This is a genomic window from Shewanella psychrophila (genome assembly GCF_002005305.1).
Taxonomy (GTDB): domain Bacteria; phylum Pseudomonadota; class Gammaproteobacteria; order Enterobacterales; family Shewanellaceae; genus Shewanella; species Shewanella psychrophila.
The window spans coordinates 5,594,137-5,651,807 of sequence record NZ_CP014782.1; the positions used below are offsets into that span (position 1 = coordinate 5,594,137).

The window sequence follows — 57,671 nt, forward strand, 5'->3', positions numbered from 1 at the left end:
TCTGTAAGTTTGCGCATCACACTGCGCAGCTTAGTTAAATTCTCAGAGGCTTCAACTTGAACGGCATCAGAGGATTTACGCTTAGCATCGAGCTCGCTACGTTGCGCCTTAACCTCATTTGATTTAGATTTAAGCTGCTGCTCTAATGCTAACGTGGCTTGCTTAACCGTACTCAGCTCTGTTTGCAGCTTAGGCTTGCGCTTTAGCCAAGTATGTTGATACCAATCATCATAGCGCAACACTTCGCTACGACGCTGCTCAGCTTTACTGATATTAGCTTCAAGCGTGCGAATTTCGGTTTTAAGTGCAACGATTGTAGCTTCATCAATCCCGCGAGATTTGAGTTCGTTTTTATACCATAGCTCACACGCTTTTTGTTCACTCTTAGCATGGTCTCGCCGATTTTGAATATTGGCTTTAACCTGGCCTAATTGGTTATCAAGGGCGCCAACAACCTCTTGCCAGTAAGCATTTTTCTCCATGCGCGCTTCTAACGCTTGCTCTTTTTGTGTTTCCAGCCACTCTTGTTGTTGTTGCTTTAACTGTTTTAACTCATTATCGAGCCGTGCTAACTGCTTTTGTGAAGCCGATTTTCGCTCGTTCAAGGCAAGCTGGATCTTCTCCTGCTCTGCACGTTTATCATCAAATAAACGACGCAGATCATCGCGGCTATTTTTATAGGCTGTACGAGAGAAAGTAAGCTCGCGCGTCATCACATCGAGTTCAGCATTGACCGCAACCAGGTGCCCTTCGGCTTCAGTTTGTAGCTCTTTAGCACTGACGAGCAACTCTTCGGCGTTGGCATGCTTGATCCGTAGCTCTTGCTCAGACGCTGCATACTCTGGTGAATCGATTGCTTTGAGATCTAACGCTATACCGTAAAGTGCTTCGAGATTTTCCCCTGAAATAACGGGGTGCAGATCGCTGCGATGCAGCAATTCTGAATTGATCACCTTGCCGAGGGTATTTTCCCAACCGTTAGCTTCTTTGCGTAAAAACTCCAGCAAGGTGTGTGACTGAGGGAACAGTATATGATGCAGCTCTTCGAGTTCACTTTGACGTTCATTGACACGAATACCCGTTACTCGCAGGCTTTCATTGGCTTGATCACGTTTGGCGCGAAGCTTGCGTTCTTCAGTAGTAAAACGATCCACCTTAGCATTACACGCTTCTTGCTCTTCATCTGCACGGGTAATTCGCTCATCGAAAATAGCTAGCGCCAGCTTTTCCTCTTCCGAGTAAGTGACGCTATCCACCCGCACTTTTAGCTCTGCAGCTGACAGCTTAAGCTGATACCCTTGCTCACTGAATGTAGACAGCCCTTTGTCAGTAGCCTCACGCCATTGACCCTCTAAGGAAGCTAACTCAGTTCGGCCTTGTTCACGCTGTTTATCACGAGACTCCCTTAAACTGTCTTGCTCTTGATGCAAGTTTTCCAGCTCTCGGTTAAGCCCTTCACCAATTTTGCTACGGCGAGCGTTATAAGCCGCCTCGATATCTTGGTGCTTTTCGGTTTGTAATTTATGTCGTTCAGATAAGTTTTCTAGCGTGCCTCGCCAGCTTGGCAGCTGCTCAAGATCCAACTTAGCTCGTTCGATTTCGGCATCTTGAAAAGAGGCATGTTGATCTTCTATCGAGTCCAGTTCATATTCGCACTTAGCAACATCACCCTTTGCAGCCGACAAGTCTAGGTTGAGCTCATCACGCTGCTCTTTCCAATGGTCATCTAGCTCGCTTAACTTGGCGTTTAGCGCTTTAGACAGGTCTTGGTGATGCTCTTGCCTTTCAATTTCATCGGTTTCATCTTTACTGTAACCACGACGTAAACTGGCAAGCCGTTGCTCAGTACTGAGCAGTTGGTCGAACTCTTGCTCTAATTTCTCAAATTCGGGTCGAATCAGCTCAAAGCCCTGAATAAGTTGGCTCTCTTTGATCCAAGATTCGACTTGCTGTGGATTAATCCGCGAACTCGGCGGATTAACGCCATCTTCTTCCAAAATAGCGGCGATCATCGATTTGATCGTCTCCATCTTGCCTTCTTTCGAATGTACTGCTTTGGCGAGTTTTTCAATATGACGTAATGAATACTCAGACTCACACAGGGAGAACTGACGCGCATAATTACGTAGCTCAGTGCGATTACTCCCGGTGCTCAATAAAGCTCTATCGTTTTGGATAATTGCCCTGAACTCACGCGTGTTGAGCAAGTTAGTCACAGCTACGCCAGCACGTTTCATCTCACGGCCAAGTTCAGCCATGGTAAAGCATTGAATATTATCGCCATGCTTCGTCTTAATATAATCATCAAGCTCAAAACCTTTACCGATAAATCGATAATTAACCCCTTTACCATCGCCAGCCGATGCCAATACAGCTTGGTTAAGCTGACCATCGGCACGCTTATATTCATAGATGATAAAGCTAGAGTCATGGGGCAGATACCAACGCTCAAAACTGTCTCGTGTAGACGGCACGACGCGACTCGGATACTCACCATAAAAGACGGGCACTAAACGCTGTAATGTGGTCTTGCCAGAGGCGTTCGTACCACAAATATTGGTGTGACCATCGAGGGCGAGTTCAACTACGCCAGGTAGGTGCGTATTTATCAGCACAATTCGATTCAAGCTTGACATCTTTTTCCTTATCCAAACATTGCCGATACTCACGGCAACAGATCACTACAAACCCGGTTTATACTGGATATAAACTGGCTAATCTAATCTATTAAGTTTCAGTTTTGAGAGTCTAAAATAAAGCAAACCGCCATACTTGGCAATCGGGGAGTCCCCCGTAATCAGCTGCAGTTTTTAGAAGCGGGATCATACGCTAATTTGTGGCAAAAAAATGCTTAAGTAAAGAGCGATTAATCTTGAATAACGGATAGGGCTACGCCCAGATAAATCTATGATGTTGGCTACGCCAGAAGTACCAAGACGATATTAAAGATAAGACGGTGACTGCGTCTGAAAATCCAAGACGACGGCCTTCGTCCTATCGCTCCGCGGACGGCTGCGCCTATTCGACAGGCTCCGCCCTGAATTTACTGTAGGAGGTGCTTTAGCCCCGAGGTTCAATCCATCGGCTATCTCCCGACTAAAGCCGGTCCTACAAAGAAGCGTCATCTCAGCCCCATCAGCGAATCGTCATCTCAGCCCCAAAATGAACTATACAGGTATCGCCCTTGTTTCTCGCCTAGAGAAATAACTCATGGTCTCGCCATACACGATATGCCGAAGCCCGATAATGGCAATTAAGTTAGGTATCGCCATCAACCCATTAACGGTATCAGCAATAAGCCAGATAAGATCCAACTTGATAAATGCCCCTAGGGCAATCAAGCCTAAGAAAACTCCCTGATAGACTCTATGACCTTTTTCCCCAACAAGATAATACCAACAACGCTCACCATAATAGTGCCAGCCCAGAATAGTCGTAAATGCAAAACACACTAGCGTAATAGTCACCACATACTGACCTAAAATCGCCGAACCGCCACTGGAAAATGCAGCGCTTGTCATAACAGCACCGGCACTATCACCATTCCAAACACCGGTAATAATTAATACTAGCCCCGTCATAGTACAGATGATAATGGTGTCAAAAAAGGTTCCGGTCATGCTGACTAGTCCCTGCTCTACGGGCTCACTTGTCTTAGCCGCGGCAGCTGCGATCGGCGCACTGCCTAAACCCGCCTCATTTGAAAACACACCACGAGCAATACCTATCTGCAAGGCTTGTGCAACAGTAGCCCCGAGGAATCCACCAGCAGCAGAAATAGGCGCAAAAGCTGAATCAATAATGAGCTGAAAAGCGGGCAATACCTGATCGCTAAAGGTAACTAGAATCCAAATACAAGCAAGTACATAGCCTAACGCCATGCTAGGTACTAATTTTTGTGCGACACTCCCAATACGCTTAACACCGCCTAACGTAACAGCAGCAACCAAGCATGTTAGCACGACTGCTGTTAGCCAGCTTGGCACCTGAAAGGCTATCATCATCGCATCGCTAATGGCATTAACTTGAGCAAAGGTCCCTATGCCTAAAAAAGCGACTCCAACACCAAATATTGCAAAAAGTTTAGCCATCCAACCTAAGCCTAATCCCCGCTCAATGTAGTACATAGGTCCACCAGCAATCTGACCTCTTGCATCTGTAATTCGGTATTTTACGGCTAACATACATTCGGCATACTTGGTCGCCATGCCGAAAAATGCCGCTAACCACATCCAAAAAAGGGCTCCTGGACCACCTATCTTAATCGCGGTAGCAACACCGACAATATTACCGGTACCGATAGTGGCAGATAGTGCGGTACAGAGCGCAGCGAAGGAAGAGAGGTCTCCTTTATCACTGGCAGGCTTAAAAAGCAGTTTCAAGGCAAAAGGCAGATAAAGCACTTGGATAAGTTTCAGTCTGATGGTGAGGTATAAACCTGTACCAACCAGTAAACAGAGGGTAATTGGCCCCCAAACTAGGGCATTAATTTCAACTAGAAGTGATTCAAAATTCATTGCAGTTCTCGATTATCATTAACAACACGGATAAACGGAATTGAACAAGAAATGGCTGTAACGCGCCTCAGTCGGACGCAATATAGACAGTTAATTAGCACGTGCTAATTAAACTTCATAGAGACAAACGATAGGGCTATGCAGTCATCCTCTCCTCTGTCCTTTTGCCTGAGCGTTTCGCGTCTAAGATAATAAATAACTTAGCACTTTCGTCTTCGGCGCCGCATATATAGCTCAATAAAATAAAAGCTATTTTCGATCTCTCCAGAGGCTCGTCCAGTAACAGTCCACGCCAATTATTATTGGCACCTGAAAGAGTGATTCAGCCATTTTTCAATGAGCTAAACTTGCCTCGTCGGTGTGGGGGCTATTCCCCACTCTCCTGCTACCTTCATCCGAACGGATTACTAAAATAGCGATTAATATCATCTGCTATTTTAGCGGTGGCACAGCATGCATTAATGTAATAAAACAGGCAAGCAGCTAGATCAAACTTTTATCATCCACAACTTGAATTTAGTTTTATTGATCACTTTGGAAAGAGAAGGAGGGGTTCTTGAATAGATGATTTATTGAATAAAAGGTGCGAACAATAAATACTCGCACTCTGTAATTATGACTAACAAGATTACACTTAGATATTAAAAATTAAGCTTGCTCAAAATCAGTACGGTAGCTCTCATAATTTCCGACCATGCCTTTGACTAGCTCTGCATCATAGGGGCGAAGGCCACTCATTACTAAGGTTTTAAGCCCTGTACCTACAAGCTGATCACCTGAATGCAACTCAAAGTTAAGGGTAACATCACCTCGCTTACCGTCAATCTTAAGCTCTTGTCCAACCAAGGACAGAGCCACTTGTTCGAAATCTAGGGTAGTCAAATCAAAAGACATGCTCTCATAGATCACTAAAGGACGCGCCGGATTAATCATCATTTGATGCTGTTCCATCATAGGCACTAAGACATGAGTGAAGTTGTGACCAGAGAAGGCAACATAGCTGCGGATAAAGTACTCGATTTGAGTCTGACAATATCTCACATCTCCCAGACGTTCGACTTTCAGATACAACTTGTCCTTGTTATCACGGATCTCAAGCTGCTGCTCTGCAGTTTCGGGAAATTGCAGCTCAACACCAGCTCCTACCATACCGGCAAAGTTAAACGTCATCTTCTGACTCAAACCGTACTCACCTAACACCAATGAAAAAAGAAGATCCCCCGGCACACAGAAACGCTTAGCCCCTACGCTGTGGATAGGGTTAAAGTCCTGAGCCACGCCTTTAGCAAAATCACTGGCCTGCTCGGCAAGTACAGTAATGGTTTGATTTTCTTTTTTAAAATAAGGTGTTAAGAACATATTCACTCTATAAATCTGTTGATATACAAAATAGCGACACATTTTATATCAGATCTGCAAAAATACTCACCCGATGACTTAAAATAATTCAAATCTTGTTTTCTAAGTTCAATCTCAGTGATGCTCTTGCTCCCTTGTTTAATCCATGTTAACAAAAGTAAACGAATTCAACTTTAAGTTAATTTTAATGTGTAGGCATTAATATGCGCGCAGAAATGAGAATTACTCCCACTAAGATTACTAATACCAGTTAATCGGTGGTTTTTTTTCTGTATCGCGCAATGGAGTACTTATGCCGCAGCCTAAAACCTTGTCTTTGAGCCTACTTTCGACAGCTTTACTTACCGCCCTATCCGCTCCGGCTTTTGCACAAAAAGCCAATGATATTGAAACAATCGCCCCTATCGAGCAGATCAGTATCTTCGGTAAGAAGAACCCACTCAATACTGTGCCGGGTAGCGCTCATCTCATCGACGAGGCCGATTTAGATGCCTTCAAGTATTCAGACATCATGCGTACATTGGCCAGCGTTCCTGGGGTGTATATACAAGAGGAAGACGGCTACGGCCTAAGACCAAATATCGGTATGCGCGGCACGGGTCAAAACCGCACCGAGAAAATCACCATAATGGAAGATGGTGTTCTTGCAGCTCCGGCCCCATACGCATCACCCGCCGCTTATTACTTTCCAACTTCTGGCAGAATGGAATCTGTCGAAATTCTTAAAGGCAGCTCAACAGTTAAGTATGGACCACGCACCACTGGCGGGGTGATCAACTTGATTTCACGTCAAATCCCCGAAGAAGATTTAGCAGGCAAACTGGATATTGCAGCGGGTCAAGACGGCTTCGGTAAACTTCATGCCTATGCAGGCGGTCAAGGTGAGCGTGTCGGGGGTGTTGTAGACATCTATCGCTACCAGGCCGACGGCTTCAGAGATATCAATGGTGTTGGTGGCGATACCGGGTTTAAGAAAAACGACGCCATGGCTAAGATCAGCATTCGCTCGGCTAAAGATGCAAAGTTTGATCAGGTATTGGAAGTAAAACTTAAGTATTCAGATGAAACCTCCAACGAAACCTATATGGGGCTCACAGATGCAGATTTTGCGGCTAACCCATATAGCCGCTACTCGGCATCACAAAAAGATGTAATGGATACTGAGCACACACAGATTCAGATTAATCACATTATAGACTTTAGCAATAGTTTGACTTTAGGTACTACGGTCTACCATAACGACTTTAAGCGTAACTGGTATAAGACCAGTAAGGTCAATGGTGAAAGTATCAGTGGTGACGGCACTCAAAAAGCCGCCGATTTCGATAAAGATCCAACATCCGGCGATCTTGAAGTCGATGTTAAAGCCAATAACCGCACCTACATCTCTCAGGGAATTCAAACAGAACTTAACTGGTATCTGGATAACCATGACTTGTCTTTCGGTGCCCGTTACCATGAAGATGAAATGGATAGATACCAATGGGTTGATACTTATTCCATGAGTTCAGATCAGGTAATGATTATGACTGAAGCCGGCGTACCGGGTACAGATTCCAACCGCGTCGATAGCGCCGAGGCCTTAGCCCTATATGTTCAAGACAAAATACAGCTAGGTGATTTTAATGTCACAGCCGGTGTTCGCTATGAAGATGTCACAACCAGCCGCATCGACTGGGGCAAGACTAATCCTGGCCGTGATGGCGAGCCAAACAAAGATATCAGCAACAGCTTCTCAGCCTGGTTACCATCTCTGTCTGCGACCTACCAGATCAATAACCAGTGGTTAGTATTGGCCGGCGTGCAAAAAGGCTTCGCCCCAGCTGCACCAGGTAACGCCGATCGCCAGGAAGAGGAAAGCTGGAACTATGAGGCAGGCGCTCGCTATAACGCTGGTGCACTAACCTCTGAAGCCATCTTCTTCTACAGTGATTACAGTAATATGCACGGAGATTGCTCAGCTTCGAAAGGCTGTGATGATGACAGCATTGGCAATCAGTACAACGGCGGTGAGGTCGATGTTAAAGGACTCGAATTTAGCTTGGCCTATAACTTTAATAACGAAGGCGATATCCACTTCCCGGTGAAACTCGCTTATACCTATACCAGTGCCGAATTTGCTAATAGTTTCGAGTCAGATTTCGATCCATGGGGCAGAGTCGAGGAAGGTTACAAGCTACCCTACCTGCCTGAAAACATGTTATTTGCATCAGCAGGTGTCAAAGCCGACAGCTGGGAGCTGACATTGGCGGCACGTTATACCGACGAAGTAAGAACCGTTGCGGGTCAAGGCGAGATAGCTCAAGAAAATCTTATCGAAGCCAAAACCATAGTCGACCTATCAGGACGTTACTTCATCTCTGAGGCACAAGAGATGTACCTAACGGCAGAAAATCTGTTCGACAAAGAATACGTGACCACTAAAATCCACGGTTCAAACTTTGCGGGTAAGCCGATGACTGTCACAGTGGGTTACTCTTACAAGTTTTAGATCTATCTCAATAAGGTTATATCCAGCTGATTTATATCGGTATATCTTAGACATGATTCTTATATGTAAATGTTAAGTGACAACTGCACTGATTTATCGCTAAAGACGAATAAAATTTACACTTTAAAAAAGGTGAGCCAATGGCTCGCCTTTTTTGTTTTCAAATGAAGGTTATCTCTTTAATTTACATAGTAAATCCCCCGTTAGCATGTTTTGAAATCTCACCTATACCATTTACGAATCATTTACATTTGTTGATCTCTATCAAAAAGCAAATGATAATAGTTTGCATTATTGAAACCAGTTACATAGAATCGCCCCAAATTTAATAACCCTTTAACAACAACAGGGAAGAGAATGATGATGAAGAAAACCATAATTGCTAGCGCTTTGTTTGGCATCTTGGCCTCTCAGACTGCATTTGCATCTGATGAGACTGCAGAGCTACGCAAAATCATTGAGCAACAACAGAAAGTGCTTAAAGATCTAGAAAAACGCCTCGATGAAACAGAGAAACGTGTCGAAAAGACAGCTGATGTAGTTGAAGAAACGGCTAGCGCTTCTAAGAGTGCAACGACTATCGGTGGTTATGGTGAACTTCACTACAACAACATCACAGATAACAAGTCTGGCAAAGATAAGAAAGCTATCGATTTTCACCGCTTCGTACTTTTCGTCGGTCATGAGTTCACAGAAAACACACGTTTTTTCTCTGAACTAGAAGTTGAACATTCAATCTCTGGTGACGGTCAAAATGGTGAAGTTGAGCTGGAGCAGGCTTATATCGAGCATGATTTCAACCAGATGTTAACTGGTAAAGCCGGTCTGTTCCTTATGCCTGTAGGCATCATTAACGAGACTCACGAGCCACCAGCATTCTACGGTGTTGAACGTAACCCAGTTGAGAAAAATATTCTTCCTGCAACTTGGTGGGAAGCCGGTGCAGCCCTTAATGTTAAAGCCGCTCCAGGCCTAGCATTCGACGGTGCTATCACTTCTGGTCTGTATGTTGATGAAACATATAGCATTCGTGGCGGACGTCAAAAAGTATCTAAGGCAAAAGCTGAAGACCTCGCTTACACGGCACGTGTAAAATACACGGCCGTTCCAGGTCTAGAGCTTGCCGCAACTGCACAGTATCAGTCAGATCTAACTCAGAGCGCAGGCGGTGTTGATACAGCTTCAGCAACTCTATTATCGGCTCACGTTATCTACAGCATTCAAGGTTTCACTGTTAAAGCCCTTTATGCTCAATGGGATATTGACGGTAAAGAAGCTGAAGCTCTGGGTCGTGATGAGCAAAATGGTTGGTACATTGAGCCTGCCTACCGCTTCAACGAAACCTTTGGCCTGTTTGCACGTTACAACGAGTATGACAACAATGCCGGTAATAGCGACGACACTAAGATCACTCAGACTAATGTCGGTGTGAACTACTGGTTACACGAAAACGTCGTGTTCAAGGCTGACTACGAGAAAGTAGGCGGCGCTAAAGATGCTGACGGATTCAACCTAGGTGTAGGTTACCAGTTCTAAATAGAACTAAGCTAAGCGCTCATTAAGTCAATGAGCTCAATAATGAGTGCCCTTTATCGGGCACTCATCTATATTTGAACTAGCCTGAATCATTCCTTCTCTTCCCGCATCCGAGTCTATTATGAAGTTGACCTATCTTCGCCTCTTAACTTTCTCATTATGTTACAGTTTAGCCTTCAGTCAATCTACGCTGGCACGCGGAGTTTATCAGGAGCCAGATGAGTTCATCAGCCAGGCATTCAATGCCCCAGCTCCCAAGTCAAAAGTCTTCTGGATCGACGATGAAGCTCAGGATGTTATCGAAGAAATCTTATCCCACAGATTCAAGAAAATGCGCTTAAGGTATTGGCAGCAAGAGTCTGAAACAGTTTGGATTTTAGAAGAGGTAGGCAAAGAGTCTCCCATCACCGTTGGTATTCATATTAAAGATCAGGCCATTGCCCAGACTAAAGTACTGGTTTACAGGGAGAGCCGCGGCGATGAAGTCAGGCATGATTTCTTTACTGATCAATTTAAATCGGCCAAACTAAAGGACGATCTAAAGTTAGATCAGCACATAGATGGCATCACAGGTGCGACTCTGTCGGTCAGAGCGTTAACAAAACTGTCTCGCATCGCATTATGGTTAGATGCCCACGTCACAAAAAGTTAAGCTAATAGTTTGGCTGTGATGCCGGAGGCTGGGCCAACGACAAACGATTAAGACAAGAAGAATGACTCAAAAGCATCATAATTATCGAAATGATCATCGAAGCGATAGTCAGAAGCAGAAAAGCCACGCCCAAAAGCTAGGTAAAAAGTTAGCCAAACAACTTCGTCCCTGGCATAGACGACTAGGTATTTTCTGCGCTCTATTCATCATGCTGATGGCCATTTCTGGCGTTGTAATCAACCACAGTAACCATTTATCCATCGATTCAGCCCCTGTGCAACAAGCTTGGCTACTGGACTATTATGGTATCACCTCACCAAACAAGCTAGATATCTATCAGACACAACCCCTCAGTATTGCTAGCACTGACAACTTAGTCTGGGTGCAACATAATCTAGCCGTCGAAGCCGACTCGCCCATTAAAGGCATACTTACTTTAGACAAGATGATACTCGCCGTCGACTCAAACCATCTCTATATGCTTTCCAAAGAAGGCGAGCTTATGGAAAAACAAGATGCCTCCATGGGCTTACCCAGAGGCATACAAGAGATTGGCTACGACGGTCAAGTTTGGCTAAAAGCCCAAGGCGGCTATTATATGGCAGACGACCAACTTATCGAATGGACTAAAGCTATGCCATTTGTACCAATCCCTTGGTCACAGGGCTTAAATACGCAAACAGCTCAATTAGAATCAGGCAGAGTTTCATTACTGGCACGTTCAAGTAACCTCACCTGGGAACGTGTGATTTTAGATATTCATAGCGGACGATTCTTCGGCTCACTCGGCCCCTGGTTTATGGATCTAGTGGCATTGTCGTTAATCATCATGGCCATATCAGGGATTTATTTATGGGTACAAGGCCGCCCAAAAAAGAAGACTAGAGTTTCTAGGTACTAGCTCCTAGTACTTCTTAGGTCATCTCCAGATATAAAAATGCGAAAATGTTGAGAACATTTTCGGCATTTTTATTTGCTTACAATCACTTGCTAGCATGTCGATTCACAGGGTCAGTGTTTAGAGCGTGTATCTGATACCTACGGCTACACCATCATCTTCCGAGATAGACATTTTCACCTCTTGTTCCTTGTCTGCACTGGTAAAGTCACTAAAGTCTTTACGCGCTTCTACATAGATTACTGTATTCACATCCCAAATATAATGCAGGCCAGCAACAACGAACTGACGCTTAAATACATCCTTAGGATCTGCACTGTTTGGCTGAATCACGTAATCGCTGCCCGCATCTAAGATGTTATAGGAGATAAATGGACGCAGACCATTATCAAACTTATATGAGAACAAAGATTCGATACCATAAGAGTCCTTAATCAGACGGCCTAGGTTATCGGTATCGTGGTTTTCATTTTTGTTGAAGTTAGCGGCAGCGTAGAAGCCCTCATTATCGAAGCCTCCCCAGGTGGCACCGACACCATAAATAAGATCCGTTGCAGTGATCATTTCACCTGTATTAAAAGCCACTTCAAACTCACCGCGGTTAAGACCTGCGGTTAACGTGAATTTATCTGTAGCCTGATAAGTGATAGAGCCACCGTAAGTGTAATCGTAATGAACCTCTTGTGACTCTTCATTAGCCTTCCAACGTTCTTCACAATCGGTACTAAGGCCTTGTGTTGCCTCACAGGTATAAAAGACATCATGTTTTAACTGAGCTTGCAGTGCGAAACTCACATCACCGAAGCTGTTACGGTATTGAACCACCTTATCACCACGACCAGTACCATTGATCGCACCATCGGCCTTATTATAGGTATAGACACCCGCCGCGTTACCGTCCCATACAAAACCATAGTTAGTGTTATACACAACGTCGTACCAAGCGCCCCACTGTTTTCCTATGCTTAAGGTACCGTACTTATCATGGCCAATACCGACATAACCAAGGCGGTTATTTAAAAAGTCTCCGCTCTTAGACTCGAAGTTACTTTCACTGCTATAAACAATCTCACTGTTACCAAATGGGTTAACGCCCCATTCCAGCTTAGTGAATGCTTTCCAACCATCACTCATTTCACGAGTGAAGCCAAAGTTAATCCGTGACGCCCCGTTAACAACTTCCGTAGCGCCTTGAGTATCAATGACACGAGCATCAATGAATCCACCAATCTCCACTGCATTTTTGTCATCTTTATAGATTTCGATTGCCGCTACTGACGGAACAAATATGACGGCAGATAACGCCGTTGCTAGTAAAGTTTTTTTCATTTGACGCTTAACCTTTGTGGTTTATTCCTCTATGGCTACAGAGGTTAACAAAAGATCATCAATCACTCAAAGACGATTACCAGCCAAACACACAAACCCCTCATTTGCTCAGTAAAATTTAACATAAAATCTGGGCCATTTTTTGCCCACTGGGCAAGATCTTGCTCAGCTCTGGGCCATATATTGCCCAGAATAAATATTGCCTACAATTAAAATCTTAAAATTCATCAACTTAACTTATTGGCATAGTGTTTGCTCTAAGAGGCCGTGGTCACAACAAATAAATTGAAATATAATTTTTAACTTAAGGAATAACCATGCCAACTCCATGTTATATCTCCATCAAGGGTCAGACCCAAGGACACATTACTGCAGGTGCGTTCACAGCCGATTCAGTCGGTGACATTTTCGTCGAAGGCCACGAAGATGAGATGCTGGTTCAGGAATTCGACCACATAGTCACTGTACCGACAGATCCGCAATCAGGCCAACCTTCGGGTCAGCGTATTCACAAACCGTTCAAGTTCACGGTAGCTCTGAATAAAGCGGTCCCCCTGATGTATAACTCTCTGGCTTCGGGTGAAAAAATCTCTGAAGTTGAGCTAAAATGGTACCGCACCTCAGTGGAAGGTAAGCAAGAGCACTTCTTCAGCACTAAGCTTGAAGGCGCCACCATCATAGATATCAAATGCCATATGCCCCACTGCCAAGACAGTAAAAAATCTGATTTTACTCAACTGCTGACTGTTTCGATGGCCTACCGCAAGATTGATTGGGACCACGTTACGGCCGGAACATCCGGTGCAGATGATTGGCGTAAGCCTATCGAGGCATAACATTTACCTGTGAATCAGTTATGATCCACAAGTAAATACGCTTCCCTCCCAGGACTGGTCCTTTTGGGAGGGAAGCACCCACCAAATTGCATTAGGGATATTGCGATGTCACCAGTAGAAAATGGATTGCGTTATCGGTTCAGCGCCGAAGGTGTGAATGATGACAGTTTTAGTGTGTTGGCATTTGACTTTATTGAGGGCCTATCCTCACCATTCGAGGTCAAGTTAACGCTATTGAGTCGACAGGATGACCTCACCCCAGTGTCGGTTATCGATCAGAATGGTTTATTAAGCTGGTATCAAAATGGCGAGCTGCAACGTCAGGTTCACGGTATCGTCAGCCAGTTCACTAAAGCCGACACAGGCCATCATCATACCCAATATCACATTACTCTAGTGCCCGCCCTATCCAGATTAAAACTGCGACAAAACAGCCGTATATTCCAACAGAAAAGTGTGCTGCAAATCATTGCCACTGTGCTCACCGAAATGGGGATCAAGGATTACGCGTTCAGTTGTGAAGCCAGATTTGAGTCTGAAGTGCGAGAGTATTGCGTCCAATACCGAGAAAACGATTTCGACTTTATCTCACGTTTAGCTGCTGAAGTGGGCCTATTCTATTATTTTCAGCACAGTGAAAAAGCGCATACCTTAGTCTTCAGCGACAATACAGATAAACAGTCAAAATTAGATACACCATTTCCCTACAATACCACCAGTGGCGGTGCGTCAGAGCTCCCCTTTGTCGGCTCATTTAGCTATCGCCACCAAATAAGACCCGCAAGTGTTACGCTCAAAGACAACAGCTTCAAGAAACCTCAATACAGCTTTCTACAGACCAGCACAGGAAAATCACTGGAGTACCAGCGGCCCGATTATGAGCACTTCGATTATCCCGGTCGTTATAAGGACGATGAAACAGGTATCCCCATTACAAGAGTGCGCCAAGAATACCTGCGCCGTGATGCGCAGTTAGCTACAGGACGCAGTAACATAATGCAGACCATCAGTGGCTGCAAATTTGACTTAATGGGTCATAACGATACCGCACTCAATTGCGACTGGCTTATCGTCACGGTTCAACATAGGGGCGAGCAAGGTGCAGCGGCGGAAGAGGCAAACACCCAGAGCGTCACCACCTATAACAACGAATTTAGTGCCATTCCAGGCAACGCACCATGGCAAGCGACACCTAAGTCTAAACCTCTGGTCACAGGTCCCCAGAGTGCGACTGTGGTTGGCCCCAAAGATGAAGAAATCTTCTGTGATGAATTTGGTCGGGTAAAAGTGCAGTTTCCCTGGGACAGATACGGCTTTGCCGATGATAATGCCAGCTGTTGGGTACGTGTCAGCCAAGGATGGTCTGGTGGACAATATGGCATGGTAGCGATTCCCAGAATAGGTCATGAAGTCATCGTCAGCTTTTTAGAGGGCGACCCCGATCAGCCTATAATCACAGGCCGCGCCTTTCATAGTATCAATCAGGTGCCTTATCCGTTACCCGCGAATAAGACTCGAACCGTACTTAAGACCCAGACTCATAAGGGAGAGGGCAGTAACGAGTTGCGCTTTGAAGATGAAGCTGACAAGCAAGAGATATATCTCCATGCCCAGAAGGACATGAACGCCTTGGTTGAAAACGACCAAAGCCAACATATCAAACACGATAGCCACCAAGATATAGAGAACGAGCGTTTTACCCGTATCAAGAACAATGACCACCTAACCGTCTCGGCAGACAGTCTCACTGTCGTGAAACAAGATGCCAGTGTGAATGTTGGAGGCAAGCAAAATAGCAAAGTCGGTAAAAAATCGATATTGGAAGTCGGCACTGAAGTCCACCTGAAAGCCGGCACTAAAATCGTTATCGAAGCGGGTGCCGAGCTTACCCTCAAAGCGAGTGGCAGCTTCCTTAAAATCGACCCTGCCGGTGTCCACTTGGTCGGCGCAGCCATTAATCTCAATTCAGGTGGCGGCGCAAGTTCAGGGAGTGGTTATAGCGGCCAGTTGGCTTCCCTGCCTGGTAATGTCGAAGCGGCTGTACTGCCACCTCCCATGGGGAAGGTTGATTTAAGCGCATTACTTGTTGCCGATACTTTTTCTGCTCCCATGGTAAAAGTGTGTCCTCTATTGGGGGCTGACAAATAGTGTTAAAACAGTGGATTGAAAGTCAGCAACAAGCGGTTTATCTTTTGGTGGATCTGTTATCACAACCAGAATTACTGCCGCTATTTTGTCGACTGGGTGGTGAGGACGCCCAGCCTTTGTTTCAACTGGCGGAGTTTGAAGAGCATATCAACAAAGGTCCCTGGTTATTACCCTTGTCGACATTGCTCAGAGACAACCCGGATATTCTGACCGAGTATCCTTCATTAACAGGTATTTGGTTAAGCAGTGCTCACAGCCCTGAGGCAATATCCAAACATTTACAAAGTTTATTGCTGGCTATTTATGAAGGCGAGGCGGTACTTTTTCGTTATTACGATATCAATGTATTGGCGCCTTTTCTCTCCTCTTTGGCATCTGTTAAACAAGAGGAATTTTTGGGTCCAATTCATCACCTTGCCATGGAACATAACCAGCATTGGCTGAACTTTAGCAATAATCAAATCAGGGCATATGATGCATCCCGCGATGTTCCTTGGTGGTATCTCAGCCCCGAACAGTTAGCTTCCCAAAGTCACTTACCTAGGCATGTTTATACCATCGAACGTCAATTATGGCAGCAGTTGCATCCGTTAATGTGCATGCAACCTATGAGAAAAGAGATCATTGAATCTGCAATCATCTCGGCGAAACAAGAGAACATGGATGAGTTCGATATCCCAATGTGGGCTGCAGCCCACATTGGGAAAAGTGTAAATTATTCACCCGAAGGGATAGTAATGGGCATGAAATTAAATCATCAAGAGAGTCTGACTCTAGCAAGATGGATGGAAAATGTATGAGTAATCAACATTGTATCGCTTGTGAACAGCTAGACCACTGGATTGAAATTGATATTCGCGATGAGAATAATCATCCCTTTCAAGGTATCAAGGCATTTATCACAGACAGTGGCGGCAATAGCCAAGAGGTGACTCTCACTGGTCGACCGCAACTGCTGAATAATCTCGCTCCAGGTATTGTTACTGTTACATTAGACACAGAATCTTGGCTGAGTGATGCCATGGCTAGGAAGCCACGACTCGAAAGCGAAGATAATCAGGTTGTGAGCTATTCAGAGCAAAAAAATGGCTTCAGTGATACACCAAAAACCTACTTGCATATTACCAGCGGCAATCTCGTTACCAAGCCCCCAAAAACACCACTTCCCGAGCGCCATCAAGCAGATAAAGGTGACAGCGGTGCATATGAACTCTTTACCCATAAATCTTATGTATTAGAAGTCAAAGCGTTTAATTGGCTTACCGTGCGCATGGGACTGTTCTTTGATGGCACGGGTAATAATACCGATAACGCCCTCTGGGGCCGAGAACAGCAAGAACTGCATATAAATAAATGGATGAAAAAGTGTGGCGCCGATAGCCCAGAATCGTTGCAGGCCATGCGTGAGGCTTGTGAAGAGCCAGATAAGAGCGTTGAGGTCGAAGGCAGCGCAACTAACGGACTCACCAATATCCAGAAGTTAAGAGATCTTTATATAGATATTGAAATCAAAGACGAATCTTTATATCAAATGGGCCTCTATGTACAAGGCATTGGTACCTCTCTCGAGTCTCCTACCAGCCAAGGAATAGATGGAGACAGTACAATTGGGAGTGGAATGGGCCGAGGCGATACAGGGGTTGAATCACGAGTCGAGCATGGCTATACAAATATTATTGATAACTTTAAAATCAGTCATTGGCCAAATATACAAAGCGATTATGACGGCATAGGCAAATTTGAATTCGATACTTTCGGCTTTAGCCGTGGTGCCGCCGCTGCCCGTCACTGCGTCAATCAAATATTATTGAAAAAGGATAACCCAGTATCTAAGTGTATCGAAGAAACGCTATCCGATATCAGGCTACATCCACATTTTGACTGGCAAGATAACCAGTACTGCTATATTAACTTTGTCGGTATTTTCGATACCGTTGCAGCCATCATCACCGGCCTTGATGGTTTTGATGGGGCTCACGATGAGGATAACGGATCTGTTAAGCTTTACCTGGACCCTAAACGTGTCGGTAAAGTGGTGCATTTAACCGCGCATCCGCAAGATGAATTCCGCTATAACTTTTCACTCAATCGCCTCAATAATGCCTCCAATAATCCAGACCGTGATTTTGTTGAGATCACATTACCAGGCGCTCACTCCGATATTGGCGGCGGTTATCCTTCACGGCATTTCTTTTCTGGTAAATTGCAAAAGTATGCCCCTTTTTTCACCGATACTAAGCTAGTGGCAATAGAGCGCAGCAGTTACCGTAGCAGATGGGGAAGCACTACTGATGAAGCGATGAAAAAGACAAAAGCCTATGAGAGAATACAGCAAGAAAAACAGCGATTAATAAATAATAATTGGTGTCAGAAACAAGACCTATCCATTGAACATCGCATATATAGGGGTCAGCGAGGCAGAGAGCCAAACATAGTTATTAAATTGACTATGTCCCGTATAGTCGAAGGTGACTTATCTCGTTTAGCACTAAGGTTAATGGTCGGGCTAGCTGAAAATAAAGGGGTAAAATTGGATGATAAGAACGGTAAAGTGTGGAGTGAAAGGAATTACACGATTACCGATTTAAATGACAATCATCAGATACTAGATCAATCTTTTGCTAATATCTGTCAGCAAGTATTGGATCAGGCTAAGCAAGGTAAAGTGCTACCCTTGTTACTCGATGATAAGTTTCATCGCGCCTTAAGGCCTCACTTCATTCATCATAGCTCAGGATTTGAAACTCTAAAGGGGGTTATTTCACCCAATGTCCCCAATGAACACTTTGTGCGCACTTCTTACTCATGTCAGCAAGGAGCATAATAATGATATATAGAAATAAAATAACATTCAGTCTTTGGAAGGTGGGAGTGCAAAGGTTAAAACAATGCACCGTGTTTTTTTTATCGCTAGTGTTTTGTCAGGCTTGTGCTGGAGAAAAAGCTTATATTAATTTAAAAGACGGACATACTTGGAGCATTTATGCCACTGCCCCTTTCTATTATGGTGTCGAGGTTGAACATATCAGTACCGTTAATCAGGCTCAGAACTGGCTCACTTCCCACCTTCGGTTACAAAATTCATCTGATTCTAAAGAGGAGTGGATTGCCTATGCTAAATATAAAGATTGGGAGTTCGACCCCTTCGGCTTAGAGTTATATGGTAATCATGTGAATAGCGCACAAGCAATTTATCCCAAAGTCAATGCGCCTGAGAATGTGTTTATTGCTTGGCTGTCTCTGGCGGAGGGGAAATATTATCGACTGAATTATTCTTTAAATCCGGAGTTGCGGCAAACAATGCTGCATAATCTGTTATATAAAGACAAAGGTGGCCTCGGCTGCGGCAGTATTTTGTTATTTGGCTTCATTCCCGGAGGTGAGGCTAATGTCTGGTTAGGCGCTTGTGGAAAATACACTTTTATTGAACGAGTCAAAGCACAATGGGGCCCCTTGGAAAACGCTTATAAAGTTGGCAATATGGATGTATATTATCCATTATTAATAGAAGAACACAGAGAAAGAGCTGAGGCCGATGGCGTCACCCTGTTTCCTATTCCTCCTGAGCGCTTAGCGCATATGCGTAATAGCAATACAGCGCCCGGCTCCCCAGTGTTTTTAACCAAAAAGTCACCCCAAAAACTCACACATTGCTGGGCAGAAAAACCCTACAACCTCAAGGTGAAACTTGAAATAGGCTCGCCGCAACATCAGTTATCAAGGCGCATTTGGAATAATGCCTATGACTTTGCGGTAAAAGTCCGTTACCTCGATACGGGTATTCATCTAGCCTGGCAAGAAGCGGAAGATAAAGGGTTCGATGCTCAGCAAAGACAGTTATGGGTGCTTGCCAGATTGAGTGCTCAAGGCCAAGTACCAGCGACTCAGATTGCAAAAGGGCTCGCACTCAATGCGGCTGAAGTGAAACAAGTACAAACCTGGGCCGATGATTTTTGCCGCGCAGATAGTCAATTATCTAGTTCGAGTCAGAATGAAACTAACCTTGAATAACGCTAATCTCGAATCAAGCAATAACTATGTCTGTTAGAAAGATATTCATGCTGGTTATTCTGATAGTTATCTTTTTGCTGAGCGCCTGCAAGAGTGTCCCTAAGGAGCTTACACGTGATGAAGGTATGCCTTGGAGTGTCGGGATCACCGCTCCCCTGTATTATGAAGTAGATATTGAACGAATCTGGGGGATCAATGACAGTCAGGATTGGACCAGTATTCTTATTCCTCCCAATACTCATATCAGCGACTTGGACCAAGATAGAAAGTCCACACAAGCTGCTGGCTATGAATGGGACCCCTACATGCTTTCTCCAACTGTTTTTTATGCAAATGCACAGCAACCAGCACGAAAAATAACTCCCCCAGAGGAGATCTTTATTGCCTGGTTGTCACTGGCGGAGGGGAAGTTTTATCGGTTAAATTACCGCCTGAGTGATGAATTACAACAACAAATGTTGATCCTTAACACTAAGACCATACCCGAACAGACTAGTTTCTGTGGAAGTAAGTTGATATTCGGACTGATTCCTGGTGGTGAAGTCAGCGTTTGGTTATCCAGTTACTGTGAATCTGAATATCGTTTCATTGAGCGTGTTAAGACTTCGGGTCCGTTCGGTGTTCCCTTTGATCTTGCATATGAAGAGTTCTTTAAAGGGGCGGTTCAGCGTTACGACGAAAAAATGGCAGCACAAAACGTACAGCTATTTCCTATCCCAGAAGATAAGCTGGCCTTGATGCGTAACTCCAATGCTAAGCAAAAAAAATTACCTCCCAAACCTACACCAGCTCCCAAACTCACACATTGCTGGGCGGAAAAACCCTACAACCTCAAGGTCAAACTTGAAATAGGCTCACCGCAACATCAGTTATCAAGGCGCATTTGGAATAATGCCTATGACTTTGCGGTAAAAGTCCGTTACCTCGATACGGGGATTCATCTAGCCTGGCAAGAAGCTGAAGAAAAAGGGTTCGATGCTCAGCAAAGACAGTTATGGATTCTTGCCAGATTGAGTGCTCAAGGCCAAGTGCCAGCGACTCAGATTGCAAAAGGGCTCGAACTCAATGCGGCTGAAGTGAAACAAGTACAAACCTGGGCCGATGATTTTTGCCGCGCCGATAGTCAATTATCTAGTTCGAGTCACAATGAAACTAATCTTGAATAAAGCATCTTGAATAACACTAATCTCGAATGAAGCGAATACCAATCTAAGAAGATACTTAAAGGGCTTGTTATTCAACAAGCCCTTCTCGTTACTATTCACTAGCTAGGATTCACTAGCCCACAGCCCACAAGCTACTCTTCACTAACGACACTAACCACCTGTGAATTTCTGCCACCAGGATAATGGCTCACCGCAGTTTTTCGCCGGGTGATAACTGCCACTCAAGGCTGGCAATGCGATGGTGTTATTGCAATCAGCCTCCATGGCCTTACCTGTGGTTCTATCAAAGTGGGCATTCACCACGCCATTGACAGGTGTACGTCTCAGGCTAATAGGAGGACGATGTTCTAGGAAGTCTTGGTAGACAGCCATGGCCCCACTACTGCCGTAGAGCCCGGTCTTGCCGTTATCATCACGGCCAACCCAGACTGCGGCGACGTTACGTTCATCGAATCCGGCAAACCAGGAGTCACGGGAATCATTACTGGTACCCGTCTTACCCGCAAGGGTCACTCTTGGGAAGGCTTTACCCAAGCGAGTGGCAGTACCCGATTGAACCACTTGAGTCATGGCATATTGCACCAGGAAGTCTGTCGCAGGGTCCAATGCCTGATTCTGAGGGATACGTGAGACTGGCAGTGGCTTGTTGTCCTTATCCAGAACCGCAGTGATCGACGACAGGCGACGGTATCGACCGTTATCAGCAATGGTTTGATAGACCTGAGCCACCATCAAGGGGGAGCCATTAACCGCCCCCAGAAGCATAGATGGATACTCAGAGATCTTCTCTCGCCAGCCCGCCTTATCTAAGGTCGTCGCCACACTGCTGACTCCAATAGCCATGCCCAAGTTCACCGTAGGCACATTCATCGATTTCTTGAAGCCTGTAAGCAAGGGCACTTCACCGCTAAACTTCCTGGTTACGTTCTGTGGAGACCAGGTCTTACCCTGACCATTTTTTAAGGTAATGGGCTGATCCTTGAGTGGCGTCGCTAGGTTATATTTATCGGCTTGATTGAGCGCCGTGGCATAGACAAAAGGCTTTATCAGAGAACCTATAGGGCGACGTATTTCAACCGCGCGGTTATATCCCTTGTAGCCAGGAGATTTATCCCCCACCATGGCAGCAATACCTGCAGTGGCCTTATCTGTCAGCACCATGCCTACTTGGAGCTGCTTATCATTCTTACCCAGTCGAGCCATCACTTTCTTGACCGATTTTTCCGCCGCTTCCTGGGCCATTGGATCCAGTGTGGTGTAAACCTTAATGCCCGATTGCTTGAGTAAGGTATCTCCGAAACGTCTCGCTAGTTCGTGTTTCACCACGGCAAAGAAGGCGGGTAACTTTTGGTGCACAGGTTTATCTGACTTTCTCAAGCCCAGTGGAGATTCGGCGGCGGCCTTGTATTGAGCAACCGAGATCTTTTCCCCCTCCATCAAGAGCCTCAGCACCAAATCTCGTCGCTCCTGAGCACGCTCTGGATAACGCCAAGGATTATAGTAAGAAGGTCCCTTAATCACGGCGACTAAGAAAGCTTGTTGAGATAGAGTTAATTCGGCTATAGGACGACCAAAATAGAACTGAGATGCCAAGCCCATGCCGTGTACGCCGCGGGCTTTATCTTGACCCATGTACACTTCATTAAGATACGCCTCTAAGATCTCATCTTTGCCGTAACGGAAATCAATGATCAAGGCCATCAGGGCTTCACGGGCCTTACGGATCAATGAGCGCTCACTCGACAGGAAGAAGTTTTTAGCCAGCTGCTGGGTCAGTGTCGACCCCCCCTGCACAGTCCTTCCCGCGCTGATGTTGACCATCAAGGCCCTGGCGATAGCAAAAAGGTTTACACCGTGGTGTTCATAGAAGCTTCTGTCTTCAACCAGAATGAGGGCTTCGATAATCGATGAGGGCATCTTAGCGGATTTAACAAACACCCTGTCTTCGCCATCTCCTGTGATAATTCGATCCAATAATACCGGCTCGAGATGGAATACAGCCAGTTGACGATGATCTTGAGAGCGAGACACTGAGCTCACACCTTGCGAGTCGAAGGTGATCATCACTCTCTGCTCCGCCTGATCGCCTTGGGGATGCAAAAAAGGCCTACGCCAAAGATCGACTCTGGTTCTGGAAGCGGAAAATTCACCAACCTGTCTGGGATTGGCGACCTTACGATAACCAAGTAATTTTAGCTCAGAGATCAATTGACCATGACTGACTGCGGCACCAGGGTAAAGGGCCATGGAACGGCTGAATACCTGAGCGGGAAGATGCCATTTCTGCCCTTCAAATTTTCGCGCTATGATTTGATCCAGATAGATACTGTAAATAGACACTGCAGCGATGACAATAACGCCAAGCTTCCAGCCAATTGACCAGACTTTGCGGCCCCAGCCAGAGGATGTTTTTTTAGCTGAAGACTTTTTACCTGACTTAGCTTTAGATGGTGCTTTCTTAGCACCTTGTTTAGATACAACTTTCTTTGTCATCTTGATTCCGAAAAAGGTTTCAGCTTCCAGGAGCTAGGCCTGGAAGTTAGCTATCATTTCTACTTAATGTCTTTTTTTTGGTGAAACGAGTCGGCAAGGTATTGGCAGGATCATCTGGCCACAGGTGCTTGGGATACCTTCCTTTCATCTCTTTCTTCACTTCGACATATGGCCCCTGCCAGAAACTGGCTAAATCTGCTGTTAAGGCTAAGGGTCTGCGCGCCGGAGAGAGCAGCTCCATGGTTACCGTAAGCTTGCCGTTAGCTAAGATAGGACTCTGAGCCATGCCTAACGCTTCTTGTAACCTGACACTCAGTCGCGCCCTGCCCGCATCATCATAGGTTATGGCCGCTCTAGTCCCGGTCGCCATGGACCAGTGGCAAGGAAAAAGCTTGTCGAGACGCTGCAGTTTATCCCACTCAAACAGATTCTGCAGCAGAGTATAACAGTCAAGAGCCCGCAGTTGTGACAAGCTTCTTACATCATTAATGTAAGGCCCTAGCCAATCCTCCAAAGACGCTAATAGATGTTGTTCGCCAATATCCGGCCAACCTGCATCAGTGTCTAGTTCTGTCGCGAGCTTAACCCTGTTCTGGAGCTGTAACACCTTGGAGTTTAAATTAAGTAATTCCAACCCCTTACTGCGTATCAGTTCAAATATTGCTGCTTTTATTTGCTCAGGATCTGGCTTACTCGAGGCAGCCTTACTCAAGACAATTTGACCTATTCGCTGTCTATTTTCGGCAAAAAAGCGTCCTTTCCCGTCATCCCAACCACAATAATCTTGGCTCTTGACCAGAAAAGCTAATCGCTTCTTAAACAAATCTTCATCTATTTCGGCCGCCAAATAGACTCTGCCACTGGTTCGTCCCTCACTCTCCTGAAAATCTGCCACCACTAACCAATCGGCCCGGGCTAAGGGATCATGTTCCGGAAGAGTCACTCCGGTACCATTAGCCAACTGATAGCCAGATACGCCGCGGCTCTTGGCTATTCGGTCCGGAAAAGCCAGCGCTAATAGCAGGGCGATATCTCCCGAGCCTATGGATGAGACGAGTCGAGACAGGTCGATATTAACCTTGAGTTTCTTCATCCAGGTACGAACCTGTTTACCGGACTCAGCCTGAATTGCTTCTCTAAGGTAGTTACTGATATCAACGCCATGTCGACCCAGAGAGCGGGACTCTAAAATCCCGGCGAGTAGACAGGCCAATCCCACCAATTGATCATTCCCCTCATTTTGTGAGAGTGACTTCGCCTTCAGTAACATATGCGCCAGCCTCGGATGACAGCCCAACTGATAGGCTTGACTACCATGCTTGGTCAATGTTCTCTGTTCATCAACCAGATCTAACAAGGCCAATAACTGCCAGGCCACGGTCTCATTGGCTTTCGAGGCCAGAGTCAGCAAAGGCAACTCATTAAGCGACTTGACTCCCCAACAGGCAGCATCCAATGACATAGGAATAAGATCGCTATGTAATATTTCCGGCTCATCCGCCTTTAATAGCCTCCCTTGCTCCTCTTGACTCCAGAGACGTAGACAATAACCAGCTGATAGACGCCCCGCACGACCCGCACGCTGGGCCGCAGATGCCTGACTGATGCGTTTAAGTGTCAAACGCGTCACCCCGGTTTTTGGGTTAAAGCTTGCGTGGCGTTTATAACCGGAATCGACCACCATAGTGATCCCGTCAATGGTCAGACTCGACTCGGCAACATTAGTAGACAGCACGACTTTACGCTTACCATCTGTGGCTGGTGCAATCGCCCTGTCTTGAGCCTTAGCGGGCAAACTGCCATAGAGAGGACAGAGAGAAAATATATTGAGGTCTAAACGCTTAGCTAAATAGTCATGTAAGCGCATGATCTCCCCCTGACCGGGAAGAAACGCGAGCAGTGAGCCAGAAATATCGATATTGCTACCGATGCTGGCATCGATGCTAGCTAGGTGCTTATCATCGCCATTTAACAAGTCGACGATGCATTTTCCCATATGCTCTAACCAGATTTGGGTGCGATTCTGATAGGGGTTGGCCCCTTGAGTCCGCCCCTTAGATTCTGCAAGGCTTCGATAACCTAGCTCCACAGGAAAACTGCGCCCCTCACTCTGCAACGAACAAGCATCTGGCATCAGAGTCGACAAGGGTAAGCCAGAAAGCGTGGCTGACATGGCCAAGATCTTAAGATCTTCTCTAAATGATCCCTGGATCTCTAGCGCCAATGCCAAGCCAAGATCGGTAGTGAGATGGCGCTCATGGATCTCATCGAAGATAATTAGATCTATGCCAGCTAACTCGGGATCTTGTTGGATCATACGAGTCAGAATACCTTCGGTAACGATCTCGAGCCGAGTCGACTCACCACAACGAGACTCGCCTCTCACTCTAAACCCGACCTCTCCGCCAATCTGAGAGCCTCGCTGACTGGCAATATAATTCGCCACACTCCTTGCCGCTACACGCCTGGGTTCAAGCATCAAAATCTTGCCCTTAAACTCACTCCAATCTAGCATGGCTAACGGCAGGGCCGTCGATTTACCTGCACCAGTAGGGGCTTCCAGAATAACCTGATTATTGACATGGAAAGCCTCTCTTAAGGGCGAGAGCAGCTTATGTATGGGTAACTGATTCAAGGGAAGTGAGGTCTCAATGGCTAAGGGCGACCCAGTGTACATGATTGCTAGGGGGATGGCATATGCCCTAGCTTCTTTGCCACTTAGCGCTAAGGGCTATGACTCTACAAATGAGCGGTTCGGTTTGATTTTATGGCACTCTACTTTCTTGAAACAAGGGTTAATTCATCACCAATCTCACTAGCCTGCTCACCGCTTAATTCATTCATAAACCAATGCAGACTCTCACCTCTAGTCAATGTACTGAGTTTGGCAGGCTTAGCTATGGCATAACCCTGCGCGAAATCGACCCCTAGGCTTTTTAGTCTGTAGCCTATCTCGGATGACTCGACAAACTCGGCAATAATGTCAAAATCCATATCCCGACCAAGTTGACATATCGCGGTGACTATCGCCTGATCTGAATTATCATCACACAAGTGCCTGACAAACTGGCCATCAATTTTGACGAAATCGACATCGAGTAACTTAAGATAGGCAAAGCTTGAGAAACCCGATCCGAAATCATCCAGTGCTAACTTGCAACCTAAGGGTTTAACCAGATCGATAAGTGCGGTAGCCAGATCCAACTGGCTCACAGCCGCGGTTTCAGTGATCTCGAAGCAGAGTTTAGAAACCAGTTCAGGCTCTGCCATCAGCCGAATCTCCAGCCAGTTCATAAACTCACTATCATCTAATGAAGTCGCCGACAGGTTAATTGCGACCATAGATAACTCATCCCAAATATCTAGATGTGTCCCACCCCAATGCAGTAAATTATCTATAACCCAACGGTCGACTCGAGAAGCGAGATTGTAGCGCTCGGCAGCGGGTAAGAAGACCGCAGGTGATACGATAGCGCCATCTTCTGTAAACATGCGCAATAAAATCTCTAAATGTAAGCCGTTATCGTCACCCAGCAGTGGCTCAATGGGCTGATAATAGAGTTCAAACTTATCTAAGGCTAAGGCGCCAACCACATCGACCGACGCATTCATGTCCGTATAGCGGCGATCCACCTGAGGATCGCTTGATGAATACATACACCAGGAGTTACGACCTCTCTCTTTCACCACCCGGCATGCAGCGTCAGCTCTGGCGAGTACCTCAGATATTTCCTCATCAGATCCATTAAAAGCCGCTACTCCCATACTGACACTGACACTATGCTTACGTTTATCCCATACAAATTCATGTTGACTCAGTTGCTCACAAATCCGCTCGGCAATATGGGAAGCCGCCTCTTCATCAATGGCATGCATCAAGATCCCAAATTCATCCCCGCCGAGACGAGAAACAACATCCCCTTTCCGTACCAATTGCTTTAGCCTTATCGCCACCTGACACAAGAGTTTATCCCCGGCTTTATGGCCACTGATGTTATTAACGACTTGAAACTGATCCAGATTGAGAAAAGCCGCAAAGGTTGGCATTTGTGTTTCAGCATCCCTACTCAAAGAGTAATAGGACTCGAAATAGGCTCTATTGGGCAATCCTGTCAGGTTATCGAAGTTGGTTTGAAAACTTAGCTCGTCGGCAAGTTTATGGCGATCGTTAACGTTCTCTGCCACCAGTAAAACTTGCTCCGACTCATTGGGCAGCGCACTGAAACTAAGCTTGAGCCAGTTAAACTTACCATCACAACATAATACCGGTAGCTCACACCAAGCTTGCTCTAACACCCCCCCCTCACTAATCCTAAGGTATCGAGTAAGATCCCGGTGTCATCAGCACGTACCAGTGATACCAGAGGCTGCCACTCTTTAATCTTTAGCAACTCCTCCGCAGCATGGTTATACAAGGTGAGCTTATTTTTTCCACTCACTTGGGCACAGGCCAAAGGCAAACGATACAAGAGTTCATGGCTGTAGTTTTCCGCCTTCTTATATTCATGTGACAAGCGGTCTCTCTCTTCCCATATAGAGATAAAAGAAGCACTTAACTCCAGTAGCTGAATAGATTCCTGTTGCCATTCTTGCTGGCCAACTTGATTTATTGCACCAAAAAGATATCTCTGCCCCTGAAAAGTCACCATAGGGAGCAAGAGCAAGCTAGTGATATTTAACACTTCCAGTAGGGATTTTTCTTCCACAGATAACGTGGCAACATCGGTAAATACTCTGTCGCCAACACACTTTGAATTCTGCTTCATAAACAAATGATGAAATGAATTAGAATGATTCAGGGCATGCTCTAACTTAGGTACGTCTATGGAATAGCCTAAAGACAGATGACGAAGACGCACCTGCTTAGTCGCTTTAGATATACAGAATACAAAGATGCACTCGCAGCTGATAAGCTTTGCAATCTGCTTTAACGCATCATTGAGATGATGCTTCGACTGGACCTGTGACAACTTATTGAACAAGGTCACTAACAAAGAAACATTCTGATTTGTTGGGGGGTTAGACAAGGTCACTTCCTTACGACAAACAGATTCCTATATTCATCTACAAGATAAATAACTGAAAACTCATCACCTACTACAACATCTGCTAACCAGTATAGGAGTAATTCAGTCTTTTTTCTGTTTAGACTCCCTTTAAACCGAGTGATGTAAAATAATCGATAGAGGGTACTAGCCTCGAAAGTGCGGGCAGGTGAATTTCAAGGATGAACCAAAATTTAAAAAATGCATGTATAAATAAAAACTTAGCCTACGGAGGTATTTTCACGCCATAATATAAAGAACGAGTTGGAGGAAGTAATATGCAGCGACTATTTTTAGGTGTCTCGCCAACAGAGCAGCAAGTTAATCAACTCAGCGATATTCAGTCTCTACTGACTACCGTAGGCCACAAAGGTTATGGTCGCCCAGTCAATCGCAACAATTTCCATATGACGATCGCCTTTCTCGGCCAAACTGATAACGCTTCTCTGGCCCTGCTAATTAAGGCTATCGATGCAATTGCTTGCACCAGTGGCTGGAAAAAATTTAGTATCACCTTAGACAAATTAACCCTGTGGCGTAAACCTCAGGTTTTATGTTTATCCGCCCCTTCACTGACTCAGGTATCGCTCAACCCTGAGTTGTATTACACAGTGGAGCATTGTCAGAAGATTATTCATTCGATACAGTCAAAGTCGGTACCTTCTAGGTCGACTTACAACGGGGCCGAACAGCCAACTAAACCCCATCTACACTTCACTCCCCATATAACCTTACTTAGAAAGGCTAAGTTATTGCCGGAGAAAAACCTGATACAGATGGGTTTAGCAGCAATTACACTCAATCCAAGTCAGATGCACTTATATCGTTCTGTCAGTGGTGAACGCGGCGTCGAATACCATATTTTACATTCCTGGCCATTAGTCTGAACACGCTAAGCTTCAACTTCTAAAACTTCACACAAAAAACCTAACTAAATTGCATTTAAATAAGACTTAGTCGCCACTAAACGCACCGTAGCCGCTCCTATAATATCTAAGAAGCCAAGTATGCTATGAGGCTTATCGGCGCTGATCCATGCCGAACCAGTTGCTCCTATAGGCAACATGGCCATAGTCGCTTCATCAACCTCTAAGATAACCGTACGCCCTATTGGCATAGAACCAAGGGAAATATGCCTGCCTACAGACTGCTCTCTTGGCAGTATATCCCCCTGAGCCTCTCCGGTAGCCTCAACTTTACTGTGTACTCTTGCCCTAAATATCTGCCCCGGATAAGCATCGATATAAAACTCGGCGAACTGCCCCTTATTGATATAGGCAAAAGACTGATCCGGAATCCTCATCTCGACAAACTTCTTATTTGTCTGCCAAAAATGCATGGCACCAACACGTGAGCCATCGGCAATGTAGACATGGGTCACCATGCCATCAAAGGGCGCGGTCACATTGAGTTGGCTGAGTTCATAATTTAAGCTTCTGATCTTAGCCCTTTGCACATCTAGCTTTGCCTCAAGCACTTTGAGCTCAGCCTGAACAATCTCAACGCGATCTCCGGAGTTTTCTAAATCTCGTTCGCTAACATGGGCTTGGATCCTTTGATTACGCACATAATCGCGATTGGCTTGGGCAAATTCCACCTGTTTAGCTTCGACAGTACGTTGAATCTCCATCTTATTCGCCATGACTTCATCGATGGCACTGACAACACTATCGTCTCTTAAGGTATAAAGCAGTTCACCCTCGTTTACATACTGGTTATGATCGACATAGATCTGATCGATCTGCTGACCTAAAGCCGGTGACAGCACAGAGTGAGGGGCTCTAACAGTGGTCGAGTTAGTCAGATCAGAAGGTGAGTAAAATCGATGAGCCATAAACAGGCTAAAGGCTAACAGGCAGCCGATAAAGACACTGATAAAGTAATTTCTGGGTCTGGGCTGAATGACCTTAAACTTAAACAGTAACCAAACAATAAATATATAGGGAAGCATTATCTCTTTCATGAACGTGTCCCCTTAAACCATAGTTGCGCCTTATCCCAATCTGTCACGATCGCTATCACTGCTATGACCCACAAGGGCTTCCAAATGAGACCTAACATACATAACCAAAAAATCAGTTTGGCTTGATGCATTCCCTTCTCTTTCGCCATGTATTTTGGCAATGAATGCAAGTGCCATAACTTTAAGGCAACCCAAGAAAATATCGAGAGTGTCACTAAGGCGATAAACCACATAAATGCGACAGAATCGAGCAAGACCATCAAACTAGGCAGGGATTCAAATTCTAAACTTGTATCATGTATTTTCATTAATTCACTCAGCTGAACTTTGGAGCCCACACCCAATAATCTTCACTAAGAGGAATCACACTGAGGACGGATGACCCCATCTCTTCGAGATGGGTAAGCACAAAATTAATTTAACAGCCGAGAGTCTAGCTTTAACCGCCTGAATGACAGTTGAATCGAGAGGCGTAAGCCAGCCTAAATAAGAGGAGTGACTGTAAGCTAAATATACAGATTGCAGATAAAAAAAATGCCGCCTATTCAAGGAAGCAATTGAAGAATTTAGTTGCTGCGGAAATTAGGTGTTCTACTGATTAGACTATTCTGATAAGCGACTATTGAGTGAGGCCTAGTTAACTGGCCTTAGCTAGGCCTCACTCCGATCTCGAACCTATTAAATCATGCTCTACCCTGAGCTTAAATTTTATATCTACCGATAACGAATGACATAAACCACAACGGTCCACATCCTAGGGTTTCATTATTGAGTATGATTAATATCACACTCAAAACTAAAAACTGACTAATATTGTTTGAAAAGATTTGAAAACTTTTGAATTAGCTTATACGGAAGTTTAGGAGGCTCAACAAAATTAAAAAAGATAATAAATAGATACTGTTAATAATTATCAATTGCAGTTTAGCCCTTTCACAGTGGTTCTCATTTAAGACAGATTTTTATCATTCAGTATCGAAATGAGTCATGACTTGTCGAAACAGCCCCTCTGAATCAACTGCGACTCCCTGACCGCCGCTAGAAGCAATTTTTGCGATCAACTCATCCGTCGCATTTAGGGTATAAATATAAAAAGGGATCTCGACACCTTGGCTACGCATCTTCTCAAGTAATTTCAAGCCAGCGATGGCATCTTCTTCACGTCCCATGTCAGAGATGATCACATCGTATTGATATAAGGAAATCAGTAGCAAAGCCTCACGAGACGAAGTCGTACTGTATACGCCTATGTTTTTCCCTCTGAGGAACTCCCGCTCTCTCGAGTTATTCTCTGGATGATCATCTATCCATAGCACCCGCCCTATGGCATCGGCAGACTCACTGTAAACAATTGCCTTCTCATCGACTACACTGTGCCCCTCATGACTGGCTGTTAAATATCGGTCGAAGGAGTGCGTAGAAAGCAAAGCATATAAAACGATGAAACTCACAGCGATAGAAAATAAAATTGTCGACACTCTGGGCCACTCATGGGCAAGCTTGTCCAGCTTCTGCCGAATACCAGTAAAGTTAGACTTGAGGCTCGTATTATCGGCTTTTCTATCGTCTGTAAGCCGATCTGTAACATAGGTCTCGGAGGCTAGAGTCGCCGTAACTGGCGTTAATTGCTGATTTGCCAGCTGCCTGCCAAGCTCTTGGGATAGACGATAACCACGACCATGTACCGTTTGAATGATAGCGACCTCACATCCCGCTTGCTTAAATATCTTTCTGGCATCGGACACGAGTTTAGACAAGGACATATCGGACACCACAGTATCGGGCCAGATAGACTCGAGACATAGCTGTTTACTGCAGTGACTGGGATAATTTTCGATAAGGAGACGAAGTAGCAAACAGATCCGTTCATCGATCGGAATCGACTGCTGTTTAATGATCAACTCTAATTGCTGGATGTTGATACTAAACTCATCAAAACTGATATACATGAAGAGTGACATTCCCTTGAAGCTTAATGAGGCTCTCGTAATCAAGGTAAATAGTCCGGATTCCATTTTATCCAGAACTAAGATACATACAGAGTAGCGCTTAAGAACAACAATAATGCAACAAACACTCTGGCAGAGCAATAGCCATCATTTAGTGAAAAAATTGTCAGATGAGGGGATACATAGGAAAGTGTTACAGCTAGACTGTAAAAGAGAGTTAAGGCTTATGTCGGACGGGACTCTTACCAAAAAAAGCCAGAGTCATTATAACTCTGGCTTCAAGGTTTCGCAGCACTAGGCTTTAATTAGTCCTGTAGCAAGCCCGCTATGGTCAACATACCGTGGGTAGTACCACCTGCGGCCCAGAGACCATTTGGCGCGTCAGCAAAGGCTGAGGCTAGATCCATATGCAACCATTTCGCCTCAGGGGACACAAAATGCCACAGGAAGCCAGCAGCATTGGATGCACCACCCGCTCCACCACCTTTCATGGGGCGACTGTTAGCCGTATCGGCATAAGCCGATGGACACATCTCACGATGCCAAGGATCTAGCGGCAGAGGCCAAACACGTTCAGCCACTGCGGCAGCTTTTTCTTGTGCCATCGCAAGAACTTCGCTCGATGGAGAGAAAATGGCATTGTAGTTAGTTCCAACCGCCATCACAGCTGCGCCAGTTAAGGTCGCCGCATCTATGATCAATTCAGCCCCCGTAGCGGATGCAGCTTGTAGACCATCGGCCAACACCAGACGCCCTTCGGCATCAGTATTAACCACTTCCACGGTAACGCCATTCTTATAGGTCAAGATATCACCGAGTTTATAAGCGTGACCACTGATCAGGTTCTCGGCGCAACAAAGGAACATTTTAACTCGTTTGTTTAAACCTTGCTTCATAGCCAAACCAAGCGCCGCAGTGACGGTAGACGCGCCGCCCATGTCACACTTCATTCCCAGCATACCTTCCGAAGCCTTAATGCTATAACCGCCGGAATCAAATGTAATACCTTTACCCACTAAGGCAACAGATACAGGCGCATCTTCTCCCAATGGGTTGTAATCAAGCTCGAGCATGGCTGGTGGACGTTCGCTGCCGCGACCCACGGCATGAATACCAACCCATTTCTGCTCTAAAAGTTCTTGTCCTTCGATGATACGGTAGGTCACCTTATCGCCGCCGATCTCAGATAACCAGTGAGCCGCCAGAATAGCTAACTTAACAGGAGCCAGATTTTCAGGGGTTTCATTGATCAAGTGGCGGGCAAAACTCGCACTCTCTAGACGGTTTTTGAGCTCAGTTTTAACTGCATCATCACCTGTCCAGCGAATATCTGGATTAGATTTAGCCGTGGCAAAGCCTTGGGAGAATGCCCACTGTGAGTCTAGATCCCACAACTCACCTTCGAGGGCTATGGCCGATAAACCTTGGCTACGAAGTTTACGCGCCGCTTGCTGGATCTGACGCAGTTCATCTTCACCTTGTAGATGGATCGTCACCAGATCATTGCTAAAAGTAACATCAGCCTTGCCCCAATGAGCGGCTGGTGCATCTCTGGTAAGGGTAACTTTCATTAAATCTGTCATGGGTGTTCCTTCCTGAACTATTTCTTATTTCGTTTTGCACGCAGTTTACTTCATAGAGTCAAATACGGACAGTTAAAAGCTGATAACCTTGGGCCATTATTCCAATCATAGCGGATCTCAACTCATGGAATTCATCCCCTCTTTCCAGCAGGGAAAGTTAATAAAACGATACAAACGCTTCCTGACGGATATCGAACTCGAAGATGGCAGCCTAGTCACCATACACTGCCCCAATACAGGCTCCATGAAAAACTGCCTGTTTGAGAGTAAAAGAGTCTGGTTTTCCACCTCAGATAATCCTAAACGTAAATACTCACGCACCTGGGAGCTGGCCGAGTCCGACCAAGGCCACCTCATTGGTATCAATACTGGTAGAGCCAATCAGTTGGCGGAAGATGCCATTCGAACAGGTGTCATCACCGAATTGCAGGGTTACAGTTATCTTAAGCGTGAAGTAAAGTATGGCAGTGAGAATAGCCGTATCGATATTCTATTACGGGACGAATCGACAACGAGCCCTAAGCCTGACTGCTATATCGAGGTCAAAAGTTGCACCTTATTAGAAGAAGGTCAAGGCTATTTTCCTGACTCTGTTACCACCCGCGGACAGAAACACCTGCGAGAATTGATGGAAATGGTCGCCTTAGGCCACAGAGGTGTGCTGCTTTTTGTGGTGCAGCACACTGGAATCGACTCAGTACAAGCAGCCGCTCATATCGATCCTGCATATGCTCAACTTCTCACCAAGGCACATCAATTTGGTGTCGAAGTGCTAGCATATTGTGCAGAAATGTCGCCAAATGGCTCATCCCTGATTAAATCCTGTCCTGTCAAACTCTAAATAGGCGGTAAAAGTTGAATTAATGGAGAATAGGGAACATAGTCAAGGAATATCATCATCGCAACACAAAAAGTTTGCTTGCTCTATCAGTTTCTGATATAGATATCGGCCTTAAAATACAAGCGCCCTAAAACGCAAATGATTAACAGGAGATGCGTTATGCCAGAAGGCACTAAAAAACTCGGCGTGCTCGCTATCGCAGGTGTAGAACCTTATCAGGAAAAGCCTGGTGAGGAGTACATGAACGCAGATCAGTCGAGCCACTTCAGAACGATTCTGGATGCTTGGCGTAATCAATTGCGTGAAGAGGTCGACCGTACTCTAAATCACATGCAAGACGAAGCGGCAAACTTTCCGGATCCTGTCGACCGTGCAGCACAAGAAGAGGAGTTCAGCTTAGAACTTCGAGCTCGTGATAGAGAACGCAAGTTGATCAAGAAAATCGAGAAGACACTTCAGAAAATTGAAGAGGACGACTTTGGTTTCTGTGATTCTTGTGGTATCGAAATCGGTATACGCCGTTTAGAGGCTCGCCCAACAGCCGATCAGTGTATCGACTGTAAGACACTTGCCGAGATCAAAGAAAAGCAGATGGCTGGCTAGTCTAGCTCTTCTTGTTTTGATAATGAGACTAAGTAAAGTGGGTTTTCCCACTTTACTTAGTCTCTGTTTGTTTTTAATCATCAAATTAACCTAAGCTTTACTGTCACACTTCACCATTTCATACGCTAATTGTTTCAGCTGAGATTATGAGCCACCAAGCATATATAGGCAGATTCGCCCCTTCTCCCTCTGGTCCCTTACATTTTGGTTCCCTCGTTGCCGCTCTGGGCAGCTATTTACGTGCTCGCTCACAAAACGGCCAATGGTTAGTTCGTGTCGAAGACATCGATCCACCACGGGAAATCCTAGGCGCGACAGATGATATCTTGCGCACCTTAGACGCTTACTCACTTCATTGGGATGGTGACCTGCTATATCAAAGTAACCGTCTCGACACTTATCAGAGCCAAATAGACAGCTTAATTGCACAGGACAAGGCCTATTACTGTCAATGCAGCCGTAAACAAATCAAAGCCATGGGCGGTACTTATGATGGACGCTGTGGTCGGCTCACTAGCCCACATGTCAGCGGCGCCATTCGCATCCGCAATAATACAGGCATAGACAGATTTGACGATCTGCAAATGGGAGAGGTCAAGGTAGATAAAGACTTCGCCACTGAAGACTTCATCATCAAGCGCAGTGACGGCTTATATGCCTATCAATTGGCCGTGGTAATGGACGATGCCTTCCAACAAATCACCGAGGTGGCGCGGGGGAGTGATTTGCTCATCCCCACTTGCAGACAGATAAGTCTGTTTCAGATATTTTCTCAGACGCCGCCCGCATGGCTGCACTTACCTCTGGTTTGCACCACACCAGGCATGAAACTCTCGAAACAGAACCATGCAGCAGCCATAGATAAGACTCATCCTCAAGTTAGCTTCAATGCCGCCTTAGCCTTTCTAGGTCAGGCTCAGGTAACACCTGAACAGCAAATGGATAAGATGGTCACTCAAGCCATTGCACAATTCGATCTATCCTTAATCCCTAAGCAAACAGAAATCATCTTGGCTTAAGAATATACTCATTGGCTTACATTTGGGGTATCATAGCCGCCTTGTTGTAACCCATAGTACTTTGCACAGCACAGATGCAATTCCGAGGTGTCCCATTTTTCGCCGTATTAGCAAATTCTGTAAACAGTTATTTGATAACCAACAGACTACTGAAGAAACAACCGATTCAGGCTTAAGTCTGGAAGTTGTCCCGAGACAAGATCACACTATTTCTCGGAGACAGATGAGCGAAAATGCCATAAAGGTACTCTATCGCCTACATAAGTCTGGCTTTAAGGCTTATCTGGTCGGTGGCGGCGTGCGTGATATTCTCCTGGGGTTACAACCAAAAGACTTTGATGTGGTCACCAACGCCACACCAGAAGAGATCAAAGCTCTCTTCCGTAATTGTCGCCTCATCGGTAGACGCTTTCGTCTGGCCCATATCGTCTTTGGCCGTGATGTTATCGAAGTTGCCACCCTACGCGGCCATCATGTGGACTCCGGTGAGAAGATCTCCAAGACCAATGCCGAAGGCCGACTGCTGCGTGATAACGTCTACGGCACCATAGACGAAGATGCCGAACGCCGCGATTTCACCGTTAACGCCCTCTATTACGACATTAGCGACTTCTCCATTCACAGCTATGGCGGCGGTCTACATGATCTAGAGGCTCGTACCATCAGAATGATAGGCGATCCTAATACCCGCTACCGTGAAGATCCCGTGCGCATGCTCAGAGCCGTGCGCTTTGCCACTAAGTTGGGCATGACAATAGAGGAAGGCACGGCCTCCCCTATCTATGAATTGGCACCTCTGCTGAAAGATATTCCTGCAGCCCGCATGTATGAAGAGATCCTTAAACTCTTCTTCAATGGTCAGGCACTGAATAACTTCAACATGATGCGCGACTACGGTCTGTTCGAACCATTATTCCCTCTGGTCAATGGCCAGCTTGTCGATGAGCCTGAAGGCCCGGCGATTAAGATGATGCAAAGCATAATGGAAAGCACCGATGCTCGAGTTAAAGCCGAGAAAACAGTCACTCCTGCATTCTTCTACGCCGCTATTCTCTGGTATCCTCTAAGCCAACGCGCCGATGATATTGCTTTAGAGGGCGGTTTAAGTCTCTACGATGCCTATTATGCCGCCATGGGCGATGTAATGGAGCAGCAGTGTCGCACTATTAGCATTCCCCGCCGCTTCAGTACTCCGGCGAAAGATATCTGGCAACTACAGCTAAGATTCGATCGTAACCAAGGTACACGAGCCTTCAAGTTTATCGAACATCCAAAATTCCGCGCTGCCTATGACTTGTTATTGCTTAGAGCAAGCGCAGAAGGTGGCACAGTGGCTAAATCTGCCGCTTGGTGGAAGAGCTTTGTCGAAGGCGGCGAAGAGCAACGTAGCGTCATCGCTCGCTCAGTCAACAAGGGCAGTCGAAACCGCAACTCGAACCAGCGCCGTCGCCGTAAACCATCGACTAAGAAGACGTCATCACACTCAGATGAGCAATCAAGTAGCCAAACGACCGATAAACCATCGGAAACCAAGAAGACTGCTAATCCGGGCAATCCATCAACGGATAAGTCTGCCGGTTAATGGCCAAGGTTTATGTTGCGCTCGGGGCAAACCTGACTGAGCCCGAATCTCAGCTCGACAGCGCCTGTAAGGCTCTGGCCGAGCTGGCTGACTCGAATATAAAGCCTGCACTCACCATATCCTCTTACTATCGCTCAGCCCCAATGGGCGATGTAATCCAACCTGATTACGTTAATGCCGTTGTCGGCTTCCATACCACTCTCGAGCCCATCGAGCTATTAGATGAATTACAGAAGATAGAGAATGAACAGGGGCGAGTCAGATTAGAACGTTGGGGACCGCGCACCTTAGATCTCGATATCTTACTCTACGATAATCAGACCATAGACACTTCCAGACTCACTGTTCCCCACTATGGTATGAAACAACGCAGCTTCGTGCTTATCCCTCTTGCCGATATAGCCCCAAATCTAACACTTCCATGTGGCACAAAACTTAACGGGCTTATCGATGCAGATTTGACTGCAGAATTAGAACAAATAGTCAGATAGTATTGAACTCTGATGGGAGTTAGCTTATAACAGCACTCTATCAAGGATTCATAACCGTTTTTTAATCAGATTTAAGAAAGTCACTATGTCTAAGATAACTAGCTCTACCCTGCTCAAATTTAAGCAGGAAGGTAAAAAGTTCACTTCACTCACGGCCTATGATGCAAGTTTTGCCAGCACCTTCGACAGTGAAGGAGTTGATGTATTACTCGTAGGTGACTCTATGGGTATGGTGCTTCAAGGACATGATGATACTCTACCGGTCTCGGTGGAAGATATTGCCTACCACACTCGCTGTGTTCGTCGCGGAGTAAAGCGGGCTCTGCTTATCGCTGACATGCCATTTATGAGCTATGCCACTCCAGAGCTCGCGATGACTAATGCCACAGTGCTGATGCAAGCCGGTGCCAGCATGGTCAAGATTGAAGGCGGACACTGGTTGTTAGAAACAGTGACTAAGCTAACCGAACGAGGTATTCCTGTTTGTGCCCACTTAGGTCTAACACCTCAGTCGGTACATGTATTCGGCGGTTTTAAGGTTCAAGGACGTGATGCAGACAATGCCCAGCGTATCTTAGATGAAGCCAAAGCGCTAGAAGCCGCTGGCGCTCAGCTATTAGTTGTCGAATGTATTCCGGCCCCGTTAGCAAAAGCCATCAGCGAAGCCCTGACTATCCCGGTGATAGGCATAGGTGCAGGTGCAGGTACTGATGGCCAAATCTTGGTCATGCATGACGTACTCGGGATCTCCAGTGGCTACATTCCTCGCTTCTCTAAAAATTACCTGAAGCAGACCGGTGAGATACGTGATGCCATTCGCGCCTATATCGATGAAGTCGAGAAGGGAATATTCCCGGGCAGCGACCACACCTTTAGCTAGACGATTATATTTGTCTCTTTAGCTAAAGCGATGAAAGACATCGCCGGCATGACACACGTTTTAGCCGGCGATGCTGATAACTAAGAATAAAAAACAGTTAAGGATTGCCATCATACAATCCTTATCTCAGAGCAGTGATAGGCCCAATCAAGATGATCACCACCCAAGAGATAACACAAATACGTGAGCAAGTTCGTGTCTGGCACGCCAAGGGCGAAACTGTCGCCTTCGTCCCTACTATGGGCAACTTGCATCTAGGCCATATTACTCTTATCAAGGAAGCGGTAAAACGAGCCGATCATGTGATCGCCTCTATCTTCGTCAATCCCATGCAGTTCGGTCAAAACGAAGATCTCGACGCTTATCCTAGAACCTTGGCCGCCGATCAACAGGCACTGACAGATGCCGGCGCAGAGCTACTGTTTACTCCAACCCCTGAAACCATCTACCCCAAGGGCATGGAACAGCAGACCTTTATCGAAGTCCCCGAGATCGGTGATGAACTATGTGGTGCTAGCCGTCCAGGTCACTTTCGCGGCGTCGCTACCATAGTATGTAAGCTATTTAATATCGTCCAACCCGACGTTGCCCTGTTTGGTAAAAAAGACTTTCAGCAACTGCTGGTGATCAAGACCATGGTCGAAGATCTCTCCATGCCTATCGAAATAATAGGCGTTGAAACCATACGTGAAGAGTCGGGTCTTGCCATGAGCTCTCGCAACGGTTACCTGAGCCAGTCACAGAAAGGTCAGGCCGCCAAGCTAAAACAGGTAATGGATGTCATGTCTCAGGAGATTCAATCTGGACAGGCTATAGTCGATGCTATTGCCGAGGCCAACGCTGAACTCATAGAGGCAGGTTTCAAGCCTGACTATCTGGAGGTGCGCAGCTCAACCGATCTCTCGTCAGCCCAGGCTGAGCAGAAGGCTCTGGTGATTGTCGCCGCAGCTTATATGGGCACAACCCGCCTGATCGATAACCTCTGCTTCGAGCGCTAATCCCACAAGGCTCACAAGAAAGCCTCTCACGATAGAGGCAGCTCAAGGCACCTAAGGTGCCTTTTCTTAATACCTGTACTCATGATTTTTGATGAATTTAGAATATTCTCTTAAAAATCAATTGAAACCTTCTCTCTGCTAAACAAGCTAATCCGCTCACGTCCAAGGGTAAAAAACTGGTTTTATTAAAAAACTTGCGCCATAGTATTAGTTGAAAAAGTACCGCTTAGCGCAATACTCACATTATAAATAGAAATGTTAGAATAGCAGTGTCAGCACTAACTCGACTGAAGGATATTTGGGCATACACCCAATAAACAGTCGGCTAAACCTAGTCCCATGAATTGTTTAATGGGACTAGGAATGACAGGCAACACAAAGGAAGTTAAGCCAAATGGCAAGAGAGATCCACACAAACACAGCTCGTTTTTACACAAGCCTAGTTAACTTGGGCTATCTTTTGGCGGCTTACCTATTATCCAGTCTTCTCGTCAGCCCAGCTCAGGCTAATAGCATTTATAAATGTGTTAAAGATAATAAGGTTGTTTTTAGCCAGACTATCTGTCCGAAAGAATTTAGCCAGCATAAGATAGAGTATCAGCTAGGGATCACGACAGAGACAGATTCAGATAAACACGAGAAAAAGCTCGACCCTTTGCAAGCCCTGCTGAGTAAGAAAACGATCTCAAAAGAGAAATTAGTTCACCTTCTCAATAGCGAGATATATCGCTTAAATCAGGAACTCAGTTATTTCGATATCCTAAAATCCAGCGAACTGCAAAAAATTGAACGTAAACGCTATTGGGAAAAAAAAGCGAAAAATAATCCTGAATACCTAGCCGAGGTCAAGGACATGAATAGCTATTTTGATGACCTTATCAAAAATAATCAATCTACTATAGATCTTCTCAAGGCCCATAAAATTCAGATAGAGGCTGAGCCAATACCTGAAGATAAGTGATATAAATAACATAACACTGCTCATCTGACTTCAGCAATTCACAGCAAGCAGTGACTTAGTAAGACAAGCGATAATAATAAAATGAAAAAAAATGCTCCGCTTACCTCACCAATTAATAGCAAGATCCAGTGGCCAGCCATATTGATCCATGTCGACCATGATGAATTAGTCTATTGTAATAGCGAACAAGACTGGCAGTTAGAAGCTCAGGGGCATTTAGACGAAATGAGCCAGTTGTTCGACTCATCGGGGGTAAGCTTTTGTCTCGAACTAGATAAAACAAATGATCTCACGCAGGACAAGCACCTGACTTGGCTAGCGGCCGCCGAGCCACTTGATCTGAAGCAAGTATTAATTTACGTCAGACGACATGCCAGTACCTTAGGTCACTGCTGTACGGCTAAGCTAGGCGCGAATACTGTCAAACAGGTTTTCGATATAATGAAATATCTAGAAGAAGGTTAAAAATCAATCCCGCCAGTCGAATACCTTGCCATCTTTCATTAGCACTTGCAGCATACGGCCATCTCCTCCTCGATAGAGCCACTGCTCGCCACTACGTCCAGAACGATGCACGGTATCAGGCTCGCCCCGGCTTTTAAGCAAGACTCTCTTACTCATGCCTATGGCAACCTCATGACTGTTGATCAATTTACGTTCATCTGCAGTGAAGTCACTCTTGATGTTTTCAATAACAACTAGCTCACTCTGACTATCTACAGCTTCACAGAGGTGATCCTGAAACACCATTTACCGTCCACCTCACATTGATACACCTTAGCTTGGCTCACTTGAGAGAACATCCCACAAGAAGCTACAAGCCCCACTAGGATAATCAATTGCAGTTTCATCTTACTTCCTTGTTCTTAAGAATAAGATCACAGGCCCTAGAGTCTAGGACCTAGATCTACTTGTTGTTATACCAAGCCTTCTTTTTAACTACGTAAGCCTATTCCACGGCTTATCAGATAATAAGCTAAAGTCCATAAGCCTACACAAAAACCTACCATAACAGCGATTGAAAATGGCACGCTCATGTCCGCATAACCCAGGAAACCGTAACGAAATACGTTAATCATGTACACCACAGGGTTTAGCTTTGACACACCTTGCCAAAAATCGGGTAACAAGGACAGTGAATAAAATACGCCACCAAGGTAAGTCAAAGGCGTCAACACGAAAGTAGGTACAATACTGATATCATCGTAGCTGTTGGCAAATATGGCGTTGATAAGCCCACCGAGAGAGAACAAGATCGAAGTAAGCAGCACAGTGATTGCCACTAATCCCACGTGGTGCAAACTGATATCGACGAAGAACATGGCGACTAAGGTCACGATAGAACCGACGCAAAGGCCTCTAACTACACCGCCGCCCACATAGCCGGCAATCATAACGTAGTGCGGCACAGGGGCTACAATCAGCTCCTCCAGGTTTCTCTGAAACTTGGCACTGAAAAATGACGAGGCTACATTTGAATATGAGGCAGTGATCACCGACATCATGATCAAGCCAGGAGCGATAAACTCCATATAGCTAACACCGCCCATCTCTCCTATGCGCTTACCCACCAGATTACCGAAGATGAGGAAGTACAAGGTCATGCTGATCGCTGGCGGCACTAAGGTCTGCACCCAAATACGGGTAAAACGATTAACCTCTTTGGTTAAAATACTCTTAAATGCCGTGGCATACAGGGCTTTCATATTCATGATGATGCTCCTTTATTGGCTGAAGCTTCTTTATCAACTAAAGCTCCTTCCTGAGTCAGCAGCTCACTACTCTTATCTGGCTCAATCGCGCCCTTCTCCACCAGTTCCACAAACAGCTCCTCCAATCGGTTGGCCTTGTTCCGCATGGATAACACCTCGATGCCCTGGTCACTGAGCTGGGAAAATACACCATTAAGGCTCTGCTCCTTGGCCACGTCCACTTCAAGTGTATGGCCATCACTCAGACGACACTTGATACCATCAAGACTCGGCTCGACGCGCAGATCTTTTCCTAGATCCAATACGAAAGTCTCCATATTTAATCGGCTCAGCAAAGATTTCATGCTGGTGCATTCGACCAAGACTCCCTTATCTATAATGCCGATATTACGGCACAACATTTCAGCCTCTTCGAGATAATGAGTGGTTAGGATAATGGTCACCCCTTGCTCATTCAGCTCTGTGAGGAAGGTCCACATGGAGCGTCGTAGCTCAATATCCACCCCCGCGGTCGGCTCATCTAAGATCAGTAGCTGAGGTTCATGCATCAAGGCGCGCGCTATCATCAGTCGGCGCTTCATGCCACCAGATAAAGCTCGGGCTGGACTATCACGTTTCTCCCACAAATCCAGCTGAGTCAGGTACTTCTCGGCACGTTCCAAGGCGAGCTCTTTCTTCACTCCGTAGTAGCCAGCCTGATTGACGACTATTTGTAGCACCTTTTCAAACTGGTTAAAGTTAAACTCCTGTGGCACCAGACCAATACGTAACTTAGCCAGCTCCAGTTCCTTGTCGATATCATGCTCAAACACTGACACCTTACCCGAAGACTTCTGTACCAATGAACTAATCACACCTATTGTAGTGGACTTGCCTGCACCATTGGGGCCAAGCAAAGCGAAGAAGTCCCCCTTCTCCACCGTTAAGCTGATCCCTTTTACTGCCTCGACACCACCTTTATAGGTTTTCTTTAGATCTTTGATCTCGAGTGCGTAAATCGGGGAATTTTTTGTATTCACCATGTGTATCCTAATTCCAGTATGTTACTGGGCAGAAAAATCTGAATGTGTCCCATTGAATGGCTTAAAGCCGTGGTAAATGAGTAGTTCATATACTGAGCCCTATTCAGAAACTGAGTTAACTTATATTGGGACATATGAACAAAAAAAAACCGCAAAGTGCGGGTATTTTAAAATAAAACGCTTTTCACTAAGTACGAATACCGATTAAAGCACTTACTCCGCAGGGATCACTTTGGCAATATAAGGTAAGTTACGGTACTGCTCAGCATAGTCGATACCATAACCGACAATGAATTCATCAGGAATAGTCATACCGACAAAATCGACTGGAACTGGGATCTCACGTCGTCCAGGCTTATCGAGCAAAGTACAAAGTGCCAGACTCTTTGGATCGCGCAACAATAACAATTCACGGATCTTATTCAGGGTATTGCCCGAATCAATAAGATCTTCGACAATAAGCACATCACGTCCCTTAATGTCAGACTGCACATCCTTAAGGATCTTCACCTCACGTGTGCTGGTCATATCATTACCGTAGCTAGATACCGACATAAAATCGATCTCAACATGGCCCTTGATGCGGCGACATAGATCAGCCATAAAAACCACAGAACCTTTAAGCAGTCCAACCATTAACAAACGCTCGCTGTTAGCATAATGAGCATTAATCTTTTCGGCTAACTGGTCTAATGTTTGATCTATCTCTGCCGTAGAGATCATCTCTTCAATCGTGTGTTTCATAACCTTCTCAACTTTGCTTTCAACTGACTCTTAAAAAGTGTCTTATTTATCACTATCTTTGGCATTATGTTTGTCATAACCCCAACGATTTGTTAAATCATGCTCAACGCCCAGATGGTCAAGAATTCGGGCGACCATGAAGTTTACCAGATCTTGCACTGATTTGGGATCATGATAAAAACCGGGAGCCGCAGGCATAATGGTCGCTCCCAACTTAGACAGAGACAACATATGCTCTAAATGTATGGAACTAAAGGGAGTTTCCCTAGGAACTAAGATCAGTTGGCCGCGCTCTTTAATAACAACATCCGCGGCACGTTCAAGCAAGCTATTGCTCATTCCCGTCGCCACAGCCGCTAGAGTACCTGTGCTACAGGGACAGATCACCATCTGCTTAGGTGCAGCCGAACCCGATGCCGGTGGCGAGAACCACTCATCCTTGCCCAGCACATGCAGCAAACCTTTAAGTGGAGACTCGCTCCTACCGGCGAACAGTTCGAGCAATTGTTGCTCAGCTTTTTTACCATTAGCACTGAGCTTTACATCTTCCTCGGTGGCAAGCACCACACGTGCGGCACTAGAGACCATCAAAAAAACCTGATAATCGGCGACTAACAAGCACTCGAGCAACTTCAACCCATAAGGTGCCCCCGAGGCCCCCGTCCAGGCCAAACTGACCGACTTTTGCTTTTTTGGGTAACTCATAAAATCTCAATAAATAGTTGTAAGCTGTAAGTATCAAGCTGTAAGCTCAAGGCAAAGTATAGGAAATAAGGTGAGCTCATATTCCACACGACTCTTTTCTTAAAGCTTATGACTTATCACTTACAACTTTAATCGTTCAGTTTTTTCAATAACTTCTTATGCAAGCCGCCGAAACCGCCATTGCTCATGACAATAATGGTGTCGCCAGTCTTCGCCTTGCTAGCTACAGTATTCACTATCTCATCTATGTCATATAGCACAGATACGGGCAGATCGGCTTTTTCCATCGCTGCTTCAATATCCCAATCAATACTGTCGGCCTGATAGAGATAAGCCTCGTCAGCAAGTGACATTGAACCAGCTAACGTGTTCTTGTGAACACCGCTCTTCATGGTATTTGAGCGTGGCTCCAGAATAATGGTGATCTTGGCCTCTCCCACCTTGGCACGACAACCCTGCAATGTTGTCGCGATAGCTGTAGGATGGTGTGCAAAGTCATCATAGATGGCAATGCCATTCACCTCTCCAATAAGCTCCATGCGGCGCTTAGGCGGCTCGAATTGGGCCAAAGCTTGAATAGCCGACTCTGGCTTAACACCCACATGACGCGCCGCAGCTATGGCCATGGTAGCATTCTCGACATTATGTTGGCCGATCAAGCTCCAATCTAAGATGCCCTGAGACTCACCATCGAAAAACAACTCAAACCTGTGGCCATCATCGGTAATAAGCTTACTAGACCAAGTTCCTTGGGCGTTTGTGACTGACGACTCTTGATTATCCGATATAAGATTCGAGCAGTTTTTCCCATAGCTCTTTGTATAAACCTCTTGCTCGCTCCAGCAGCCCATGTCGATCACTTGCTGCACCGCCTCGCTGTCTGTGGGCCAGATGATCTTGCCCACTCCAGGAACAGTACGGATCACATGGTGAAACTGACGTTGAATCGCTTTAAGGTCATCGAAAATGTCGGCGTGATCGAACTCTAGATTGTTGATGACCAGAGTACGCGGCTGGTAATGGACAAACTTAGAACGTTTATCGAAAAAAGCACTGTCATACTCATCGGCTTCCACCACAAAAAAAGGTGAACCACCCAAACGAGCTGACACGCCAAAGTTTTGCGGCACGCCACCAATGAGAAATCCAGGTTCATAACCACAATCTTCTAAGATCCATGCCAACATACTCGCAGTAGAGGTCTTGCCATGAGTACCCGATATCGCCAGTACCCAACGATCTTTAAGAATATGTTCCGCCAGAAATTGTGGCCCGGAAGTATAAGAAATACCCCGGTTAAGCACAGCCTCTACACATGGATTTCCTCGGCTCATGGCGTTACCAATTACCACCAAGTCTGGCGCATCATCTTCGTTTTGACCAAACTGGCTAGGATCGAAGCCTTGAATGAGTTCAATGCCCTGCTCCTCAAGCTGAGTGCTCATAGGCGGGTAAACATTAGTGTCGCTACCGGTGACCCTATGCCCTTTCGTACGTGCTAATAGGGCGAGGCCGCCCATGAAGGTGCCACAGATCCCAAGAATATGAACATGCATGGTGCTAACTCTGATGAGAAATAATTTGAGGCTATTCTAGCGGGATGAGAGACCGTTGTCAGTTAACAATGGTTTAAAGACACTGATATCCCTATGGCCAATTGAATACAAGAAACACCTTGCTAGGAAAGCCAACATAGAAGATATTGTTCTTCTTAGCCATCAAAAAGCCTCAGACGTTACATATGCAGTCGACTATTGATATCTCGTGGGCTCAACTCGCCTTTTTTATGCTTATCTTAGTCATTCCCTTTTTCATCAATCGATATCTGAGATTAGCGCTCGGCAAGGAGATAATCACAGCGGTTTTACGAATGACAGCTCAGCTTATCCTTGTCGGGCTTTATCTACAGTTCCTTTTTGAACTTAATAGCTTATCACTCAACTTAATCTGGCTTACTTTGATGCTGCTCATAGGTGCCAGCGCCATCATCGGTAGTGCCAAGCTACCAAAACGCCCGCTTTTTTTACCGATTATTACAGGCCTTCTGATCGGTATTACGCCTTTAATGACTATTCTACTGCTAGCCTTGCTAAAGCCCACACCGGTTTATAGCGCCCAATACCTGATCCCGCTGGCTGGCATGTTACTGGGAAATTGCTTAAGCGGTAATATTGTCGCATTACAGAGATTATTTTCCGCTTTCGAAGAGAAAAGAGATCAATATGAGGGGGCCTTAGCCCTAGGTGTGACCCCCTACCAGGCCGCCTTTCCGTTTGTGCAATCGGCGTTAAAACAATCTTTTGCACCGATACTCGCCTCTATGACTACCACAGGACTGGTTACACTGCCGGGCATGATGACAGGTCAAATTTTAGGTGGCAGTGACCCTATGGTGGCCATTAAATATCAGCTGGTGATATTAGTCGCCATATTTGTGATGTTGACTATTTCAGTCACACTCTCTTTGATATTAACCATAAGAACTTGTATTGAACCAACTGGATTAATAAAGATAAAAGCCATTAGATAATATAATCTACTTGTGGGTTTTCAGCAATAATAAATCCAGCATAATCTCTGGACTTATTATTAAACGACTTATTTAACCTATTTTAAATTAAAATCTATAATCAATACCAAAGTAAGCTTGCTGAGAGTCGTTTAAACTAAGTTCAGTTGTATGACCTAAATCATCAGTAACTCCTTTAGTATAATCTTGCTTCAGATAACGATAACCAATCTCTGCACTTACATTGTCACTAATATCCATCATAAAACCCGTTTGACCACCATAGACAAAGCCGCCTTTAGAGCCTAAGTGGCTGCCACTCATCTCGGTATGAGCATAACCAGCTGTAGCACCAATAAACCAATTGATATTACTCTGCCCCATTGGAATTAAGTAATCATAAGAAGCAAGAAAGTTTTGCTGAGTGAAGTCACCGTTACCTAGCTCCTTTGAGGTACCTGAATTATAGCTATAGGTACCATATACTCTATGCTCACTGCTGTTACCAAAGTATTTACCAGCCCTAATTGAATAGACCACATCGTATTCACTCACCTTTAGGTTAAAATCTTCGGCAAACTGCTCTGGTTTAGGTGTGGTATGACTCTCTTCAAATACATTTTTCTGTGAACCTACTGAACCACCTATAAACCAATCTGAAGCAAATGCTGGAGCTGCAGTTAAACTAGTAATCGATACGGCTAATAATAATTTATTCAATTTCATAATATGCTCTCTTAAATTAATAAAGTACAAAGTTGTATTTTTAAATTGAACATAGATTATTATTAAGTGCCTGTATAAAAGCTGAACACTCGCCCACAAAGTAAACATTAATTTAACATTAATTCAAAATTTAAATTTGAAATGAAATTTAAGACTTATTAATCTAAGAAAGAATAAAGCCGCTTAGCCTATATATAAAACCCTTACATCTCGGCGTTGTTGATCAAATCCTCGCTATAGATGCAGCTACTCCAAGGGTTTGAGCTAACTAGGCAGGCTGTTTCCTAACTGGCATTCCTAGTCTTATGACTTTGTTCATTGCCTTTACACCTGCCAGCGCTTCACCTACTTGAGCATTATAATCTCGTAGGCTAAGTTTCGGACTAATTAGTTGCTTATATCGGTACATTGCTGTTTCAGATAGCGACCGTAAGTGATAGTCATTTTCCTTCTTCCATTGCGCTAACTCATTATTTTTGAGGGCTCTCACTGCCTCGTTTCGAGGATGCCCATCCTCCCAAAACCCAGCACTGCTTCTTGGTGGGATAGTTGGTTTGCAACCTTTACGCTGAAGTAGTTTGTGACACGCTTTGGTGTCGTATGCGCCATCAGCAGAAACTTGTTTAATCTGTCTTCTTAACGGCTTGATTAATGTGGGTAACACTTCATTATCAGCAACGTTAACCAGAGTGACTTCTGCTGCTACGACTTCATGCGTATTCGCATCTACTGCGAGGTGTAACTTACGCCAGGTACGACGCTTTTCTTTACCATGCTTTCGAGTCTTCCATTCTCCCTCGCCGTAAACTTTGAGGCCCGTTGAATCAATCACTACATGTGCCACAGAGCCACGACTCGGTGAGCGATATTTGATATTTACGGTCTTGGCACGTTTGCTAATGCAGCTATAGCTTGGTGAGGTTAGTGGCACATCCATAAGCTGGAAAACCGAGGTAGTGAAACCTTCTAGTGCTCTCAGTGATAAGTTGAATACACCTTTAACAACCAATGCAGTTTCAATAGCAACATCAGAGTAAATATACCCACGGCCACGGCGGCCGTGATGTTCAGAGCAACACCAAGAGCTAATGGCGTGCTCATCAATCCAAAAGGTCAAGGACCCTCGATTAATCAATGCCTTATTGTACTGAGACCAATTGGTCATTTTACGCTTAGCTTTACCCATCTTGATGTTTCCAATAACCACATTGGAAGATCAGATCACATAAGCTGCAAAAGGTTCAATCGATTTAGGAAACAAGGCCTTACATCTCTGTAAGGACTTGTACTCATTCTAGAGCAATCTGAGAACTAGTTTCTGGCAAAGTAGCTATTCATCACATAGTTATATGAGGTTGTATGATCTGCTAAGACCTGACCTAGTTCCATGCCTTTTTCACAGCGCCAGTCTGACATTATCTCGGCTAGAACCGATGCCCAAGTTGTCACTTTTACGCCTGCTTGAGTCAATCTGTGAATAGACGCCTGCTGAACTATCTTATTCCAGGTGGCCGAAGCATCGATAACCGCATACACATCATAACCTTCTTCGACTGCACTCAAGGCCGGAAACATCAGACATACATCGGTGACGATTCCCGCCATGATGATCTTCTTACGGCCCGTGGCTTCAATAGCTGATTTAAATGCTGAGCTGTGCCAGGCATTGATCTCCCCTTCACGATTGATCACCTTATCACCAAGTATATGGGTGATTTCAGGCATTATCGGGCCATTAGGTCCGTCGGCTAGGCTCGCCGTCACCACCGAAGGTAAGTCTAATGTTTTAGCCATACTACACAGACCCTGAATATTATTCTTAACCACTAACGGGTGCTCATCGGCGCAGCTAACCAATAGGCCTGTCTGGTGATCTATCATGGCAAGTACGGCATTATCCGGCGTTAGCACTTCTGAAAATTTACTCATTTTACTTTCCTTCATCTGAATTATTATCAGAATATGTTAATTAGTACTTTTTAATGCTCGCTAGCGTTGATCGATCACTATGACTTGGGCACTGGTTAACGCCACCAGCGTAAACGCCTCACTTCGCACCAAAGTTCCGGCTTCAAAACGCTCTCCGTTTATCTCAATCTCGCCATCACTGACATACATAAGGCTTACAGTATCTTGTTCGAAGCCATTACCCGTCTCCAAGTTGGCGACGCTTATTCGTGTATGGCTATCGAAGGTTTGTGTTTGTCCCATCTCACCTCCGTAGATACGGGTTAACTCACCGACTTTTGGGGTATATAACTTATAGCCTGCCTTTTCTCCGCTGCGCTCGGGTAGAACCCAGAGCTGTATCATCTGGTTCTCTTCATTGTCAGGATTGACTTCATTATGAGAAAAACCTTCTCCACCCGCTCTCTGCACCTGAGCCTGCCTGGCATTCATCATCTGACCATGTTCAAGGGAGCCTTCATGATTGATACGGCCTTTGACCATCACAGAGATAACATCGACCTCTTTATGCCCATGCATCAAGGTCTCCCCTTTGGGCATAAACCTCGCATCTGCTAGGTAGACAAAATTGCCTAACCCTTCCCATGTCTGAGGGTTACGATTTGGACCGAAGGCTTTCTTGTCCATCACGAGCTGGTGCTCTTTTAATCCGGCAAAACCACCTTCGCGTAAATCTGATGTTGTTAAAATTTCCATCTTGTGACCCCTTATCTTTTCCAGCCCTTAGTGACTGGTGATGGATTAATAATAGCCCTCGAACCAAATGGGATAAACATGACAAAATAGAAACAACTATTCTGTTTTAGGTTACAATTATTGTTGACGAATTTGGCGAGTAACAGAGGAGCGCTGAAGTGCAAAACATTAATGATATGTTGGTATTTTCCGAGGTGATTAAAGCGGGTAGCTTTACCAAGGCTGCCACAGTGCTGAACTTGCCCAAGTCCAACATCAGCCGTAAGCTCACTCGGCTAGAAACGCATCTGGGGGTGCGGCTTATCGAACGCACAACTCGTAGTATTCACCTTACCGAAGTAGGCCAGATATACTTGCAACACTGTCAACGTATTCAGGAAGAAGTTGAATCAGCCGAGTTATGCGTTGACCATTTAGTTGAAAGCCCCAGAGGTCAGCTAAAAATCTGTGTCTCTGTCACCATAGGGCAACAGATAATCAGTAAATATCTGAGTGACTATATTGAACAGTATCCAGATGTGGATGTGAGTCTTGAGCTGACAAATAGGCGTATCGATCTCGTGGAGGAAGGGTTTGATCTGGCTATTCGAATTGGAGAGCTAGAGGACTCTAGTATTATTGCAAAATACTTAGGTCAATTAGAGAGAAAGCTATGCGCAAGCCCATCACTCATAGATAAACATATGTTACCGTTTCACCCCACAGATTTAGCACAACTACCTTGCCTCTTTATGACCAGCGGTATGCCTAAAAATCAATGGCTGTTACGCCAAGCTGATATCCTGGAGCAGATTCAGGTAAAGCCAAAGGTGGAATTGAATGATTTTCTCTCACTGAGCCATCTATGTATTTCAGGTTGTGGCGTGACTATGTTGCCCTCTTACCTGTGTGATGAGGCCATCGATGAAGGAAACTTGTTGCATATACTACCAGACTGGCAGTGCCCTCCTTCGAAAGTTTATGCACTCTACCCCAGCCATAAGAGCATAACGCCTAAAGTCCGCTCTATGTTGAGCTTCTTAGAAAAAGTGTTCAAGCCCTAAGCCCCTATTACAAAGCAAGCTAGTCACGATTAACGAAGAAGCAGTCAAGTCGGTAAACTAGAGACAAAGGTCAAAAGGTTATTGATAGAGGATTACTGGAGAACAGAAATAGAAAAGGTAACCATCAAACGAATAGCGCAATAACACTGCCTATGGATGCCGCGGCTTTTAAATATTTTCCCACAGTGCAGCTACAATCATCTTCTTTGTTTGTCGAGTCACCTATGCCATCAGGCAAGATAGAGTCCAGCGCATCTTCAAACCAAGATGAGTCCTCTTGTTCACTAGGACGATTCGAGTTCAGAGGGCTTGCATTCGCATTCATAGATTGACTGGCTTGAGGAAACTGAGCACTAAGCTGCCTAGCTTCAGATGATAGATGCACTTGTGAAGCTGCAGTTACATGACTAGCCGCTGTTCGCGCCCCTTGGTTACTCGGTGGCAAATTCACTGAATAGTTATTCAGCCCATTAATAGGGGCTCCAACGCTGGTTATGGTCATAATTCCCCCAAGACAATCATAGTACAAGGTCAACAATACTATTTAACATGTTGAACAGCAAAACATTTAACTGATACATCTTGTATCAGCGCTTGGCTGTAAGCCTGTTAAAATCTATAGTCCAGATATATCCCAAACTGATCGAACCCATCTTCTTGTATTTCTAAGTTGTGCCAGTCAAACCTAACATTGACCTTATCTGATAAACGATATTTTACGCCTAAACCTAGGTAAGGAGAGAGTCCATCTTCACTGGTACTATTCGAAATGCTGTTCGACCTGTCCTGTTGCCAACGATAGGCTCCTAAATAAACCTGACTTGAAATTGCTGACGATAACTCGAAGTTATAGCCTAAGCTGACTCCCCAGCCAGTGTATAATTGAGCTTGATAAGATGTATACGTGTAAGGATTATCACTAGCATCAACAAAAGAAAAACTATCTAAGGATAAACCGACTTCAATCGACTCAACTGAGACTTGCCATTTTGGCGTAAATTTATAACCGATCTCTAAAGGGTTACCACCATTGAGTTTCAGATCTAAGGTCAACTTCTGCTGTTGCGAGCTACTCACGTCAGAATTTAGGTATGGAATCGCTCCCAAAATAAACTTATTAACTCTTGCCTCATATACCTCATTTGCTGAGGTCTGAAATATAAATAAGCAACACAACACCCCCAGCCATGCGAAGGGGAAAGAGAGTGATTTTTTACTTGATGATTCTTTGGCTTTACTCTCATTCAAAGCCATATTTCTACGTGGCTGGTTCACTAGAATCAAGCTAAGAACCGAGAGTCCCCGTACAATATAATTATGGCTATCTCTGCTGACTATTGACGTTTTCATGATGCACTCCATTGGCAATATGCAGTTCACTAATACACTGCAATAGCTAAGCCAACTCAGTACTCCACTCTATTTTTCAATCGCTTATTTTGTGTAGAAAAAGTGACAAAATACTTACACTCTATGAAATAAAAAATGCACAACGAGAAGCACAATTAGCTTCTCGTGATTTATAAAAATACAGCTTAATATCAGCACACATTATTAGGGTTGATGCACCGATTGAATAAATCCACGACTAGGTTTAGACGCTAGCTCGATGCCCTTTGTCTGAGACACTAATTTCCAGGCCCGACCTTCACTAAGCTCACCGTTAATATCCACAGCCATAGTCACATCTAAAGATGTTAAATCAGCTAATGTGTCAACAAAGCGCTTTTCAAGCCTTCCTGAGGTTAAGTTGCATCCGTATAGGCTTAATTCGGTCCCTTGGTTGAAATATGTCGCTATTTCGCGCATTAGAGACGCTTGCTCGATAATGTAATAATTATCTATCCATCTGCCAGCAAGCAAAAGTGCGCTGGTAGACGCATGGGATATAATGGATATACGTGACACTCGGCCTGTTTGTTCAATGGCATTTAAAATCTGTTGCAGAGGCTCCTGATTTGGTTGAAGAAAAACAACATTGGGATAACTGACACTCCCTCCTTGCCGTTTGGATCTATCATCAAGTGCTTCGACTAACATTTGGGGATCATGCACCGCTAGATCGATAATAATAAGCTCCCTTTCCAAGTACTCATGCTTCGCCTGTTTCGAGTCATCGACCGCCAACAACGGCAGACAGTAAACAAAGCAGATCGCAATCAAGAAAGCTAAAAAATAGCTATAGCAGCGGCTAAAAAGAGGATTCATAGTCAACTCCAATAATATTGTGTTATCTACTCCTCAATAATGTGCATAGACCATACCAGAAAACTAATTTACTAATTTTCAAAGCCTTATATTTATCCCCAACAATTAGAGTTGGTAATAAATCACAAAATGCACAGCAAAATGCAAAAATGTCACTAAGATTGGAGTTTAGTAGACCTAGCTTAGGAAGCGTACTACCCGATTTCAGATCATCTTAGCTATCTAAATCGTTAAAGTGGTGTGGCCTGATACTCTAATGAAATGACCCAATCACGATTTTTATCTTGTTCATTCACCCAAGTAAAACAATAATTTTGATCTGAGTGAGTATTAAAATAACTGCTTAGACTTGATTGTTTATCCTCATCAAAGGCGAGTAAAACCTCTTCACCTTGGTGATAGTGCACACTAAACGTTGTTATTTCAGCCGATGTGTAATTGAAGCTAACTCTGTATTTTGAGGGGATTGCGACGCATTTTTCGATCATGGTACCCGCCGCTTTTCGTATTAGCAGCTCTACCCGTGAGCTAATTATTTGGCCAGTCTCCATGGCGTGAGTGGCTTCATGGGCATAGCCCTCCCAAGCAGCCATACTACAACACACAGCTCCAGATAAACCTAATAGCGCTAAGCCAGAAACTTTTTTCATAATCATCCCTAATTGTCTTCTAATACCCATTTACTTAAATTTATGTCATAAATCTAAAATAGATATTGCATGCCAGCACCGAGCAAATCGCGGTTAGTATCATCTAGTTCAACATGGCTCCATTGCACTGATAAGCGAATATTTTTAGATAATGCATACTCTAAACCTAGTCCTCCATAGAAAGAATTTCCATCCTGTTCGCTTGTTGCAACCTTCTTAGTATCAATATCATAAGAAGTATAATCTGATCGCCAGCTAAGCAGTCCCCCGTGTAACAACACACTAAAGTCACCGGCAAATTGGTACCTATAACCTAAATTAAGCCCTACTCCCTTTGCCGAGCTAGGGTAAAACTGACTCGCCGTGGCATAAAATGCTTGTGGGTTATCCGTTGCACCTTTAATTCTGACACTCACTTCACCTAAATCGACATACTCCAATGTTGCTGACCAATTAGCGGTAAAAGCATAACCTACGCCTAGCTTCCAACCTGTAGTAGAGGTATCTAATTCAATCACTTCAGCAGTCAACCCAGCATCTGCAAGTAAAGCATTAATATCACTTGCCCCTTCAGATGTTTGAGACTGTCCATATAGACCAGATACAAACCACCCCACCAGCTCATCATTCCCAGATTCATTGTCTACGTCTACGGCTATGGCATTTCGAGAAAATACTGAGACTGAGACTGAGACTGAGACTAAAAAGAACAGGGGAAAATAGGCTAATGATTGCAAATGCTTATACTTGTGACTCAAACGCTGTTTATTAAGTAGCAATATTGTTCTCAAGGTTTTATTTCTAAAGAAGCCGACGACTATCAATAAATACAGGGTAATGGTTTGCATACTTCCTCCAGATGAGGCTCCGCCCCCCTCAGTTAGAATTTCTACTTCAACACTCGTATCAGTTTCTGGAGTTGCAGGCTCTGGCTCCTCTTGGATCAAGCAGCCTGTGATATTAACTGCACCATTAGCCATTTCATCGGCGTCATTAGCACCACCATCCTGAATCACTAGCTGTAAACACCAATCGCCTTGATTAAGCCCCTCTGAATACTCATCCGACCCCGGCGGTGGACAATACCCAGCAGCCCCAGGTGCAGACATAAGCTGGTTATCTCCATTGATTTCAAAAGTAAACCAACCTTTATCATGAATAAAATGACGATAGCCAGGATGCTCAGGCACTGGATTTCGCTGTGGAATTACAATATTCACGACTTGATTATGTTCGGACAGTTCCATCGCTTCAATATTAAACACACCACCAACATCGACGAAGCCCCCGGGCGCTATACCTTGTAAGTTATCTTGAATATCAGAGCCAGCCACTTGTGCCCCTAAGTAAACTCCCGACATGGCATATTGACCTAAACGACAATCGATACCAGATTCACACTCCACCAAATAGGATTCGGTATTGGCGATTCTTTCAGGTAACACATTTCCTGCGCTGATAGGATCTAAGTAATCGGGGATACCGTCGCCATCAGTGTCACCTAATCCCTCGTCAATATCTGAAATACCATCTCCATCAGAGTCCAGTGAAGTCAATACAGGTAAGTGCTCAGAGACTCGCACTCTAAGCTCATTGAAATGGCTCAAATTAGGCTCACCATCATCTGTAACTGTGACCCTCACCGTATAAATCCCCTCAACTAATCCACTGGGATCGAACAACCAAGCCGCTAACTTAGCCCCACTAACTCCTGGTTGAGAGACTTTTTGTATAACACCTTGCCCTTCAACTAGTTGAACCTCCTTAAGTTCACTGTCCGTCAAACTCCAATCCAATGTATGGCTATTTAGGCTATTGGGGTCAGTATAATTAGCCTTAATTTCAACGGTACCATCAACTTGTGCCAACCAAGTTCGCTTCTCGTCAAATTGGTAAGAGGAAAGTTGTATCTCAGGTGCCAGATTATCTAAGGTAATCGTGACATAGTGTTCTTTCTTACTCCCCAAGTTGAATAGATCATCCAGATGGATAGATACCACCTCGTCCTGTTCAATATCAAAAGTACTAAACTCTAATGTCGCTACAATTTGCCCCGGTTCAAATACCACCACTCCACTACTCAGATCATGATGTAGTCCCTCAATTGCACTTCCGGCAATGTTGTAAGCAACCGTTAGAGGGTATTGAGGAGAGAGCCCATTGAGATGGAATGAAACAGAAACTCTATTACCCTGACTAACGATTTGATCTTGAGGTAAAGAGATTAACGGACGAACAAAGATATTCTGTAGCTGCTCACTCATATTTCCGGCGGCATCAATTGCCGTCCACAACACTTGATAACTGCCAGGTTTAAGCAGAGGCTCATCACTTACC

The 57,671-nt window shown here is 45.0% G+C and carries 50 protein-coding genes and 1 riboswitch (2 of these 51 only partly in view); of the genes, 22 read left to right on the plus strand and 28 right to left on the minus strand.

Annotated features, from left to right (window positions below):
• From sps_RS24360 to sps_RS24370, 3 genes are all read right to left on the minus strand, one after another.
• A protein-coding gene (locus tag sps_RS24360) for an ATP-binding protein (protein ID WP_077754881.1) crosses the window boundary here: on the minus strand, nucleotides 1-2,636 show its 5' portion. It extends 1,039 nt beyond the left edge of the window; only the first 2,636 of its 3,675 coding nucleotides appear in the window; its start codon is at nucleotides 2,634-2,636; the stop codon falls past the left edge of the window.
• 531 nt (nucleotides 2,637-3,167) lie between these two features.
• Nucleotides 3,168-4,517 carry an alanine/glycine:cation symporter family protein gene (locus sps_RS24365; protein WP_077754882.1) on the minus strand — a complete coding sequence of 450 codons (1,350 nt, stop codon included), beginning with the start codon at nucleotides 4,515-4,517 and terminating at the stop codon, nucleotides 3,168-3,170.
• Nucleotides 4,518-4,663: 146 nt separating this feature from the next.
• Nucleotides 4,664-4,795, minus strand: a riboswitch (glycine riboswitch).
• Nucleotides 4,796-5,165: 370 nt separating this feature from the next.
• Nucleotides 5,166-5,876 carry a DUF3581 domain-containing protein gene (locus sps_RS24370; RefSeq protein WP_077754883.1) on the minus strand — a complete coding sequence of 237 codons (711 nt, stop codon included), beginning with the start codon at nucleotides 5,874-5,876 and terminating at the stop codon, nucleotides 5,166-5,168.
• 292 nt (nucleotides 5,877-6,168) lie between these two features.
• On the opposite strand from sps_RS24370, the gene sps_RS24375 reads away from it, so the two are divergent.
• From sps_RS24375 to sps_RS24390, 4 genes are all read left to right on the plus strand, one after another.
• Complete coding sequence (locus sps_RS24375) at nucleotides 6,169-8,367, plus strand: TonB-dependent receptor family protein (RefSeq protein WP_077754884.1); 2,199 nt, start codon at nucleotides 6,169-6,171, stop codon at nucleotides 8,365-8,367.
• A gap of 357 nt (nucleotides 8,368-8,724) precedes the next feature.
• Nucleotides 8,725-9,903 (plus strand): porin, encoded by a 1,179-nt coding sequence (locus tag sps_RS24380; protein WP_077754885.1) that lies wholly within the window; start codon nucleotides 8,725-8,727, stop codon nucleotides 9,901-9,903.
• Between the two features lie 121 nt (nucleotides 9,904-10,024).
• Nucleotides 10,025-10,555 (plus strand): FMN-binding protein, encoded by a 531-nt coding sequence (locus sps_RS24385; RefSeq protein ID WP_077754886.1) that lies wholly within the window; start codon nucleotides 10,025-10,027, stop codon nucleotides 10,553-10,555.
• Between the two features lie 61 nt (nucleotides 10,556-10,616).
• Complete coding sequence (locus sps_RS24390; protein ID WP_077754887.1) at nucleotides 10,617-11,456, plus strand: PepSY-associated TM helix domain-containing protein; 840 nt, start codon at nucleotides 10,617-10,619, stop codon at nucleotides 11,454-11,456.
• 117 nt (nucleotides 11,457-11,573) lie between these two features.
• On the opposite strand, the gene sps_RS24395 is transcribed toward sps_RS24390, so the two are convergent.
• Nucleotides 11,574-12,782 carry a porin gene (locus sps_RS24395; RefSeq protein WP_077754888.1) on the minus strand — a complete coding sequence of 403 codons (1,209 nt, stop codon included), beginning with the start codon at nucleotides 12,780-12,782 and terminating at the stop codon, nucleotides 11,574-11,576.
• A 317-nt stretch (nucleotides 12,783-13,099) separates the two neighbouring features.
• On the opposite strand from sps_RS24395, the gene sps_RS24400 reads away from it, so the two are divergent.
• From sps_RS24400 to sps_RS24425, 6 genes are all read left to right on the plus strand, one after another.
• Nucleotides 13,100-13,618 (plus strand): Hcp family type VI secretion system effector, encoded by a 519-nt coding sequence (locus sps_RS24400; protein ID WP_077754889.1) that lies wholly within the window; start codon nucleotides 13,100-13,102, stop codon nucleotides 13,616-13,618.
• 105 nt (nucleotides 13,619-13,723) lie between these two features.
• The gene (locus sps_RS24405; protein WP_077754890.1) at nucleotides 13,724-15,766 is read left to right on the plus strand and encodes a type VI secretion system Vgr family protein; all 2,043 of its coding nucleotides are present in this window, start codon (nucleotides 13,724-13,726) and stop codon (nucleotides 15,764-15,766) included.
• Entirely contained in the window at nucleotides 15,766-16,566 is an 801-nt protein-coding gene (locus sps_RS24410; RefSeq protein ID WP_169915922.1) for a DUF4123 domain-containing protein, read from the plus strand. Before sps_RS24405 ends, sps_RS24410 begins: the two co-directional genes overlap by 1 nt.
• Nucleotides 16,563-18,590 (plus strand): phospholipase effector Tle1 domain-containing protein, encoded by a 2,028-nt coding sequence (locus sps_RS24415; RefSeq protein ID WP_169915924.1) that lies wholly within the window; start codon nucleotides 16,563-16,565, stop codon nucleotides 18,588-18,590. The genes sps_RS24410 and sps_RS24415 overlap by 4 nt, the downstream gene beginning before the upstream one ends.
• 2 nt (nucleotides 18,591-18,592) lie before the next feature.
• Nucleotides 18,593-19,777: a DUF2931 family protein gene (locus tag sps_RS24420; RefSeq protein ID WP_169915926.1), complete on the plus strand. Its 1,185-nt coding sequence runs from the start codon at nucleotides 18,593-18,595 to the stop codon at nucleotides 19,775-19,777.
• Nucleotides 19,778-19,803: 26 nt separating this feature from the next.
• Nucleotides 19,804-20,943 carry a DUF2931 family protein gene (locus sps_RS24425; RefSeq protein WP_077754894.1) on the plus strand — a complete coding sequence of 380 codons (1,140 nt, stop codon included), beginning with the start codon at nucleotides 19,804-19,806 and terminating at the stop codon, nucleotides 20,941-20,943.
• A gap of 150 nt (nucleotides 20,944-21,093) precedes the next feature.
• On the opposite strand, the gene mrcB is transcribed toward sps_RS24425, so the two are convergent.
• From mrcB to sps_RS28355, 4 genes are all read right to left on the minus strand, one after another.
• Nucleotides 21,094-23,436: a penicillin-binding protein 1B gene (mrcB, locus tag sps_RS24430; protein ID WP_077754895.1), complete on the minus strand. Its 2,343-nt coding sequence runs from the start codon at nucleotides 23,434-23,436 to the stop codon at nucleotides 21,094-21,096.
• Between the two features lie 46 nt (nucleotides 23,437-23,482).
• Nucleotides 23,483-26,113, minus strand: coding sequence for an ATP-dependent helicase HrpB (hrpB, locus tag sps_RS24435; protein WP_077754896.1), 2,631 nt, complete (start codon nucleotides 26,111-26,113; stop codon nucleotides 23,483-23,485).
• 98 nt (nucleotides 26,114-26,211) lie between these two features.
• Nucleotides 26,212-27,732: a putative bifunctional diguanylate cyclase/phosphodiesterase gene (locus sps_RS24440; RefSeq protein WP_169915928.1), complete on the minus strand. Its 1,521-nt coding sequence runs from the start codon at nucleotides 27,730-27,732 to the stop codon at nucleotides 26,212-26,214.
• On the minus strand, nucleotides 27,726-28,463 hold the full coding sequence (locus sps_RS28355) for a hypothetical protein (RefSeq protein WP_149027352.1): 738 nt from the start codon (nucleotides 28,461-28,463) through the stop codon (nucleotides 27,726-27,728). Before sps_RS28355 ends, sps_RS24440 begins: the two co-directional genes overlap by 7 nt.
• A 296-nt stretch (nucleotides 28,464-28,759) precedes the next feature.
• Here sps_RS28355 and sps_RS24445 point away from each other — a divergent pair, with 296 nt between their 5' ends.
• Entirely contained in the window at nucleotides 28,760-29,368 is a 609-nt protein-coding gene (locus sps_RS24445; RefSeq protein WP_077754897.1) for a 2'-5' RNA ligase family protein, read from the plus strand.
• A gap of 44 nt (nucleotides 29,369-29,412) precedes the next feature.
• Here sps_RS24445 and sps_RS24450 read toward each other — a convergent pair whose 3' ends face one another.
• From sps_RS24450 to pepB, 4 genes are all read right to left on the minus strand, one after another.
• Nucleotides 29,413-30,444, minus strand: a complete 1,032-nt coding sequence (locus sps_RS24450; RefSeq protein ID WP_077754898.1) for an HlyD family secretion protein — start codon at nucleotides 30,442-30,444, stop codon at nucleotides 29,413-29,415.
• On the minus strand, nucleotides 30,441-30,752 hold the full coding sequence (locus sps_RS24455) for an Mg2+ and Co2+ transporter (protein ID WP_077755847.1): 312 nt from the start codon (nucleotides 30,750-30,752) through the stop codon (nucleotides 30,441-30,443). Before sps_RS24455 ends, sps_RS24450 begins: the two co-directional genes overlap by 4 nt.
• 657 nt (nucleotides 30,753-31,409) lie before the next feature.
• A complete protein-coding gene (locus sps_RS24460) occupies nucleotides 31,410-32,393 on the minus strand; it encodes a response regulator (protein ID WP_169915930.1) in 984 nt (327 codons plus the stop codon).
• A 305-nt stretch (nucleotides 32,394-32,698) separates the two neighbouring features.
• Nucleotides 32,699-33,976, minus strand: coding sequence for an aminopeptidase PepB (gene pepB, locus sps_RS24465; protein ID WP_077754900.1), 1,278 nt, complete (start codon nucleotides 33,974-33,976; stop codon nucleotides 32,699-32,701).
• A gap of 124 nt (nucleotides 33,977-34,100) precedes the next feature.
• Between pepB and sfsA the strand changes: the two genes are divergently transcribed.
• The 9 genes from sfsA (at nucleotide 34,101) to sps_RS24510 (ending at nucleotide 41,816) form a co-directional block, all read left to right on the plus strand.
• Nucleotides 34,101-34,817: a DNA/RNA nuclease SfsA gene (sfsA, locus tag sps_RS24470; RefSeq protein WP_077754901.1), complete on the plus strand. Its 717-nt coding sequence runs from the start codon at nucleotides 34,101-34,103 to the stop codon at nucleotides 34,815-34,817.
• 159 nt (nucleotides 34,818-34,976) lie between these two features.
• Complete coding sequence (dksA, locus tag sps_RS24475) at nucleotides 34,977-35,420, plus strand: RNA polymerase-binding protein DksA (protein WP_076416588.1); 444 nt, start codon at nucleotides 34,977-34,979, stop codon at nucleotides 35,418-35,420.
• A 146-nt stretch (nucleotides 35,421-35,566) separates the two neighbouring features.
• Entirely contained in the window at nucleotides 35,567-36,439 is an 873-nt protein-coding gene (gene gluQRS, locus sps_RS24480; protein WP_149027353.1) for a tRNA glutamyl-Q(34) synthetase GluQRS, read from the plus strand.
• A 22-nt stretch (nucleotides 36,440-36,461) separates the two neighbouring features.
• On the plus strand, nucleotides 36,462-38,021 hold the full coding sequence (pcnB, locus tag sps_RS24485) for a polynucleotide adenylyltransferase PcnB (protein WP_418346691.1): 1,560 nt from the start codon (nucleotides 36,462-36,464) through the stop codon (nucleotides 38,019-38,021).
• Nucleotides 38,021-38,512: a 2-amino-4-hydroxy-6-hydroxymethyldihydropteridine diphosphokinase gene (gene folK, locus sps_RS24490; protein ID WP_077754904.1), complete on the plus strand. Its 492-nt coding sequence runs from the start codon at nucleotides 38,021-38,023 to the stop codon at nucleotides 38,510-38,512. Before pcnB ends, folK begins: the two co-directional genes overlap by 1 nt.
• A gap of 85 nt (nucleotides 38,513-38,597) precedes the next feature.
• Nucleotides 38,598-39,392 carry a 3-methyl-2-oxobutanoate hydroxymethyltransferase gene (gene panB / locus sps_RS24495; protein ID WP_077754905.1) on the plus strand — a complete coding sequence of 265 codons (795 nt, stop codon included), beginning with the start codon at nucleotides 38,598-38,600 and terminating at the stop codon, nucleotides 39,390-39,392.
• A 152-nt stretch (nucleotides 39,393-39,544) separates the two neighbouring features.
• Nucleotides 39,545-40,390, plus strand: a complete 846-nt coding sequence (gene panC / locus sps_RS24500; RefSeq protein ID WP_077755848.1) for a pantoate--beta-alanine ligase — start codon at nucleotides 39,545-39,547, stop codon at nucleotides 40,388-40,390.
• A gap of 394 nt (nucleotides 40,391-40,784) precedes the next feature.
• Complete coding sequence (locus tag sps_RS24505) at nucleotides 40,785-41,351, plus strand: DUF4124 domain-containing protein (RefSeq protein ID WP_237157941.1); 567 nt, start codon at nucleotides 40,785-40,787, stop codon at nucleotides 41,349-41,351.
• Between the two features lie 81 nt (nucleotides 41,352-41,432).
• A complete protein-coding gene (locus tag sps_RS24510) occupies nucleotides 41,433-41,816 on the plus strand; it encodes a DUF4144 family protein (RefSeq protein ID WP_077754906.1) in 384 nt (127 codons plus the stop codon).
• A gap of 3 nt (nucleotides 41,817-41,819) precedes the next feature.
• On the opposite strand, the gene sps_RS24515 is transcribed toward sps_RS24510, so the two are convergent.
• The 7 genes from sps_RS24515 to mpl all read right to left on the minus strand — a co-directional run bounded on the left by sps_RS24515 (nucleotide 41,820) and on the right by mpl (nucleotide 47,090).
• Nucleotides 41,820-42,101 carry a hypothetical protein gene (locus sps_RS24515; protein WP_077754907.1) on the minus strand — a complete coding sequence of 94 codons (282 nt, stop codon included), beginning with the start codon at nucleotides 42,099-42,101 and terminating at the stop codon, nucleotides 41,820-41,822.
• The gene (locus tag sps_RS29115; RefSeq protein ID WP_257788640.1) at nucleotides 42,068-42,202 is read right to left on the minus strand and encodes a hypothetical protein; all 135 of its coding nucleotides are present in this window, start codon (nucleotides 42,200-42,202) and stop codon (nucleotides 42,068-42,070) included. Before sps_RS29115 ends, sps_RS24515 begins: the two co-directional genes overlap by 34 nt.
• An 84-nt stretch (nucleotides 42,203-42,286) precedes the next feature.
• Nucleotides 42,287-43,057, minus strand: coding sequence for an ABC transporter permease (locus sps_RS24520; RefSeq protein ID WP_149027445.1), 771 nt, complete (start codon nucleotides 43,055-43,057; stop codon nucleotides 42,287-42,289).
• Nucleotides 43,058-43,059: 2 nt separating this feature from the next.
• Nucleotides 43,060-44,085, minus strand: a complete 1,026-nt coding sequence (locus sps_RS24525) for an ABC transporter ATP-binding protein (protein WP_077754909.1) — start codon at nucleotides 44,083-44,085, stop codon at nucleotides 43,060-43,062.
• 213 nt (nucleotides 44,086-44,298) lie between these two features.
• Complete coding sequence (hpt, locus tag sps_RS24530) at nucleotides 44,299-44,829, minus strand: hypoxanthine phosphoribosyltransferase (protein ID WP_077754910.1); 531 nt, start codon at nucleotides 44,827-44,829, stop codon at nucleotides 44,299-44,301.
• A 42-nt stretch (nucleotides 44,830-44,871) separates the two neighbouring features.
• Nucleotides 44,872-45,534 (minus strand): flavin prenyltransferase UbiX, encoded by a 663-nt coding sequence (locus tag sps_RS24535; RefSeq protein WP_077754911.1) that lies wholly within the window; start codon nucleotides 45,532-45,534, stop codon nucleotides 44,872-44,874.
• 128 nt (nucleotides 45,535-45,662) lie between these two features.
• Nucleotides 45,663-47,090 carry a UDP-N-acetylmuramate:L-alanyl-gamma-D-glutamyl-meso-diaminopimelate ligase gene (gene mpl, locus sps_RS24540; protein ID WP_077754912.1) on the minus strand — a complete coding sequence of 476 codons (1,428 nt, stop codon included), beginning with the start codon at nucleotides 47,088-47,090 and terminating at the stop codon, nucleotides 45,663-45,665.
• A gap of 185 nt (nucleotides 47,091-47,275) precedes the next feature.
• Between mpl and sps_RS24545 the strand changes: the two genes are divergently transcribed.
• A complete protein-coding gene (locus tag sps_RS24545; RefSeq protein WP_077755850.1) occupies nucleotides 47,276-48,064 on the plus strand; it encodes an ABC transporter permease in 789 nt (262 codons plus the stop codon).
• A gap of 87 nt (nucleotides 48,065-48,151) precedes the next feature.
• On the opposite strand, the gene sps_RS24550 is transcribed toward sps_RS24545, so the two are convergent.
• The 4 genes from sps_RS24550 to sps_RS24565 form a co-directional block, all read right to left on the minus strand.
• The gene (locus tag sps_RS24550) at nucleotides 48,152-48,769 is read right to left on the minus strand and encodes an outer membrane protein (protein WP_077754913.1); all 618 of its coding nucleotides are present in this window, start codon (nucleotides 48,767-48,769) and stop codon (nucleotides 48,152-48,154) included.
• A 268-nt stretch (nucleotides 48,770-49,037) separates the two neighbouring features.
• Nucleotides 49,038-49,955, minus strand: coding sequence for an IS5 family transposase (locus sps_RS24555; RefSeq protein WP_077752481.1), 918 nt, complete (start codon nucleotides 49,953-49,955; stop codon nucleotides 49,038-49,040).
• A gap of 125 nt (nucleotides 49,956-50,080) precedes the next feature.
• Complete coding sequence (locus sps_RS24560) at nucleotides 50,081-50,698, minus strand: isochorismatase family protein (protein ID WP_077754914.1); 618 nt, start codon at nucleotides 50,696-50,698, stop codon at nucleotides 50,081-50,083.
• A 60-nt stretch (nucleotides 50,699-50,758) separates the two neighbouring features.
• Entirely contained in the window at nucleotides 50,759-51,433 is a 675-nt protein-coding gene (locus tag sps_RS24565) for a pirin family protein (protein WP_077754915.1), read from the minus strand.
• A 158-nt stretch (nucleotides 51,434-51,591) separates the two neighbouring features.
• Here sps_RS24565 and sps_RS24570 point away from each other — a divergent pair, with 158 nt between their 5' ends.
• A complete protein-coding gene (locus tag sps_RS24570; protein WP_077754916.1) occupies nucleotides 51,592-52,476 on the plus strand; it encodes a LysR family transcriptional regulator in 885 nt (294 codons plus the stop codon).
• A 124-nt stretch (nucleotides 52,477-52,600) separates the two neighbouring features.
• Here the strand turns inward: sps_RS24570 and sps_RS24575 are convergent, their stop codons facing one another.
• From sps_RS24575 to sps_RS28360, 5 genes are all read right to left on the minus strand, one after another.
• Complete coding sequence (locus sps_RS24575; RefSeq protein WP_077754917.1) at nucleotides 52,601-52,978, minus strand: hypothetical protein; 378 nt, start codon at nucleotides 52,976-52,978, stop codon at nucleotides 52,601-52,603.
• A gap of 107 nt (nucleotides 52,979-53,085) precedes the next feature.
• Nucleotides 53,086-53,826: an outer membrane beta-barrel protein gene (locus sps_RS24580; protein ID WP_169915932.1), complete on the minus strand. Its 741-nt coding sequence runs from the start codon at nucleotides 53,824-53,826 to the stop codon at nucleotides 53,086-53,088.
• Nucleotides 53,827-54,030: 204 nt separating this feature from the next.
• Nucleotides 54,031-54,684, minus strand: coding sequence for a DUF4347 domain-containing protein (locus sps_RS24585; protein WP_077754919.1), 654 nt, complete (start codon nucleotides 54,682-54,684; stop codon nucleotides 54,031-54,033).
• 230 nt (nucleotides 54,685-54,914) lie between these two features.
• Nucleotides 54,915-55,334 carry a hypothetical protein gene (locus sps_RS24590; RefSeq protein ID WP_077754920.1) on the minus strand — a complete coding sequence of 140 codons (420 nt, stop codon included), beginning with the start codon at nucleotides 55,332-55,334 and terminating at the stop codon, nucleotides 54,915-54,917.
• 53 nt (nucleotides 55,335-55,387) lie between these two features.
• A protein-coding gene (locus tag sps_RS28360; RefSeq protein ID WP_149027355.1) for an Ig-like domain-containing protein crosses the window boundary here: on the minus strand, nucleotides 55,388-57,671 show its final stretch. 8,114 nt of this gene lie beyond the right edge of the window; 2,284 of the gene's 10,398 nt are visible here — the last part of the coding sequence; its start codon lies beyond the right edge, outside the window; it ends in the stop codon at nucleotides 55,388-55,390.

Excerpts from the sequence above, each read along its gene's own strand:
- sps_RS24365 (WP_077754882.1), bottom strand. The coding sequence starts at position 4,517 with ATGAATTTTGAATCACTTCTAGTTGAAATTAATGCCCTAGTTTGGGGG.
- sps_RS24370 (WP_077754883.1), bottom strand. The coding sequence starts at position 5,876 with ATGTTCTTAACACCTTATTTTAAAAAAGAAAATCAAACCATTACTGTA.
- sps_RS24375 (WP_077754884.1), top strand. The coding sequence starts at position 6,169 with ATGCCGCAGCCTAAAACCTTGTCTTTGAGCCTACTTTCGACAGCTTTA.
- sps_RS24380 (WP_077754885.1), top strand. The coding sequence starts at position 8,725 with ATGATGATGAAGAAAACCATAATTGCTAGCGCTTTGTTTGGCATCTTG.
- sps_RS24385 (WP_077754886.1), top strand. The coding sequence starts at position 10,025 with ATGAAGTTGACCTATCTTCGCCTCTTAACTTTCTCATTATGTTACAGT.
- sps_RS24390 (WP_077754887.1), top strand. The coding sequence starts at position 10,617 with ATGACTCAAAAGCATCATAATTATCGAAATGATCATCGAAGCGATAGT.
- sps_RS24395 (WP_077754888.1), bottom strand. The coding sequence starts at position 12,782 with ATGAAAAAAACTTTACTAGCAACGGCGTTATCTGCCGTCATATTTGTT.
- sps_RS24400 (WP_077754889.1), top strand. The coding sequence starts at position 13,100 with ATGCCAACTCCATGTTATATCTCCATCAAGGGTCAGACCCAAGGACAC.
- sps_RS24405 (WP_077754890.1), top strand. The coding sequence starts at position 13,724 with ATGTCACCAGTAGAAAATGGATTGCGTTATCGGTTCAGCGCCGAAGGT.
- sps_RS24415 (WP_169915924.1), top strand. The coding sequence starts at position 16,563 with ATGAGTAATCAACATTGTATCGCTTGTGAACAGCTAGACCACTGGATT.
- sps_RS24420 (WP_169915926.1), top strand. The coding sequence starts at position 18,593 with ATGATATATAGAAATAAAATAACATTCAGTCTTTGGAAGGTGGGAGTG.
- sps_RS24425 (WP_077754894.1), top strand. The coding sequence starts at position 19,804 with ATGTCTGTTAGAAAGATATTCATGCTGGTTATTCTGATAGTTATCTTT.
- mrcB (WP_077754895.1), bottom strand. The coding sequence starts at position 23,436 with ATGACAAAGAAAGTTGTATCTAAACAAGGTGCTAAGAAAGCACCATCT.
- hrpB (WP_077754896.1), bottom strand. The coding sequence starts at position 26,113 with ATGTACACTGGGTCGCCCTTAGCCATTGAGACCTCACTTCCCTTGAAT.
- sps_RS24445 (WP_077754897.1), top strand. The coding sequence starts at position 28,760 with ATGCAGCGACTATTTTTAGGTGTCTCGCCAACAGAGCAGCAAGTTAAT.
- sps_RS24450 (WP_077754898.1), bottom strand. The coding sequence starts at position 30,444 with ATGAAAGAGATAATGCTTCCCTATATATTTATTGTTTGGTTACTGTTT.
- sps_RS24455 (WP_077755847.1), bottom strand. The coding sequence starts at position 30,752 with ATGAAAATACATGATACAAGTTTAGAATTTGAATCCCTGCCTAGTTTG.
- sps_RS24460 (WP_169915930.1), bottom strand. The coding sequence starts at position 32,393 with ATGTATATCAGTTTTGATGAGTTTAGTATCAACATCCAGCAATTAGAG.
- pepB (WP_077754900.1), bottom strand. The coding sequence starts at position 33,976 with ATGACAGATTTAATGAAAGTTACCCTTACCAGAGATGCACCAGCCGCT.
- sfsA (WP_077754901.1), top strand. The coding sequence starts at position 34,101 with ATGGAATTCATCCCCTCTTTCCAGCAGGGAAAGTTAATAAAACGATAC.
- dksA (WP_076416588.1), top strand. The coding sequence starts at position 34,977 with ATGCCAGAAGGCACTAAAAAACTCGGCGTGCTCGCTATCGCAGGTGTA.
- gluQRS (WP_149027353.1), top strand. The coding sequence starts at position 35,567 with ATGAGCCACCAAGCATATATAGGCAGATTCGCCCCTTCTCCCTCTGGT.
- folK (WP_077754904.1), top strand. The coding sequence starts at position 38,021 with ATGGCCAAGGTTTATGTTGCGCTCGGGGCAAACCTGACTGAGCCCGAA.
- panB (WP_077754905.1), top strand. The coding sequence starts at position 38,598 with ATGTCTAAGATAACTAGCTCTACCCTGCTCAAATTTAAGCAGGAAGGT.
- panC (WP_077755848.1), top strand. The coding sequence starts at position 39,545 with ATGATCACCACCCAAGAGATAACACAAATACGTGAGCAAGTTCGTGTC.
- sps_RS24505 (WP_237157941.1), top strand. The coding sequence starts at position 40,785 with ATGGCAAGAGAGATCCACACAAACACAGCTCGTTTTTACACAAGCCTA.
- sps_RS24510 (WP_077754906.1), top strand. The coding sequence starts at position 41,433 with ATGAAAAAAAATGCTCCGCTTACCTCACCAATTAATAGCAAGATCCAG.
- sps_RS24515 (WP_077754907.1), bottom strand. The coding sequence starts at position 42,101 with ATGGTGTTTCAGGATCACCTCTGTGAAGCTGTAGATAGTCAGAGTGAG.
- sps_RS29115 (WP_257788640.1), bottom strand. The coding sequence starts at position 42,202 with ATGAAACTGCAATTGATTATCCTAGTGGGGCTTGTAGCTTCTTGTGGG.
- sps_RS24520 (WP_149027445.1), bottom strand. The coding sequence starts at position 43,057 with ATGAAAGCCCTGTATGCCACGGCATTTAAGAGTATTTTAACCAAAGAG.
- sps_RS24525 (WP_077754909.1), bottom strand. The coding sequence starts at position 44,085 with ATGGTGAATACAAAAAATTCCCCGATTTACGCACTCGAGATCAAAGAT.
- hpt (WP_077754910.1), bottom strand. The coding sequence starts at position 44,829 with ATGAAACACACGATTGAAGAGATGATCTCTACGGCAGAGATAGATCAA.
- sps_RS24535 (WP_077754911.1), bottom strand. The coding sequence starts at position 45,534 with ATGAGTTACCCAAAAAAGCAAAAGTCGGTCAGTTTGGCCTGGACGGGG.
- mpl (WP_077754912.1), bottom strand. The coding sequence starts at position 47,090 with ATGCATGTTCATATTCTTGGGATCTGTGGCACCTTCATGGGCGGCCTC.
- sps_RS24545 (WP_077755850.1), top strand. The coding sequence starts at position 47,276 with ATGCAGTCGACTATTGATATCTCGTGGGCTCAACTCGCCTTTTTTATG.
- sps_RS24550 (WP_077754913.1), bottom strand. The coding sequence starts at position 48,769 with ATGAAATTGAATAAATTATTATTAGCCGTATCGATTACTAGTTTAACT.
- sps_RS24555 (WP_077752481.1), bottom strand. The coding sequence starts at position 49,955 with ATGGGTAAAGCTAAGCGTAAAATGACCAATTGGTCTCAGTACAATAAG.
- sps_RS24560 (WP_077754914.1), bottom strand. The coding sequence starts at position 50,698 with ATGAGTAAATTTTCAGAAGTGCTAACGCCGGATAATGCCGTACTTGCC.
- sps_RS24565 (WP_077754915.1), bottom strand. The coding sequence starts at position 51,433 with ATGGAAATTTTAACAACATCAGATTTACGCGAAGGTGGTTTTGCCGGA.
- sps_RS24575 (WP_077754917.1), bottom strand. The coding sequence starts at position 52,978 with ATGACCATAACCAGCGTTGGAGCCCCTATTAATGGGCTGAATAACTAT.
- sps_RS24580 (WP_169915932.1), bottom strand. The coding sequence starts at position 53,826 with ATGAAAACGTCAATAGTCAGCAGAGATAGCCATAATTATATTGTACGG.
- sps_RS24585 (WP_077754919.1), bottom strand. The coding sequence starts at position 54,684 with ATGAATCCTCTTTTTAGCCGCTGCTATAGCTATTTTTTAGCTTTCTTG.
- sps_RS24590 (WP_077754920.1), bottom strand. The coding sequence starts at position 55,334 with ATGAAAAAAGTTTCTGGCTTAGCGCTATTAGGTTTATCTGGAGCTGTG.